Genomic DNA, 55862 nt, shown 5'->3' with positions numbered 1-55862 from the left:
GTGGTCGGTCTCAACGGCTGGTGGACCGGTGACGAGCTGCGCGAAGGGATCGACCTCACCGCACCACTGGTTCTGCTCGGTGACGAACGCAGGCTGGCCAGGCTCGAGCAAAAGCCCGGGTCCCGCGTTGCAGGGACGACGTTCACGGACTGTATGCCTGGCCCCGGCGCCGACGTGGTGCCGCCCGCCGAGATCGACGAGGACGACGCGGCATCGATCCTCTTCACCAGCGGCACCACGGGCCGCTCGAAGGGAGCGGTGATCACCCATCGCGGGCTGGTCAACTACGCGATGGACGCCAAGCTCCGGGGCGCGATCGACGCCGCACTGAGCCGGGAAACCCAGCAAGCGCCGGGCCCCGCGCCGGTGATGCTGCTCGCCAGCCCCCTGTTCCATATCTCCGGCATCGGACCCCTGCTTGCCAACGCGCCGTCGACCGGCATGACCCTGGTGTTCCCGCCCGAGGGCCGCTGGGACCCCGGCCGCCATCTGGAACTGACCGCGCGGTACGGGGTGACGTCGTGGACCGGTGTGCCGACGCAGCTGATCCGGCTGCTGCGCCACCCCGACGTAGATCGCTACGACCTCCGCCAGGTGCGCTCGGTGGGGTTCGGCGGGGCCCCGCTGCCGGCCGCGCTGGCCGCGCTCCTGGTGGAAAAGCTCCCGCACGCCCGGGTTGCCGGCGGGTACGGCATGTCCGAGACGTGCGGGCTCGGCACCGCCACGTCCGGGGCCCGGCTGCTCGGGGACCCGCGCTCGGCCGGACCCGCCACGCCCACCTGTCAGGTGGTGCTGCGGGACGCTGAGGGAAACGATATTCCGGACCGGCGGACAGCGACGCACGCAGAGGAGTACGGGGAGATCTGTATCCGGACGCCGAGTTGCTTCCTCGGCTACTGGGACGATGGGCCGGCCACTGCAGCGGCGCTGGACACCGACGGCTGGTACCACACCGGGGACTACGGACGGATCGCCGACGGCGTGCTCTACCTCGAAAGCCGCATGCGCGACCTGATCATCCGTGGCGGCGAGAACATCTACCCGGTGGAGATCGAGAACCGGCTGACCGAGCATCCTGGTCTGCTCGACGCCGCAGTCATCGGCGTGCCCCACGAGGAGCTCGGTCAGGAGGTCATGGCGGTTGTCGTGCCGTGCGACACGGCCGCTCCCTCGGCAGCCGAAGTCCGGTCGTGGGTGGCGCAGAAGCTCGCCCCGTTCAAAGTGCCCAGCCAGGTTCGCTTCGTCTCCGGCCTGCCCTACAGCCCGACCGGCAAGCTGCTCAAGCGTGAGCTCGAGCAGCAGATCGCGGCGGCCCAGCGCTGAGGCCGGTTCAGCCACCGGATGACGGGAGCCGGATGCGCATGCGCGCGCCTCCGCTGGCGGATCCGCCCCCATGGCCGCTTTTGCGTGAAGCCGCCCCGCCGTGGCCGGGCCGCCTGCCTGGCCGCAACAACGCGGTCAGTTCTCGTCCGAGACGACGCCCTGGTAGCTGCCGAACACCGCGAGTTTCTGCCCATCGCGCTCGACCTCCGTGAGCTTCACCGTCCGCCCGGTCACCTCGGTGTCGGCGGGCAGCACGCTGAAGCGGACATGGACGGGGCGGGAGGTCTCGGGGTCGGTGATCTCGACCAGGATCGCGATGGTGCCGGTCTTCTCATCACACTCGACCTGCGTCACACGGTGTCGCGAGGTCAGCTCGAGGAAGGTGTGCTGACCGTGAAGTTCGAACCGGACCGGCGCGCAGAGCTCTCCCTGTCGCGGCGGAAGGCACAAGGTGATGGGCTTCACCGGACTCCTAGGTCGCTCGTCTGGACAAGATCTTGTTGCCGCTCGGAAGTGCACCGGGAAGACTTCATCCTCCGCGTGCGGACGTACCGCTCCCCCCGGACCGTTGTGTCCGGCTGTGCGCTCACAGCCCCTCCGGCCTGGTGCCGATCACCTTCTGTTCGGCCAGCGCACGGATCTCCGCCTCGTCCTTGCCGAGAACATCCGCCAGGATCTCGTCGTTGTGCTGGCCGAGCAACGGAGCGGCAGTCCGGGTCCAGGGCTCGGTGACGCTCGCGAATCGGAAGGGCATCCCGGGGCTCTGGAACCCGCCCACCACAGGATGCGTGACCCGCTCCCAGAACCCGCGTGCGGCCAGCTGCTCGTCGGCGAGCACATCGGCCGGGCTGTTGACCCGCACGGCAGTGACACCGGCCTCGCGCAGCCGCGCGACCGCAGCGTCCACGTCCAGCTCGGCGATCCACGCGCCGATGACCACGTCCAGCTCATCGGCATGCTTCCGGCGACCGGACTCGTCGGCCAGTTCAGTGCGCCGTGCGAGGTCCTCGCGGCCCAGTAGCCGGGCCAGGCTCGTCCATTGCCCGTCGTCGAGCACGGCCAGGGCCACCCACTCGTCGTCGCCCTTCGCACGGAAGACGCCCTGTGGGCCGGCGCCCGGCCCGCGGTTGCCGTCGCGCCGCAGTTCCCGGCCATAGGCGGTGGCCTCGACGACAGCTTCGGCCGCGACGTTCAACGCGGCCTCGATCATCGTCGATTCGACGTGCGGGCCGACGCCGGTGGCGTCGCGGACCTCGATCGCGGCGAGCGCAGCGAACGCCGCGTGCAGCCCGGCGATCGGGTCGCACACGCCCCGCGGGATGAGCGGCGGGCCGTCGACCGGGCCCGTCATCCACGCCATACCGCTGGCCTGCTCCATCGTCTGGGCGAAACCCACCCGATCGCGCCACGGCCCGTCCAGGCCGAAGGCCGGCATGCGGACCACGGCCGCGCGCGGGTTGTGGGCGTGGATGGATTCCCATGTCAGGCCGAGGTTTCCCATCACACGCGGCGAGAAGTTCTCGACCACCAGGTCGGCCGTGCCGATCAGCTCCAGTGCGATGTGACGGGCGGAGTGAAGACTGAGCTCGAGCGTGAGATCGCGCTTGTTGCCGTTGTTGGCCAGGAAGAAGGATCCCGTTTCCCACCAGGACTCGGTCGTGGGCGGGCGAGCGCCGGCGAAGCGCATCCCGTCCGGGCGGTGCAGACCCTCGATCTTGATGACGTCGGCGCCGAGCGCGGCCAGGGTCCCGGTCGCCGCCGGCCCGGCCCAGAACGCCGTGAAGTCCACCACCCGCAGCCCGGCCAGTGGGCGCTCCCCAAACCGGCCGCCTTCGAACGTGCGCGACCGGGCAGGCCAGTTCACCGAGCCGCCGTGCGCACCGGGTTCTGGTACTTCCCCTGGCGGTACGGTGTCGAAAGCCCCGCTGCGGTAGGGGACCCGGGGCTGGAGATTCCCGGCGGTGTTCTTGAGGAAGACGCCGCGCTCGCGGAAATGATCGATCTCGGTGATCGTGCGGGGCGTGGCGATCGGGGCCACCGGAATCCGCAGCGCGGCGGCGATTTCGATGATCTCAGCCGTGGTGCGGGTGGCGGCCCAGCGGTGGACGGTGTCGAGGAACTCGTTGCGCCGCCGTGCGCGGCCTGCGAAGGACGCCAGGTCGGTGTCCTCTATCAGGTCCGGCCGCTCGATCAGCACGAGGAAGTCGGCGAACTGCTGGGCTGTGATCGTGCAGAACCCCACCAGACCGTCGGCCGTGGGCACGATCGAGGGCAGTTCATGGCTCCGGCCCACCGCCGGCTGGCCGGGCTGAAGCAGGCTGGCCGAGACCGCGGTCAACCCGCCCATCGTCAGTACCATCGCTTCGAACACTGATACGTCGACCAGATCCCCCTGGCCTGTGTGCCGCCCGCGGCGCAGGGCAGCAGCGGCCGCCACTGCCCCGTACGTCCCGGCCACCCACTCCCCGATCCGGCCACCGGCCTGCAACGGCTCCTCCCCCGGCCAGCCGCGGCTGCCGATCGAACCGCAGAGGGCCTGCAGGATGAACTCGTTCGCCGCGAGTCCGTCTCGTACATACGGTCCGTCCAGCCCGAACGGAGTCAGGGTGAGCACCACTGTGGCGCTGCCGTCCGGCAGCAGTTCCCGGATCGCGCCGGGGCCCCAGCCGTCCGAGGTGTCGGTGACGACGAGGTCGACGTCGCGGAACAGCTCGATGGTGCCCGGACCAGGCCGTACCGAACGTTTGCCCGCATGCAGGTAACCGAACAGGGCACCGCTGCGCCCCTCTGCGATCGAGGCTCCCGATGCGCTCCACCGGCGCATCGGGTCGCCCTCCGGTGGCTCGATCTTGACCACGTCGGCGCCCGCGTCGGCGAACATCTTGCCGCAGTAGGCTGCGGGAATCCCCGCTGAGACCTCAAGGACCCGGAGTCCGGAGAACGGCGTTCGCTGCGTCATCGTCACCTCGTCGTGGAAGGATGCGGTGGGCGGGCGGCCAGTACTCAGGTGCCACCGGAACCGGTGTCAGCTCTGGTTGGCCGACTGGGCGGCCTGCGCGAAGCGGGTCATCCGCGCCCACGCATCACGATCGCGCTGACTGGCCTTGCGGCCGACATGTGTGACCACATCGACATCGGTGGCCTTGGCACGCAGCGCGCCGGCTCGAGCCTCGTCCTTCGGAACGTACGCGAACGGGTCGAAGGAGTAGGCGTTGATCGCGTTCTCGTGGGTGATCTTGTTGATCACGGCGTCGTCAAGATGGCCCATCGTCTCGACGACGTCCTCCGGCGCGAAGGGCCAGTTGGTGTCGGAATGCGGGTAGTCCGACTCCCAGCACAGCTGGTCCTCGTTGAAGTACTCCATCAGCTTGACTCCGACCTTGTCGCTGATGAAGCACGTGTAGATGTGCTTGCGGAACACATCGCTGGGGCCGCGGTAGCCCTTGGGGAAGCCGGCGTTGGTCCAGCCGGAGTGCCGGTCGAGTACATGCTCGGAGCGCCACAGGAAGTACGGGATCCACCCGACATCGCCCTCGGTGAGGGAGAACTTCAGCTCCGGGAACTTGCCCCAGAACTCCGCCCAGATCAGCTCGACGAGGGAGAACATGCTCATCATGGACGAGGCCGACATCGCCACACTGGGCGGTGCGTCGGAGGACACCATCGGGCGCTTCGAGGACGAACCCACGTGGCAGCACAGCACAGTCTTCGTGTCACAGGCCGCTTCGAACAGCGGGTACCAGTAATCCGTGTGGATGCTGGGCATGTTCAGCGCCTCGGGGTTCTCCGAGAAGGTCACCGCGTGGCAACCCTTGGCCGCGAGCCGCCGCACCTCCTTGGCCGCCTCCTGCACGTCGAACAGCGGCAGGATGCCGCACGGGATGAACCGGCCCGGGTAGGCACCGCACCACTCGTCCACGTGCCAGTCGTTGTACGCCTTGATCATGATCAGGTTCAGGTCGCGGTCCGGCCCCTGGTTGAGAACCTGTCCGGAGAACCCGGTCCAGTTCGGGAAGTTCAGCCCCGCCAGCTGCCCGCCGGCGTTCATGTCCCGTACGCGCTCGTCGACGTTGAAGCATCCCGGGCGCATCTCGTCGTAGCTGCTCGCGTCGATGTTGTACATGTCGCGCGGCTTGCCCGCGACCGCGTTCAAACCCAGGTTCCGGCCCCGCAGATCCCCGTAGTACCACTGCTGGGTGCCGTTCTCCTCGAGGACCACGCGCGGAGCCCGGTCCTTGTACCGCTGCGGCACGTGCGCCTCGAACATATCCGCCGGCTCGGCAATGTGATCGTCCACGCTGATCAGAATCAGATCGTCTTTGCGCACCACAACCTCCGTTGACGTACTTGGCGGCGAGACGAACAAGTGGGCTGACAAGGATCTCCGCGCACTGGCCGCCCCAGGCAAGCAATCTTAGCTAAGATAACCTACTTAGCCGTTGCAGCACATCGACTGAACCCTGATGAATCTGCGGGACACCTCGAAGGACGGACCGACGTGAAAGAAATGCGAAGCATCCCACGGCGAAGGGACTCCGACCGGTGAGCCCGCGGCGCGCGGCCATCGTCGGCGTCCACAACACTCGTCAGGCAAGACGCCTCGATGGGTACACCACCGCCACTCTGACCGCCGAAGCCGCAGCAGGCGCACTGCGCGACGCCGGCCTGACCCTGACCGACGTCGACGGAGTGACCTACGACGGCGGTGCCACGTCCCTGATCTACGACCTCCGGCTGGGTCCCGCCTGGCAGGGCGCGCAGTTCGGGCTGCCCGCCATCACGGAAGCGGCCCACGCCATCGAGGCCGGTGAAACAGATGTGGTCCTGATCGTTGCTGCGGCCACCGGCGTCTACACCGACCGCGCGTCCACGGCGCCGTGGACGCGGCCGGAGCACGAGTGGGTCGCCCCGTTCGGACTCTTCACCGCCGCTGAATTCGCCTTGATCGCCCGCCGTCACATGACGACCTACGGGACCACACCGGAGCAACTGGCCGCGGTTGCGGCGACCATCCGCAACCACGGCCATCACAACCCCGACGCCGTCTACTTTGGACGCGGACCCTTCAAGCCCGCCGACGTGCTCGCCTCCCGCATGGTGGCCGACCCGTTCCACCTGCTCGACTGCTCGATGACCTCGGAGGGCGGATGCGCGCTCGTGCTGGCGAGCACCGACCGGCTGCCCGACATCCCGGCGAGGCCCGTCTTCATCCTCGGTAGCAGCGCCGACAACTTCGGTCCGGCGTACCGGTATCCGCCGAGCTGGGATCTCGCGGGCAGGCGCGGTGGCCCGGTCAACGGCGAGGTGGGCAAGCGCGCCGCAGACCTGGCCTTCCGCCACTCGGGATTGCGCCGGTCCGATGTGGACGTTCTGGAGCTCTACGACCCGTTCTCCTTCGAGATCATCCGCCAGTTGGAGGCGTTCGGCTTCTGCGAGCCGGGCGAGGGCGGTCCGTTCGTGGCGGACGGTCACATCGGAATCGACGGCAGCCATCCGGTCACCACCGACGGCGGAACGATGTCCTTCAGCCACGCGGGCGCGTCACCCCAGATGTACCAGCGGGTGATCCGCGGTGTTCAGCAACTACGCGGAGATGCCGGTCCGTTGCAGGTGCCCGGTGCCGACGTGGCGCTCTGCAGCGGCGGGGGCGCGGGCGCGCTGTTCACCTCGGTCATGCTGCTCGGATCGGAGGCTACGCAATGAGCACACTCCTCGTTCCGCAGCGCGGCGAGCTGCCGCATCCCGTACCGGGGGCCCTCAGCGCCCCGTTCTGGAAGCAGTGCGCTCAGCGGAAGCTGGTGTTCCAACGCTGTTCCTCGTGCCGTTGGGCCTGCTTCCCCCCGGCGGAATTGTGCCGCAACTGCCTTGGCAGGGACCTGAAGTGGGAGACGAGTTCCGGCCGCGGCACCCTCTACAGCTGGACCGTGGTGTACCGCCCGGTGACACCGGCCTTCGAAGCCCCGTATGCGCCCGCGATCGTCGACATGGAAGAGGGCTACCAGTTCCTCACCAACCTGATCGGGATCGCGCCGGAGGGCATCCGCCCCGGAATGGCGGTGACGGCCGAATTCCACGAGGTGGGCTCCGGTCTGTACCTGCCGTACTTCCGGCCCGCGTGAGCCTGCTCGCGTCACTGCCCACGCGCGCCACGACCACCGGGGGGCCTACACGAACTGCCGCTTGGCGTACGCCGGGCGTGGCGTGCCGAGGCGTTTCGAAGCCGCAAGGGGGACTTCGCCGCAGGGCGGCCGGCCCTCAGCCCTGGGCCTGTTTGTCCGGCTCAGGGTCCGGGCCCTGGTCCGGGCGGTAACACGCTTTCAGTAGTCCGGCCGCTGCGGCGCCACCCAGTGCGGCGGCGATCAGCGCCTGCGCCGGCCCGTCGCTGCGGCGGCCCAGCATGCCGTCCAGCGAGAACCGCCCGTGACCGAGGGCAGCAAGCGCCACGGCGGCGCCGGCGACGACTCCGGTGTATTCCCAGCCACCCTTGAAGACGAAGAATCCCTTCCCGCGATGGTCGGTACGTGCGGCCACGGCCATCAGTCCGACGGCCGCTGCGGCCGGAAGGGGGTTGGCCAGGCCGAGCGCGAGTCCGGCCCCGGCCGCCATCTCCGTACCTGCGGCCATCCGTGCGTGCACCGCCGCAGGGCGCAGGCCCAGGGACTCGAACCAGCCTGTGGTGCCCTTCAGCCCGCCCGGCCCCGCGACCTTGTTCCAGCCGTGCGCGAACAGCATCGGCCCCAGTGCGGCGCGCAGTACGAGTGCCGCGGTGTCCCGGACGGCCGGACTGGCCGTCGCTCGGGAGCGGGTCGTCAGGGTCATGGCTAGCTCCTCCTCGGTGGTGGAACGGGCTCGGGGCAGGGGCCCGCGGTCGACTGGCCACGCCGGCGACCGAGGCCGGCCGCGGCGGTCAGGACCGCTCGGCGATCCGCCACCGCACGGTCTCGCCCGGTTCTTCGTGTACCAGCCCGCGCCGCGCCAGAGCGCGCAGATGGGCAAAGGCCTCGCCCACGGCAGCCTGCTGCGTGAAGCCTTCCATCCCTCCCCAAGGGCGCGACCAGTGCATGTGCGCGGCCACGTCCCAGGCGACCTCCGCCCCGGCCGCCAACGCCGCCAGGACCTCCTCGAAGCGCTGGTCGTGATGGCGCCGCAGATCGGCGAGCCGACCCTCGAGGTCCGTGAACCGCCGCTCGTGGGCGGGCAACGCCTCGCACGCACCCCAGCCGTTGAGACGGTCGAGCGAGCGGAGGAAGTCCCCGAGCGTGTCGGCCCCCTCATCGCGGGGCGGCGGCACGTTGGGCGTGATCCGTGGCAGTACATGGTCGCCGGTGAGCATCAGGCGGTGGCGGGGCTCCCAGAAGCACAGGTGACCTGGGGAGTGACCCGGGGTCCAGATCGCGGACAGCTCCCACCCGAGCACGGCAGGCCGGTCACCGTCCTCCAACAGCACATCGGGCTTCGGCATGTCGCGCCGCGGTTCCAGCGCACGCAGTCGCCGGTACTGACGGTCGAGTACATCCTGGGGCGCCCCGGCGCGGCGGAGCGTGGCAAGGCCGAGCGGATCGGGGTTCGCTTCCTCCAACAAGGGAATGACCGCGGCGTCGGCGGGGTGCAGGGAGATCCATGCGCCGGACGCCTCACGGACACGCCCTGCGAGCCCGTAGTGATCGGGGTGGATGTGCGTGACCAGGACTCCCTGGACGTCCTGCATACGGGTGCCGATGCCGGCCAGCCCCGACGCCAGGGTGTCGTACGCCTCGTCGGTGTCCCAGCCCGCATCGACGAGGTACGGTCCGGCGTCGGTTTCGAAGACGTACACCAACACATAGCGCAGCGAGGTGTTGGGAAGCGGCACGGGGATGCTCCACACTCCGGGACGCACCTGGCTGACCGGCGGCAGCGGCCGGTACGGGTGCCCGGTGGCTGCGGTGCCCCCCGGATCGGGCACGTGCGGAGCGGGGCTCGTCATGACGTCCTCCTCGGACGTGACTGCGGCTGGTTCGCGGGCCGCGCATGGTGAAATGACTGGCTGACCGCAGCACTCTGGCGGCCCGGTCGGAGCTCTAGGTGCCAGGCACCCGCAGGTCTCACCAACTGCCGCGCACGAGCCGATGAGCCCTGGCCGTGCACGGGCGACCCGTCATTTCCGAGTCGATGCTGAGGCATCGTCAATCGAGTTCATCCGTGACCCCGTTCCCGAGTCTGGAACAGCAGCGCTCTGCGCCGACCGAGGAAACCACTGTAGCTACAGGCACGTTGCCTACAGGTGTGACTCCGCCCACAAACCGCTGGTCTGATCCGGGCGCTGCCCAGGACCTCGGCGGACAGATCCGCGAGGAGTAGTCATACGGGCGATTGCCGGCCACAGGGAAGGATGGGTCGCAAGAGGTCGAGCCGTTGCAGAATATACAATATGCATTCAGTCAAAGGGAGATGGGTCGGCAAGTTGATCAGGCCGGCAGAAGCCCCCGGGACTTCAGGAGCGACACGACACTCACCGCTTCGGTCCGCAGCATCTCGGAGTACTCCGCTTCCGCCGTCAGCCCGTCGCCGGCTTTGATGGCACGCAGCACCGCCCGCAGGCCCTTCTTGTGAATCCGGACGGCTCCGGCAACCTCTTCGAAGTACTTCCCCGACACGATGCTGATGGCCATGACCCGTGACATCGCGGCGATCCGCCGCGACCGCGCCATGACGAGCAGCTGACGGTTGAATTCGAGGTTGATCTGCCAGAGCTCGTCCGGGCTGTCGGTAGCCTGGAACGCTCGGTTCAGTTCTGTCAGAGCCTTCACTCCGACCGGGGTTCCGCGCTCGGCGGCACGCCGAGCGGCAAATCCGTAGAGCATGCCGAGGAACTCGTAGTGGTCCAGGACGGTGTTCTCATCCAGACCGTTGACGAACGCCCCACGGTGGGCTTCCGTTGTCACCCACCCCTCGCGGTCGAGGGCGATGACAGCTTCGCGGACCGGCACCCTGCTCACCCTCAAGGCGGCAGCGATCTCGTCCTGGGGGACCCGTTCCCCGGCGCGGAGTTCGTTGTTGAAGATCATACGCCGGATGTGCTCAGCCACCTGCTGGGCACTCGTGGGGCGTGACAGTCCACCGGAGTCGCCGATATCGAATCTGGGGCCGTTCTGTGCGACCGACCGAGTAGCGATCACGACCTCCTGGGCCTCGTGAGGATCCGGGCCATCCCGGGCTTGGTAAAATATATCATTCGTCGCAGCACACGCGCGCGCGAGGAATCCCCACTCGGCCGGTGCCGGCTCGGCCGCCATGCGGTCGATGGCTCTGCCGCCGTTGCCTGGCATCGCTGGGCGTGTGCGGCGCGCTCACGGTGGCAGAGGCCTGAACGGCTGCTCCGTCCACCACGGGTAGAACGCGGGCATGTCCGTGCTGACCCGGCCGGGGAAACGTGCAGGCCGTTTCTCCAGGAAGGCGGTGATGCCTTCCCTGACGTCCTCCGACCGGCCGCGTTCGTACATCGCTCTGGAATCGAGCTCGTGAGCCTGCATCGGGTCACTGGCTCCCAGCATCCGCCACAACATCTGCCGAGTCAGCGCCACAGCGACCGGGGCGGTCGCGTCCGCCATCTCCCGGGCCAGCGCACACGCGGCCGGCAGCAGCTCCTCCGGTTCGTGCACCGAGCGGATCAACCCGGCCTCGAGCGCCTCCGCGGCACCGAACACCCGCCCCGTGACAGCCCACTCCATAGCGCGGCTGATGCCGACAACGCGCGGCAAGAACCAGCTCGACGCCGCTTCGGGAACGAGCCCGATCCGCCCGAAGGTGTACCCGAACCGCGCCCGGCTCGAAGCAAGCCGGACGTCGGTGGGGAGCAGAACCGTCGCGCCGAAGCCTACGGCGGCGCCGTTCACGGCGGAGATCGTCGGCTTCAACGACGCGAAGATCCGCATCGCGATCCTCCCGCCGAAGTCGCGATGGTCAGTGCCGTCAGGGTAGTCAAACCGCGATGGCCCGCCTTCGGCGAGGTCGGCGCCTGCGCAGAACGCCTTGCCCGACCCGGTGAGGACGACTACGCGCACATCGTCGTCGGCATCGGCCCGGTCGAAGGCGTCGAGCAACTCCTGCCCCATCAGTGGGGTGTACGCGTTGAGCCGCTCCGGGCGGTGCAACGTGAGCGTCAACACGCCGTCGACCACTTCGTACCTGAGATGCCGGTACTCCCGCCCCATCACGGGTCCACGTAGAGGTCGATGGTGGGGTGGTCGCCACCGCCGTACCGACTCAGATCCGTGACCCCGCTCTCGGCGAGCACTTCGGCGTCGATCAGAGTACGGCCGGTCCGCGCCGACGGCGAGGTCGAGAGCACCTCGATCGCGGCGTCGGCCATGATCTGCGGGCTCCGTGAGCGAGCGGCTGCCTCCTGGCCGCCCAGCAGGTTGACGACCACCGCGGTCGCGATCCGGGTCTGGGGCCAGAGGCAGTTCGCGGCGATGCCCGCTTCCGCGAACTCGGCAGCCCAGCCGAGCGTCAGCAAGGTCATCCCGTACTTCGACAGCGTGTAGGCCGGGAAGCGGCCCAGCCACTGGGGCGCGAGATTGATCGGTGGCGAGAGCGTGAGTACATGCGCGTGATCGGACCGTCGCAGGTGCGGCAGACATGCCCGGGTGAGTGCGAACGTGCCGCGCGTGTTGACGTCCTGCATCAGGTCGTAGCGCCTCAGTGACAGCTCCTCGGTACTGGTCTGGCTGATGGCGCTGGCATTGTTGACGCAGATGTCGATTCCGCCGAATCGGTCCACGGCTGTGTCGACAGCCCGCTGCACGTCCTCGTCCTTGCGCACGTCGCCGACGACGGCGACGGCTTTGCCGCCGGCCTCTTCGATCTCGGCGACCGCGGTGTGCACGGTGCCCGGCAGCCGCGGGTCGGGCCGGTCGGTCTTGGCCAGCAGGACGGCGTTGGCCCCCTGCCGGGCGGCAGCCACGAGGATTGCCGCTCCGATGCCCCGGCTGCCGCCCGACATCACGATTGTGCGACCTTGCAGCGTCTCATGGCCCATGCTGCGGCTCCTTCAAGCTCCAGAGGAAGGCCAGGTCCCGCTCGGTGCCGGGCAGGCCTCAACGCAGCAAGACAATCGCATAATTTATATTATGCACGGCCCGCGTGACCACCGCCTCGTGGGCTTTCACGGACCGCCCCCTGGTCCGGTGACTCAGTCGCTGGCAGGGAGTGGCTTGGCGGCCTTGAGAACAAGGTTCTGCTCCCCGTCCGACAGAGAGCCTTCGCCTCCCATGGTCACGAGTATCTCGACACTGTCGTCGTCCGGGTGGGTGTAGCGCTTGCCGAGCAACGAGCCCCGCATCTGCTCCGGGACGGGCGTCATTTCTCCCCGACCGGATGCGCCGAGCTCAAGCATGCGGACGCCGCCGCACCACAAGGCCGCTGGCTTGTTCCCCGCCCGGACGACGATGACTTGGGTGGTGCATACCTGACTCTTGAGCCGCATACCGGCGCGAAGACCCACGGCTTCATCGTTCATGACCAACTCCTTGACGCTGTGTCAATTGTTCCGTTTCGCCGCGGCTACGCTGCGGGAGCGTTGGCGAGGAGTGCCTCGTTGGGGTTGTCGGGCAGTTCAGTCAGCGGGCGGGCGACCTCGGCGACGGTGGGCCCCAGTTCGGCGGCGCGCGGACCCAGCACGTCGAGGTCGAAGCCGTACACCTGGGCCGCGTTCTCGGCCAGGACCTTGCGCACGTCGGCCTCGGGCCAGTCGTGGAAGACCTGACGCAGGGCGAGGGTGGTGTAGGGGTAGGTACCCTCGTCGTGGGGATAGTCGCTGCCCCACATGAACTTGTCCACACCGAGGGCCTCGCGTGCGGCCCGGACGTCGGCGATCTTGGGGAAGCTGGCGCCGAGCCAGACGTTCTGCTGGAAGTACTCGGTGGCCGACTTCGGCAGGACATGCTCCGGCTTGAACCGCAGTTCCCCGACGGCGCCGTTGTCCCGCACCGCCTTCAGGATGCCGTCCAGCTGGTTCAGCAGAGCAGGCAGCCAGGCGCAGCCCTGCTCGGTCATCACCAGCTTCAGGCGCGGGAAGCGCTCGAAGACCCCGGACAGCATGAGGAACAGCAGCGGCCTGCGGGAGTAGTGGGCGACCTCGGCGAGCATGATCAGTGCGGAGGAGGGGTGGCGCGAGTAGGCGGGGGCGCCGGTGCCGCCGTGCACGTTGACCGGCACCTCCAGCTCCTCGCACACCGCCCACAGGCGGTCGTAGTCGGGGTGGTTGAGCGGCTTGATCCAGTCCACGTCCGGAGGGATCGTCGGCAGCAGGACGCCGCCGCGCAGGTTGTGCTCCTTGATCCAGCGGACGTCGGCGATGGCGTCGTCGATGTCGTTGAGGAAGATCTGCCCGATGCCGGCCCGGCGCTCGGGCGCGTCGGCGCAGAAGTCGGCCAGCCAGCGGTTGTGGGCCCGGATCCCGGCCAGGCGGCGCGGGTACTCGTCGGCCTGCGGGGGGCGGGCGAACAGGACGAAGCTGGGGAAGAACGGCGGGACGGTGTTGGGGAAGATGACCTCTCCGACGACTCCGTCCGCGTCCTGCTGGGAGTTACGCATTTCATCGTCCCAATTGCGGTGGCGCCGGGCGTCGCCGAGGTCGCTGAAGGGGTTCTTGTACTTGCCGCGCCAGGCGTCGAACTCCTCGTGCCACTGCGGGTCGAGGTACTCCCGGTACATGGCGTGGCTGCCGCCGGCATGGGTGTCCGAGGAGATCACCGTATAGCGGTCCTCGGGCCTGGATGTGGTCATGCATCCTCCGTGGATGGCGATGGATGGTGCGTTCGTGGAAGCCTTCCGGTTGCGGCCGGTCGCGCTCATCGGGGCGATCAGCGCTGCGGGGCACAGCTGTGGGCCCGTGTGGGTCAGCCGCGGGGCAGGCCGAGGATCCGTTCGGCGATCACGTTGAGCTGGATCTCAGCCGTGCCGCCGCCGATGAGCTGCGGAGGCACCGACAGATAGCCGTGCGTGGCGGCTCCGCCGGGTCCGGTCGCCGCGGCGGCGTACGGGCCGTGCCAACGCATGACCTCGGCGGAAACGTGCTGGTGGTGCCAGCCGGCGGCGACCTTGAGCACGCTGGCCTCCGCGCCGGGCCGCAGCCCGGAGAGTTGCCGCAGCGTGGCGCGCAGGCCCAGCGCCGACAGTGCGTAGCGTTCCGCCATCAGCTCCCCGAGGGACCGCTCCACCTCGGGTGCGTCTGCCATGACCTGCGGCGAGGTGGACATGGCCACAGGATCGGCGCCGGTGCCGATCATCCCGCCCATACTCACGCGCTCGTTGCCGAGCGTGGTGCGTGCCATGGCCCAGCCCTCGTTGACCGCGCCGACCAGCCGGTCGTCCGGGACGAACACATCGGTGAGGAAGACTTCGTTGAACAGGTAGCCGCCGTTGGCCTCCCGTAGTGGCCGGACCTCCAGACCTGGGGCGCGCATGTCGACCAGGAAGCAGGAGATCCCCTTGTGCTTCGGCGCGGCCGGGTCGGTGCGGGCCAGGCAGAGGCCCCAGTGCGCCTCGGCCGCGCTGGACGTCCACACCTTCTGGCCGTTCAGCCGCCAGCCGTCGTCGGTCTTCTCCGCCCGGGTGGACAGCGAGGCCAGGTCCGAACCCGCGCCCGGCTCGCTGAACAGCTGGCACCAGATGATGTCCCCGCGCAACGTGGCCGGCACGAAGAACTGCTTCTGCTCGTCCGTGCCATGGGCGAGGATCGTCGGCAGAACCCATTCTCCGATGATGGTCTTCGGCCGTTCGACCCCCGCCTTGGCGTACTCCTGGGCGATGACGATCTGCTGTGCCGGGCTTGCGTCGATGCCGTACGGGGCTGGGTAGTGCGGCAGTACCAGGCCCAGCGTGGACAGCCGTGCCTGACGTTGCTCCTCGGGCAGGGTCGCTACCTCCTCGAGCTGCTCAGCGATCCGCGCGCGGAACGTTGCGTCGTCGTGGGTCAGCGCGACGTCGAAGGAGCGGCCGGCGGTGCGGGCGAGCCGCCCCAGCCGCCGCTGCCAGCGGCTCACGGGACCGAGCAGGCTCTCCATCGTCATGGCGCGGCGCCAGAAGAAGTGGACGTCGTGCTCCCAGGTGTAGCCGATCCCGCCGAGCAAAGTGATGGTGTCCAGTGCGAGGTCGCTCGCGCCGGGCAGGCAGACCACCGCGGCCTCCGCGGCGGCCAGGGCGAGCTGCTCCTCGGCGTCAGGCCCGTCGGCATCCGCCGCCCGAGCGGCGTCCCAGGCGGCAGCGGCCATCGTCTCCAGCCGGATGAAAAGCCGGGCGCACTTGTGCTTGATCGCCTGGTACGACCCGACCGGGCGCCCGAACTGCTCGCGCACCTTGACGTACTCCAGCCCCGTCTCCACGCACCAGCGGGCGAGACCGACCGCCTCGGCGGCGCACAGGGCGGCTGCCATCGACCTCACGGTGGACGGGTCCACGGGCACTGTGTCGGCAGCGGGGACGACGAGGTCGTCTGCGGTGAAGCGTGCGATATCGCGGGTGAGGTCCACTGCCGGGAGTGGCTCGACGGCCAGGCCGCCGGCGGTGGCGAGGTCCACGGCGAAGACCACCTGGCCGTACTCATGCCGGGCCATGAGCAGTACGACGTCGGCGCGCGCCCCGCCCAGCACCGGCACGGACGTGCCGTTGACCCGGTAGCCGCCGGGGACCCGGGCGGCCACCATTCCGTCCGGGTACAGTGCGACGGCGCCACGCGCCCCGGCCCCGAAGCGGCCCCTCAGCGCGGGTACCGCTGCGCCGTGGTTGCCTGGCGACTCATCACCTGATGTGGCGTCAGATCGGGTAGGTGGACAGGAACGGGTAAGAATCGCGCCGGCGATGGCGGTCGGCAGTAACGCGCCCGGCATCAGGCCCCGCGCGGCCTCCTCCACGACGACGGCCAGGTCCCCCACGCCGCCACCTCCTCCGCCCGCGTCCTCCGGCAGGTGCACGGTGGCGAATCCCTGCTCCACCAGGGCCGCCCACAGGCTGTCCTCGTGCTGCCGCGTCCTTCGGACGGCGTCCGAGTCGCCGCTCGCCGGATCACGGTCCACCGGCCCGGCCGCCAGGTCGGCCGCCGTGCGGGTGCGCGACCGGGGCGCGTGGCGCGAGGCGAACCCCTCGACCGACTCCGCCAGCGCGGACTGTTCCTGGTTCAGTGCTATCGACACGTCGCCTCCTCATGGCCGCTGCCCGTCGGGTGCGCATCCGTCCGCATCAGCGGTCGAGTTCGAGGACGCGGGCTGCGTTCTCGTAGAGGAACTTGGGCCAGACCTCGTCGCGGAACGGCACGTCGGGCATGTCGGTCATGATCCGTTCCAGGGACAGGCCCATGGGGAAATAGCCCGCGTAGATGATCTTGTCGGCACCACGGGTGTTGGCGAACTCGACGACCTTCCGCGGGTAGTACTTCGGTGCGAAGGCCGAGGTGGAGTAGTACAGGTTCGGCCACTTCAGCAGCAGCTTGACCGCGAGCTCCTCCCACGGTTCACAGCCGTGGCGAGTGACGAACACCAGGTCGGGGAAGTCGTACATCACCTCGTCGATGTACTCCACCCGCTGCGGTTCGAACTTCAGCCGGGGGCCGGGCACGCCGGCACAGCAGAAGATCGGGATACCCAGCTCCACGCAGGTCGCGTACACCGGGTACATCTTCTTGTCGTTGATCGCGACCTGCGGGAAGGTGCCGGCAGGGAAGGCGCCGACGGCCCGAATGCCGTATTCCTCGTAGTCGCGCTTGATCTGCCGGACCGTGTCGACCACCTGATTCGGATCGTCCACGTTGCCGGAGGGGATGAAGCGGTCGGGGTGGCGTTTCAGGGCCAACTGTGCACTTTCCCCGGTGACTCCGATGAGAGCTTTCTCGATGCCCCAGCGGTCCATCTCGTGCAGCGTGACGCTGACCGGGTCCTCGGTGGGCAGTTCCTTCGGCACATGCTTGAACATGTACTCCGCAGGAAACTGGAACTCCTGCTGGGATTGCCGGTCTTTGGTCTGCTTGCGGATGAAGTCGTACTGCTCGAAGCCGACGGTGGGAAACCCCATCATCGTGTCGATGATCGGCTGGCCGTGCGGGAAGGTCATGACAACTCCGCTGGTTGTGTTCGGCGCCAGACACACGATCGACCACGCGTGCGGGCATCGGGATCAGGCGGGCGGCCGTCGACCCCGGCCGTGTCACCGCGGCCGTCTCTCCGGTCCCGGCCAGGTAATCTCGATATTGAAACCGCGTTTCAAAGATGTCAAGACCTCCGTGCGGCGCCATTGGCCTGTGATTCGGCCCGGGGCGTCGCTATAAGTGCAGGTCAGAGCGTCAGTGTGGCCGATGACGGTGGGGACTGTGGACTCGCCCAGCCAAGCAGCCAAGCAGCAGAACCACCTAGAACGAGCTTTCAGATAGGATGAGGCCGTGCCCAAACCTGAGACGCTGCCTCTGCCCCTGGAGAGCATGACGCCGCGCCAGATCGCCCGGCGTCAACTGTTGACCGACGCGGTGATCTCGCTCGTCGACGAGATCGGGCCGGAGAACGTCCAGATGCGGAATGTGGCGGAGCATTCGGGGGTGGCGCTCGGCACCGCCTACCGTTACTTCGCCTCCAAGGACCACATGTTGGCAGCGGCCTGGGCGGACTGGCACCGTCGCCTGACCGACCGGGTCCACGCGGAGTTGGCGCGCGAGCGCTCGCGGGCCCGTCGCGAGGTAGGGGCATTGGACCGTGTGCTGTCCTTCTTCCGCCGCGAGGTGCGCTCGTTCCAGCGCCATCCGAATTTCGCCCGGCTGGTCGTGTTGGTCCAAGGGTCGTCCGACCCTTTCGCGAGCGAGGCGCTGGCCACGGTGGCGAGTTCTCAGGACGAGGTGCTTGTGGAGTTGATGGAGGGCGTTCCCGAGGAGATCGCCCAACCCGCACGGGTGGCCATCAATGCGGTGCTCAGTACCGGCCTGCAGGAGTGGACCACCGGGCGGCGCACCATTGCGGACGTGCAGAACAACCTGGAGTCGGTGACCCGGCTGGTCCTCGGGCCGGATGCGCCGCGAGGCGGCGGTTCCGCCGGGCAGGAAGTCCGCTGAAACCCGAGACCCGAACCAGCCGCCACGATTCCGGTCGCGGCAGGCAACGCGCCCGCCGACCGGATGACGCGCACGTATTGGTATCACCCCGCGCGCAGCCTGCCGCAGCGGAGGCAACGGGCGTCTGAAATGGGTCCTGCACTCCCCCTCCTCCCAGGTCCGTCCTGTCCTTCTTCTGCAGATTTCGGCCTACCCAGATATCACAGCTAAGATAAAAATCATTGGCTGACCAGGCCGCGAGCGGAAGAGCTCGACGGAACAGGAGACGAGATGCGACAGCTGCGCCAGCCCCGGTTGGCCGAGATGGTGGCGGCCAAGCTGCGTGAGGACATCCTCACGGGACGGCTCAAGGAAGGTGACAGCATTCCGCGGCAGGAGGACCTGTACGCAGAATTCAAGGTCAGCCTGCCGGCGGTGCGCGAGGCCATGCGCATCCTGGAGACCGAGGGCCTGATCTCGGTGAGACGAGGGAATGTGGGCGGTGCGGTGGTGCACCAGCCCACCGCCGACCGCATCGCCTACATGGTCAGCATGGTCCTGCAGACCCGCAATACGTCTCTGAGCGACGTCAGCGGCGCACTGCTTCAGTTGGAGCCGGTGTGCGCGGCCATGTGTGCGGCCCGAGACGACCGCGAGACCGCCGTGCTGCCGGCTCTGCGCGCCGCTGTGGAAGCGCAGCAGGCCGCATTCGACGACCCCGCTCAGTACTCGCCGCTTGCCCGCCGGTTCCATGAAGAGTTGGTCTCGCTCTGCGGCAACGAGACGATGATCGTGCTCATCGGTTCGCTCGAATCCATCTGGTCCGCGCACGAGTCCGCCGTCTGGGGTGCGGTGGCGGGGCACGAGGCAGACGCCGGCTCCCCCATGTCCGCCGCCACGCGCAGGGCCGCGATCCGCGACCACGAGAAGCTGATCACGGCCATCGAGGCAGGCAACACGAGCCGGGCCATGACGCTGGCCTCGACCCATCTCGCGGCCACCCGGGCGAGCACCCTGGCCTCTGGGACCGCCCAGCTGATCAAGGCCAGTGCGGTGGGCGGCTCTTAGCCCGTGGCCTGAGAGCACGTCGCGGTTCGTTCGTTCGTGGCTGATCGATTACGGGCGTGCACCCGTACGTACCTTTGCACTCACGGACAAGCCGCGTGACGCGTATGACCGGCACGAGCCACGCGTGATCTGCGGAACCTACAGCAGTTCCGCGACGCGATCGTCGTGCAGGGCAGGGGGGCCCAGGATCTCCCGGCTCGACAGGGCGCGCTTGTAGTAGAGGTGGGCATCGTGCTCCCAGGTGAAGCCAAGGCCGCCGTGCAGTTGGATGGTGGCTCCGGCCACCTGGGTATAGGCGTCGGAGCAGAAGCTCTTGGCCACGCTCACCGCGAGCGCACGCTCACGCTCACGCACGTCATCGCGGGATGCGGCGCGCACGGCCTGGCCGGTGGCGGAGCGGGCCAGTTCGACCTTGATGAGCATGTCGGCCAGGCGTTGCTTGACCGCCTGGAAGCTGCCGATCGGGCGGGCGAACTGGATGCGGGTACGGGCGTGCTCGGCGGTCATGTCCAGGCAGTGCTGGGCGCCGCCGACCTGCTCCGCCGTCAGCAGGGCGGTGGCCGCGTCCCATGCGGCCGCGAGTCCCGGCCTCAGCTGCTCACCCGGTTCGGCGACAGGAGTGGCGCGGGTTCGGTCGGCGGTGACGCGAGCAAGCCGCCGGGTGAGGTCAAGGCTGGTGAGCGGAGTGCGGTTGGTCCCTTCGCCCTCCAGGACGAAGACGCCGGGTCCGGTGTCGGTGTCGGCGATGGCCAGCAGCAGGTCGGCGCCGGCGCCGACCACGACGTGGGGGTAGGTGCCGGTCAGCCGCCAGCCGTCGTGATCATGGACGGCGCGCGGAGCCGTTCCGGCGGCGCCGCGAAATCCGGCGAACGCGACCGTCGCGGTGGTCTCCCCGGAGCCCAGCCGGGGCAGCCAGTGCTTCTTGGCCTCCTCGTCGGCGACGGCGAGGAGCAGCGGCGCGGCCAGGGCGCAGGTGGCGAACAGGGGCAGGCAGGCGAGGGTGGAGCCGGCGGCCTCGAAGACGACGGCCAGGTCCTCCAAGGCGCCGCCGCTTCCTCCGTACTCCTCGGGCACGGCCAGGCCCGGGATGCCGATCTCGCGGGCCAGCCGTCGCCAGACGGCGGGGTCGTGGCCCAGCGGATCGGTCATCAGCCGGCGGACCTCGGTCATCGGGCACAGGTCGGTCAGGGCGGCGGTGATGGCCTTGCCGAAGTCGTCGGTACTGTCGGTCATCGGACGGCTCCCTTCTCGCGCGCGGTGGCGATCTCCTTGGCGGTCAGCCCGAGTTCGGCGAGCTGCCGGGTGGCGAACGGGCCGGCCACTGCCTGTTCCGAAGCGACGACGGCGATGCCGTCGAGGGGGCGGGGCATCAGTCTCGCCCGGAGAAGACGGTGACCGCGGCGTCCATGGCCTCCTCCAGGCTGGTGCCGGGCTGATCGGGCAGCCGTACCGGGCCGTGCTCGCGGCTGGGCAGCAGCACGGTGGCCTTGCCGGTGGTGGTGGTCTCGCCGCGCTGGTTGACCGCCGTCAGGTCGAGGTCGGCGGCCGGGCGGCCGCCCTCGTCGCGGTGCAGCCGGGTGACGGTACCGGAGAGGTACTGCGCGTCGCCGACGTAGTTGAACTTGCGGAACTCCACGCGCAGCCACCGCAGCCAGGCATCGTCGCCCATCCAGTCGGTGAGCAGGTGTATCAGCCAGGTCTCCCGCATCCGGCCGTAGTCGTAGGTGGTGGGCAGCCCGGCCTTGTGGGCGTAGGCCGGGTCCCAGTGAACGCGCTGCATGACGTCGGGGATGCCGAGTGCGTCGGGCTCGTAGAAGCGCGGTATGCGGCGGCGGTTGGCCCGCGCGAGGTCGAGGGCGGCGACGCCGTAGATGCCCATGCCCATGCCGACGTGCCAGCAGATCATGTCGGTGACGGTCATTGGGCCCTTGATCATCGTCCCGGTGGAGTCGCCGACGGACAGGTCCTCGAACCAGCGCGGCTCGGCGCCGCGGCGGGTGTGCGCCTCGCCGGCAGCGTCGATCTCCGCGATCTCCCCCGAGCTCCACGTCTGGGCCTGAACGCTCTCCTTCTTGCGTTTACGGGCCTTCTCGCGCTCGGTGCGCACCATACAGCGGTACTGGCCACCCACCAGCACGCCGTCGTCGGTACGGAAGAGTTGCGCCTCCCATTCGTACACGGCCCGGCCGCCGAACTGGCTGGGCTTGTCGTGTACGGCGACCAGGGCGTTGCGCCGGCTGAGGGTGTGACCGGGAGTCAGCGGGGCCCACCAGTCGCGCTCGGCGGCGGCGTAGAAGGCGTGCACGCCCCGCAGCGGGTCGCCTTTGAGCGCCTTCGCGGCCTCGCGTTCGGCCCCTGACAGTACGTCGGTACCGATCAGGCTGTCACCGCCGACCAGCGGCGGCGGTGCGATCAGGCCGCCCCACCTGCTCTTGGCCGCGTAGTCCGGTTCGCTCCAGAGGGGGTTGTCGTCCCCGTAGCACCGGGCGACGTTGCGGAACGCGTCCTCGCCAGGCCGACGGTAGTGCGGGGGAACGGGATTGGGGTGAGGGATGCCGATACGGGCGCGGAGTGCTGCCACACCCTCGTCAGTGATCTGGCCAGCTACCATGACCCCTACTCTATTATCTTTGCTATCCTTATATCTATAGCAGAAGCCAGCCAGGGAGGTCCTTCGTGGCAGCGGATCATGACAGGCCGTCACATTCAGTGGCGATCGACCGGGCCGCGTCCGAGGCGCGGGCCTGGGTGACGGCACATGTGCCGGCCGCCTGGCGCGAGGCGGCCGAGCGCGGCGGCCCCGCCGAGGTGCGCACCGTACGTACTCCCGAGGAGTACCGCGCCTGGTATCCGGTCTTCGGTGCCTCTGGCCTGGTCGCCCCCACCTGGCCCGTGGAGTACGGCGGCCGCGGCTGGAGCGTGCCGGCCGCCCGCGCCGCCGAGGAGGTGCTGCGCGCCTACCACCTGCCCCGGCTCAACCCGCTCGGCCTCAGCCTCACCGCGGCCGCGCTGTTCGCACACGGCACCCTCGAGCAGCGGCGGCGCTTCCTGCCGCCGATCACCCGCGCCGAGGAGATCTGGTGCCAGTTGTTCAGCGAGCCCGGCTCCGGCAGCGACCTGGCGTCTCTGTCCACCCGGGCCGAACGCGACGGCGCCAACTGGATCGTCAATGGCCAGAAAGTGTGGACCACTTGGGCCGACCGCGCCGACTACGCCGTCCTGCTCGCCCGCACCGACCCCGACGCCCCCAAGCACCAAGGCCTCACCTACTTCCTCATCGACATGCACAAGCCCGGCATTCGGGTGCGCCCGCTGCGCCACATGGGCGGAGCCGTTGAGTTCTTCCAGGTCTTCATCGACGACGCCGTCATTCCGGACACCCAGCGGGTCGGAGAATGCGGCGCCGGCTGGAAGGTCGCGCAGGCCACCCTGGGCGGAGAGCGCCAGATGGTGTCGGGCGCGGGCTCCGGCGGCGTGGACCGGATCGGTGGCGGCAGCGCCGAGCGCCTCGTCGGCCTGGCGCGCAAGCGCTCGGCCGACGGACTGCCGGGCGGCTGGGACGAACCCGCGGTGCGCCGCGAGGTCGTCCGGCTGTGGGGCGAGGAGCAGATCCGCCGCTGGACCAACGAGCGCATCCGCGACAGCGCCGCCGTCGGCCGCCCGATCGGTCCGGCCAGTTCCATCAACAAGGTGCACGGCTCCGAGCTCAACCAGCGCATTCAGGAGATGGCCGTCAAACTGCTCGGCCCTGACGCTCTGGCCTGGGAGGGCGATCTGGACGAGTACGCGTCCGGCATGCCCGACGAGATCCGCGGCCTCCTGCGCAGCCGGGCCAACACCATCGAGGGCGGCACCAGCGAGATCAACCGCAACCTCATCGCCGAGCGCGTCCTCGGTATGCCCAAGGAGCCCGACCTCTGGCACGGCCGGCCGTGGCGGGAACTGCCCCGCGGATGAGCAGCGTGTGGACAGGGTCGCGACGTCGCGACCCTGTCCACACGGCATCCAAGGCGAACCCAGGGCCCGCGTGCCGCGTGTCCACGGCGGGCTCCCCGAATCCTCCCCTGCCTCCGAGCTCATGCCCCGGCCATCGCTTGGCGCGCGGGGCGGGCGCCCCTTCTGTTCAGAGCTCCGAGGGTGGTCTGGAGCCCCGCGCTCCCCTCGCGCCGCGGGGCCCCAGACCGCCCTCTGCCCCGAGAGTGGCAAATCCAGTGATCATTCACGCTCGGCGAGGTCGGCCTTGACCTGACGCCGGATGATCTTCCCGGTGGGGGTCATCGGCAACTCGGCGACGAAGTGAAGTCGTTGGGGTGTCTTCAGCGAACCCAACCGCCCGCGCAGCCATTCGGCCAGGTCGCTGTCGCGTGCGGCCTCGCCGGGGTGCAGCACGACGGCGGCTTCGATCCGCTCGCCCCACTCCGGGTCGGGCAGGCCCACGACGCAGACGGCTGCCACGGCCGGGTGGCGCAGCAGGGTGTCCTCGATCTCGCCGGGGCCGATGTTCTCGCCGCCGCGGATGATGGTGTCGTCACCACGTCCATGCACGAACAGGTAGCCGGCGTCGTCGAGGGTGGCCAGGTCGCCGGTGGCAAACCAACCGTCGGCGTCGGTGGCGGCGCCGGAGCCGGGGGCGGCGACCTGCGGCCCGCGCAATAGCAGCTCGCCGCGCATCCCCGGCTTGACCTCGACGCCTGCCTCATCCTGGATGCGTACCTCGATGCTGGGAACGGGGCGGCCCACCGACCCCAGGCGGGCTCGGGCGGCCGCGTTCCCCTGGTGTGCCGCGCGGTGGTCGTCGGGGCCGAGCACCGCGATGGTGGAGCTGGTCTCGGTCAACCCGTAGGCGTTGACGAAGCCTGCGTCAGGGAACAGCTCCAGGGCGCGCTCCAGCACGGGTAAAGGCATCCGGGCTCCCCCGTAAGCGAGGTGGCGGAGGGTCGGGACCCGCAGGGACGGGTCGGCTTCCATCGCCTCGACAATGCGGGTCAGCATGGTGGGCACCAGGAACGCATGGGTGATCGCGTGGCGTCTGGCGGCAGCCAGCCACTCCTCGGCGGTGAAAGCGGGAAGGGTGACGATGGTGCGGCCGCAGTACACCGAGCTCAGAACGGCGGAGACCCCGGCGATATGGAAGGGCGGGACGGCGAGCAGTAGCGCCTCGTCCTCGCCCGCGCTGCCGAACTCGACTGTGCCGAGGATGTAGGCGAGCAGGTTGTCGTGGCTCAGCTTGATCGCCTTGGGCTGCGCTGAGGTGCCGCTGGTGAACAGCAGGATCGCCGGGGCCTGGGGTTCGAGGGGGCCATCGGGGACGCCGGGGGCGGCGAGCAGGCCGGCCAGCCAGTCGTCCAGCGGGGTGACCGGGTGCGCCCCGGCTTCGGTCGCAGTGGCGAGGTCCTGGGTGCGGGCCACGGCTCGGGCGGGGAGGGTGCGGGCGATGAGCGCGGACAGCGAGGCCGCAGGCAGGCGGTGGTTGAGCGGGGCGTACACGGTGCCTGCATAGGCTGCGCCGAAGAGCGCCACCGGCGCGGCGGGATTGGTGGGACCCAGGTAGGCCAGTGCTGCGCGCGGCGCGGCAGCCCGCAGGTCGGCAGCGACAGCGGCGGCGGTGGACCGCAGCCGGGCGTAGTCGAGTGTCAGGCCGTCAGGCTCGGCGGACCGTACGGCAGTCCGGTGCCCGAATCCGTCGGTGGCCATGTCCAGCAGCATCGCGATGTTCACAGACAGTTCTCCAGGGTGTCGAGCAGGTACGGGTCTCGGACCGGGGGCAGGTCGGATCGACAGCGTCGTCGGTGGCCGCGTCGTCGGTGGCCTGGAGGGCCCCCGGTCGTCAGTCTGAGGCGGGCAGGTGCGTCGGCTGGGCGATGTCCATCGATGCGCTGTCTGTCATGTGCCACGGCCCGGGTACGGCCCGTTCCGCCAGTCCCCCGACACCGAGCGACGTATGATCCGCCAGCCCTCCTCCGTGCACACCACCTCGTCGTGGTAGCGGACGCCGACCACGAGGTTGTCGGGATGATCGGCTCCTGCCGTATCGCCCTGGAAGTGGTAGGCGACCGCGTACGTCTCGACCCGTCCGGACCGGCAGCCCTCGTCGATGTCGGCGATCTGGTTGCCCATGAAATGCATGGTCGCGGGGAAGCACTCGACTCCCGGGCGCAGTCGCGCCAGGTACTCGTCCACGGGAAGGGCATCACGGGTTCCCGCCACAAAGGCGCCGTCCGCGAAGCAGGAGCGGACCAGCTGCCAGTCGCGCCGGTCGACGCCCCGCGCGTACAGCATCGGCAGCCTGCGGACGCACCGTTCCGCCCACAGCAGCTCCGTGTGATCGGCTGCCTGCCGGCTCCGGCGGTCGGTCATCGCGGCGCTCCCCCGGACTCGAGCGCGCCGGTGTCCTCGAGCCAGGCCAGCGTGCGGCGCAGGCCCTCCTCCAGGCGCAGCGGGGTGTGGCCGAGCCGGGCTCGGGTGAGCGTGTCGGTGTAGTAGGGCTCGGGGAACCGGCGGTGGGCCAGGGCCACCAGGCTGGGGCCGTTGGCACGCTGCAACTGCGGGTCGGCGTCCAGTTCCTCGGCGGTGATGTCGGCGACGCGGTGGTCGGAGCCCGCCAGTTCGCAAGCCCGGTTGAGGAACTGCGCCGTGCTGCACACGTCGTCGGGGGAAGCGAACGCCAGGTACTTCTCACCTGCGACCCCCCGGTCAAGCGCGGCGACGGTCACTGCGGCCACGTCGTCTGCGTACGACCACGGGATCGGGAAGTCCACGGTCGCCGCGATGGCCCGCTCGAGCGCCAGCTTGATGCGCAGGTTGTAGCTGGGCGCCTGCATGGCTCGGCCCAGTACCGGCGACGGCCCGAAGGTGCCGCCGGGAATGACCACACAGGCGTCCTGGCCGTCGCGGGCGCGACGCATCAACTCGACGAACGCTGCGCGCTTGGAGACGGTGTACGGGTCGCTCGGCGGATCGTCGAGCAGCGGTGAGCCCTCGGTCAGAGGTGCGGTGGTGTAGTCGAAATACGTGGTGGTGCCCAGCGCGACAGTGCGACGGCAGCCGACCGCGGCAGCCGCGTCGAGTACGTGCCGCAGGCCGAGGGTGTTGACGCGGGCGTGCTCCTCCGGGTCCTGGGATGCGCCGCCGAGGACGGCTGCCGAGTGGACGGTGAACTCGGCGTCCTTTGCGGCGGCCAGAACGTCCTCGCCGCGGGTGATGTCGCCTTCCACAGGGACCACGCCCAGTTCGCGCAACGGCTCGTACGCGCTGCCCGAGCGGACCAGGGCGCGTACCTCGTCGCCGCGCTCGCGCAGCCGGCGGCAGATGTTGGCGCCGATCAGACCAGTCCCACCGGTGATGAACACAGTGGCCACGACGAGCCCCTCCTCAGCGTCAGCCGGGCGCTGCGCCCGGCACCGTAGAAGCCTTATGGGCGATCTTTGCCAGAATTGCGGGTGACGGCTGCACCGGCGGCCGCGGTGGCGCACCTCGTGGGCCATGAGGCCGACCTCAGGTGCGGAAGCCGCCGAAGCCGCCGCGGAAGAACAGCAGGGGTCGGCCTTCACGCGGAGCGTCGAGGGCCTCCACGCGGCCGACGACGATCTGGTGGTCTCCGCCCTCGTGCACGACGTCGATGACACAGTCGATCCATGCGAGCGAGCCGTCCAGGAGAGGCATCCCGGAGGGACTGGGCCGCCAGCCGACGCCGTTGAACTTGTCGCCCCCGCTGACGGCGAAGCCGTGGCACAGCTGCTCCTGCTCGGCGCCGAGTATGTTCACGCAAAATCGGCCGGAGGCCTGGATACGCGGCCAGGTCGTGGACATACGCCCCGCCGAGAAGGCGACCAGCGCCGGCTCCAGGGACAGCGACTGGAAGGACTGGCAGGCGAAGCCGACGGGAGCGCCGTCATCGATCGACGTGATGACCGTGACGCCGCTGCAGAAGTGCCCCAGGACCCTACGAAATTCTGCCGAGTCGACGACCGGTGCGAGGCTTGGCTGCGCTGCCGTACGTGGCGACACAGCCGTCATCGCCCCCTCGCCCCACGCCGTCCCGCGTCTGCGCAATCTCCGTCGACTGCTGCCGAACGCCTCGCCCACGACGCCTGATCTTCACCCATCGCCCTTTCCGCCTTCCTGGTTTCCCAACGAATCGTCTCCATGGAACCCTGCCGCTAGTATTGCCATCTTTTAAAGGATAGCAATACTAGCTCTATCGGACGATGTCAGTTGAGGTCGGCGCGAAGGCGAGAGGGAGAACCGGCAGTGGTGCCGCGACCGGATGGCACTCCTCGGACCGTCAGGAGGGCAGGGCAGCATCGACACCGACCCGGCGAATCGCACCACCCGCTGCCGGCTCGGCGCCGACGCTGCCGCCCGGGTCGACGGCGACCTGCAGACAGGGAAGTAGGCGATGGACGATCTCGAAGCCATCCGGCAACTCAAGGCACGCTACTTCAGGCTGCTCGACACCCAGGAATGGGACGCCTTTCGGGATGTGTTCGCACCCGACCTGCACATCGAGGTGGAGCACGACCCGCCGTTCGTCTTCGACGAGCGAGATGCCTACTTGACCGCGCTCCAGCCGATCCTGGCCGGCGTCCGGACCTGCCACCACGGACACACCCCGGAGATCACGCTCACGTCCCCCGACCGGGCCACGGGGGTGTGGGCCATGGAGGACCACGTCTGGTACCCGAACGGCGCCACCCTGCACGGCTACGGCCATTACCACGAGACGTACGCCAAGGGGGGCGACGGGGCCTGGCGCATCGTCTCCTTGCGACTCACCCGGCTGTGGGTCGACCAAACACACCCGACCGCCGGCTGACGCGCACCGCGGACTCGCCCGTCTGCGGACCGGCTCGCCTGGCTCGTCCAGCTCGTCCAGCTCAGAGTCAACTCCGAGTCGACGAGTAGACCGGTTCCATGTCGCCTACGAACCTTCACGTTTCGAACCTCAGCCATCACTCCTCAAGGAGGCTCCCTTGCCCGTCATCAAGCCACAGGAGATACCGCAGAACGGGGGCGGCCGCTGGCCACACACCGGCTTCCGCTCGGTGTAGTGGGGCGACATGGAAGTCGGCTGGACCGTGGTCGACGGTCCCGTCGACTGCACTTCCGGCTACAAGGGTCTGCCGGGCGACGTGTGCCAGTGCCCGCACTACGCCTACGTCCTCAAGGGCCGGGTGCGCTGCGTCTACCCGGGCTCCGACTGGCCGGACGAGGTCGCCGGCGCCGGTGAGGCCTACTTCTTCCCGGCCGGCCACAGCCTCATCTACGAGGAGGCCAGCGAGGTACTGGAGTTCAACCCCGCCGCCGCCCTGCAAACCCTGATGAACCACTTCGAGGAGACCATGGCCAAGGGCTGGGACGGACACACGGACGGAAAGAACTGAATCCCTCGCGCGGCCGGGCATGGGCGGTATGTCACGGCGGTCCAAGTCGACCGCGCCATCGACGGGATCGCCACAAAGGGCTGGCTGCCCGGCCGTCAGTAATCGTCCGTGGACTCGTAGAGGCCGGCGAACTCCAGCTTGCCGTTGCGGACACGGCCGTAGTGCAGCCAGTCGCCCTTGAACAGCTGGTGGTCGTAGGGCCCTCCAGCGATATGGGTGTGGGGGCCGCCGGTGACGGCCGGCATGAAGCGGATCCGCTCGAGCCCCTCCTTCACTCCGGACCCGGTCAGGACGGGGGCCCGGTGCAGGGCCTCGACGACGACCGCGGCCATGTCGTAGGCGAGGCCCGGGATGGCGTTGGGCCACATCCAGGGATCCTCCCCGTAGCGGGACACGAAGCGGTCGTGGAAGGTGTGCATGCGCGGATTGTCGGGGCACCACTGGTCGATCCCCACCCAGCCTTCCAGCTGTTCGAATCCCCAGATGTACTGCATAAAGGCGGTGGTCATGATCCGGGGAGGGTCCCAGGCGAGCGTCTCCAGGGCCTGCCGTACCGCTCCAGAGACGACGAGGCCGCCGTATCCGAGCCAGACCAGGGCGTCGGCGTCAGCGGATCGCAGGGCCGCGAGCTTGTCGGCCAGCTGATCAGCGGTGGTGGCGGCGCTCACCGACTCCATGGCCGCGATCGACACTCCCAGTCGGCGGCACTCCTGCCGGAAGAACCGGAAGTATTCCTCCGCGATGGGCGACCAGGGGCTCACCACGGCCGCGCTCCGGTGGCCGTTGCGCTTCAGCCAGTTGACCATCAGGGCCGGGTCGCCCCCGACGTCGCCGTTTCCGAGCCGGAAGCAGTACTCCCCGTGGAAGGCGTCGGTTCCGCACATGCTGATCAGCGGCACCCGGCGGGCGTTGGCGTGCTCGGCCAGGACCATGGCCGAGTCGGTGTAGTTGGCTCCCACCACCGCCAGGCAGCCTGCGTCGACGAGCCGGTGGAACGCGTCGACGCCGCTCTTGGCCGAGCCCTGGGGCAGCCCGGCCTCGTCCTCCATGACGAACTCGTAGGGACGGTCGAGGACTCCGCGCTCGATGCCCTCCTCGAAGGCCATCCGGATCTCGCGCTCGAACCGCGCCCACTCCATACCGAGCCAGCCGACCTTGATCGGCGCCAGCCCCAGCCAGCGCTCCTCGATCGATGCCATGTGTGCCGGGTCCTTTCAGTACTGGGTCGTGAGTCCGCCGTCGCATATGTATGCGGCGCCGGTCAGGTAGCGGGCCTCGTCGGAAGCCAGGAACGCGGCGAGGGCGCCGGCGTCCTCAGGCGTTCCCATCCTCTTCAGCGGGGCGTTTCGCTCCATGGCATGGCGAGCGGCGTCTGTATCCGGGTACTGGCCCATGTCGACCCGCCGCTCGAAGGACGCGCGGAGCAGAGGCGTGTCGATGGTGCCGAAATGGATGGAGTTGACCCGGACGTTCTGGCCGCCGAGTTCTCGGGCCGCACACATGGACAGCATGCGTACCGCGGCCTTGGAGACGTTGTACGTGAGGTTGGCCGGGTCGGCGAGGTAGGCGCCCACGGACGAGTTGTTGATGATCGCTGTGCCGCCGGGCCACCGGTCCGCCCGCTCGACCAGTGACTCCATGCACGTCTTGATACCGATGAACTGGCTCTCGAAGTTCACGCTCATGCCCCTGCGCACGTCCTCCAGGGAGAGCGTTGCGAGTGACCCGCCGAAGCTGGCGCCGGCGTTGTTGACGAGGATGTCGAGGCCGCCGAACCGGTCGAGCACAGTGGCGTGGACCTGCTCCCAGTCCGCCTCGGACGAGACGTCCTGACGTAGGAACAGAAGACGGTCCGCGCCGAACTCGCTCGCCGCGATCTTCAGCGACTCTTCGCCCGTCTCCGTGTCGATGTCGGAGAACACCACGCCGTCGGCGCCGGAGCGCAGCAGGGCCTTCACGATGCCCTGTCCGATTCCGTCGGGCTGACCGGCTCCGGTGACCAGCGCGACTCGTCCTTGCAGGTTTGTCATGTCACGTCCTCTGTCTCAACGCTCGGGCTTCTTGAGTGCTGGGGATTTCACTGTTGGGAGCTGGTTCCGCTGCCGGGTCGCGGCTGCTCCCTCACTCCGTGCGAACGAGTCCCTTGAGCATCTCCGCCGGGTCGCGCGGCCGGCTGAGCGTCTGCAGTACGTTGGCGCGTGCCGCCACACTGGCCCTGCCGAGATCGTCGTGGGTGAAGACCCAGAAGTCTCCGCGGGCGACGCCCTCGAGCAGATGCTCGGCAGCCTCGAGAGGACTGAGGGCGACTGTGTCGTTGGCGTGCTGGAGCGCGTCGAACATCTGGTTGGCCATGGGGTTGTCGGTGGGTGCGTCACGCCGGGCGGAAGCGAAGATCTGACTGCGTACCGCGTGGGGCAGAACCACGGATACCTGGATCGGCGCTCCCACCAGCGCGAGCTCCTGGTGCAGGCACTCGCTCAGCGCCAGAACGGCATGCTTGCTCACGATGTACGGCGTCTGGAGTGGCGCGGTCGCCACGCCTCCCACTGAGGAGATGTTGACGATCGTCGCCGGTGCGCCGGCCTGGATCATCCGGGGCACGAAGGCGCGCAGCCCGTGGAAGACGCCGCTGACATTGATGCCCATGACCTTGTTCCAGCGGTCCGCTCCGATCTCCCAGATGAGGCCGGCATTCTCCACGCCTGCGTTGTTCACCAGCAGCTCGACCGTCCCCTGGGCCTCGAACAGGGAGGCGGCCATCGCGTCCACCGCGTCGGCATCGGCGACGTCCACCTGGTACGGGACCGCCGACGCACCCTGCGCGCACAGATCGGTCGCGACACCCCGGGCCGCATCGGCATCGATGTCCGCGACCACGACATGCATGCCAAGTGCCGCGAGATGGCGGACGAGGCCTTCCCCGATGCCCGAACCCGCTCCGGTCACCACCGCCGTTCCGCCGTTGAATCTCTGTGCTGCGTTCAATTTGACTCTCCGTCCGTGTGAAGGCATGGGATTCGCCGCGAGGGCTACCGGGTGGTGCCCACCATCACCGTGAGAAGGCGAATCGGCTTGTCCCCGTGGTTGCGCCACGCGTGCCTGGTGCCCCGCTGCACGACGCAGTCGCCGGGCTGCAGGATGGTGGAGCCTTCGTCGAGGATGAGTTCTACGGGGCCGTCGAGGATGAAGAGGTAGTCGATGGTGTCCGTCTGATGGAACCCCTCGGCGTCGATGTCCTGGTGGATCTCCCCCTGCTGCTCGCTCACCTGCGCCAGCGCCGCGCGGACCACATGGTCCGGGTCAAGGGAGACGATGCGGAAGTACGCGGCGCCCGGTGCCGGCTGCAGCGGCTGCGGGCCCGCCCCGGAATCGCAGCCGTAGGGCAGCTCCGGGGTGGCCATCCAGATCTCGTCGCACCAGATGTTCGGTGCTTCCGAGTCGGTGAGAATCCGGGACTTCCCGTCGACCTCGTCGGTGATCACTCTACGGACGGTCATGACCAACTCCCTGCGTCAGGCCGTTTTCGGCCTCGGTTCGGTACGGAATCACCCGGGCCTGGACCGATCCGGGCGCCAGAGCGCTTCAGCCCGCGGCTGCCTCTGCGAAGGCAGCGAGTTCGCCGAGGATGTCCGGCCCTGCGGGGTTGTAGACGACCTCGGCGATGCCCTCGGCACCGGTCTGGTCGAGCCGGGTCCGGATGGACTCGGCGTCGCCCGTCCAGCCCTGACTCAGGATGGCGGCGCCCGCGGCCTGGACGCCGGCCCGGTCGCGGTCGGTCATGCAGCACAGGTGACCCTCGTGTACAGCGAGATGGCGCTGGTGCTCCGGCCGGGCCGAGAGCATCGCCTCGCGCCAGACCGCGCCGCCCGGCGTCCGGTCGAGGGCATGCGGCCACATTTCCCAGATGCCGTGGAAGCCGGTGCTGTACTGAGGTCCGATGGCTTCGACAAGGCGAGGGGTGGTGTGGTCCTCGCCCGGACGGATGACGGTGCCGTTGATCAGGAGGGCGTTGGACTTCCAGGCGTGGTGCTCGCCTTGCTGGGGAGGGGAGCTCAGGATGACGCCGTCGAGGCCCAGATGGCGCGACGCTTCGAAGCCCTTGGGCCCGCTGGGTGCGGACCAGATCGGGGTGGTGATCGGGCGGTCGGGAGCCCAGCCAGGCGAGTGGATCATCTGGGTGGCGACGCCTTCGATCTCGACGACCTCCCCGGCGAGCAGACCGCGGATCTGGCGGATGCAGGTGTCAAGTTCCGACCACTTCATCGGCTTCTGGCCCATCGCTCGGCAGGCGGTGAAGCCGGTGCCGAAGGCGACAGTGAGCCGGTCGGGGGACAGTTCCTCGATGGACGCGATCGCCGACGCGGTCACCATCGGGTGGCGGGTGCTGGGCACGGCGACGCCGGTTCCGAGCTTGATGCGCTGGGTCTGTTCGGCGAGCCGGCCGAGCGCCACCCAGATGTCCCCGTACAGCGCCGGCGAGTCGAACAGCCACAACCGTTCGTAACCCAGGTGTTCGGCGGCGAGTGCGTAGTCGACGACGTCCTTGCTGGGTGGCAATGCCACGGAAAGTGCCGGTCGGGTCATGGGGTTTGACCACCTTCTGCCGGTTCGGGATGCGGGTGAGCCGGTGGCGCCGCTACGCGGGCCGGGGGTGAAGCGTCTGAGGGGCAGGATCAGCGGATCGCGGCGAATTTGGCGCGGGTGAGGGCGCCGATCTCGGCGAAGGCGGTCCGGGCCCGGCCGACCGAGGCAGCCCGGGAGAGGAAGTCATGGCAGACGCCGGGGTAGCGCAGCAGTGCCGTGGGAACACCCGCCGCGGGCAGCCGCTGACCGTACTCCTCGACGCCGACCCGCAGCGGGTCCGCTCCGGCGGACACCACGATGGCGTCCGGGATTCCGGACAGGTCATCGGCCAGGACCGAGCTCGGCCCTGTCGGGGTGGCTGGGCGGCACGTGCAGATCAATGAGGCGGTGCGAACGCGTCGTTGAGGTCATGCGGCGACTCCCGAGCCGACCGGTCCCTTGTTGTGACGGTCAGTCAAACCACGTCACCGTGTGTTGTCAACCATTTGGACTGCAAGATAGGATCCAATTTGGGATGATCATTCTCGCGGAAGGACGGTCTCATGGCATTCGCTCTCCGTGCGGTCTCCGAGCTTCCCGAGCATCTGCAGGAACTCCGGGCCGAGGTGCGGGACTTCCTCGAGAAGGAGATCGCAGCCGGTGCATTCAGGCCGCAGGGCGACGCCTGGATGTCGGGGATCGATCAGAGCTTCAGCAGACGGCTCGCCCAGCGCGGGTGGGTCGGCATGACGATCCCTCCCGAGTACGGAGGGCACGGCCGCTCCGCCCTGGAACGCTACGTGGTGACGGAGGAGTTGCTGGCCGCCGGGGCACCGGTGGCCGCACACTGGATCGCCGACCGGCAGATGGCGCCGAGCATTCTGCGTAACGGAACAGAAGAACAGAAACGCCGTTACCTTCCCGGCATCGCGGCGGCTGAGAGCTTCTTCGCGATCGGCATGTCGGAGCCGGACTCCGGCTCCGACCTCGCCTCCGTCCGCACACGGGCGGTCGAGACGGACGACGGGTGGAGACTGACCGGCACCAAGGTCTGGACGAGCGTGGCGCACATCGCCAACGCGGTGATCGTGCTCGCGCGCAGCGACCCCACCGACAGCCGGCACCGCGGGCTCTCCCAGTTCATCGTGGACCTGCCCCACCCGCGGATCCGGATCCGGCCGATCATCACCATCGACGGCGCTCACCATTTCAACGAGGTGGTCTTCGACGATGCACTCATCCCGCCGTCCGCGCTCCTGGGCGCACGCGGCGACGGGTGGCGCCAGGTGACCGCCGAACTCGGCAATGAACGCTCCGGACCCGAGCGGCTGCTGAGCACACTGCCGCTGCTGCGCGAGTGGTCACGCTCGACCCGCGCCGCCACGGACCCGGTCGCCCGCGCGGACCTGGGCCGACTGGTCACCCGACTGGTGGCCCTGCGCGAGCTCTCCCTGTCCGTCGCCGACCTGCTGGACCGCGGAGAGCAGCCCTCCGTCGAGGCAGCTCTGGTGAAGGACCTGGGGACCACCTTCGAAGGCGATGTCGTGGACGTCGTGCGAAGGCACACGGGTCCGGAGCTCGAGGCCGGCTCGGGCCTCGCCTCCATGCTCGCCGAAGCGGTCGTGCACGTACCCGCCTTCACGCTGCGCGGAGGCACGAACGAAATCCTGCGCTCCATCGTCGCGAAGGGACTCGGTGACCGATGAGCGATCACCTGGAAGACCTGACCGTCGCCGTCCGGGATGTGTTCGCGGGGCGGCACCCCCTGGACTCGTCGCCGCCGGCCGGGTCCGACCGGAAGCTGTGGGACGACCTCGAACGGCTCGGCTTCACCTCCCTCACGGTTCCCGAGGAACTGGGGGGCGCGGGCGGTACCTTACGGGATGCGGCCGTTCTGATCCGTGAGGCCGCTGCCGCGAGCGCCGCCGTCCCGCTGGCCGAAACACTGTTCCTCGCCGGTCCGCTGCTGGCCGCCGCGCAGGCGGCCCTGCCTGCCGGCATGCTCACGGCCGCCACCGGCGACGTCACCGCCGAGACAGGGTCCTGCGGATCCTGGCGGCTGAGCGGGTCGCTGTCCCGCGTCCCCTGGCTGCGCTCCGCCGATGTCCTGCTGACCCTGGCCGACACTCCGCAGGGCCCGGCCGTCGCACTGGTCTCGACCGACACTCCCGGGCTGCGCGTGTCGCCCGGGGAGAACCTCGCCGGGGAGCAGCGCGACAGCGCGATTCTCGACGGAGTCGATGCGTACGAGATCCACTGGCCGGCCGACGCAGGCGGGCAGGGCGAACTGTTGCTGTACGGGGCAGCAGCACGAGCGGCGCAGCTGGCTGGTGCGGCACGCGCCGTTCTGGACGCCACGTCCCGGTACGTTTCCGAACGGGTGCAGTTCGGCAGGCCCCTGGTCCGCTTCCAGGCGGTGCAGCAGCAGCTTGCGCAGCTCGCGGGTGCTGTGGTCACGGTCGAGGTCGCGGCGGACGCCGCCGTACTGGCTCTCGCGGAGAGCGCACGCCACAGGGAACTGGCCGTGGCTTCTGCTAAGGCCGAGGCTTCAGCGCTGGCCCGGCAGATCACGGCAATCGCCCATCAGTTGCACGGCGCGATCGGTTTCACCCGCGAACACCGGCTCGGCGCCCACACCACGCGCCTGTGGTCGTGGCGTGAGGAGTATGGCAACGAGCTCTACTGGCAGCGCCGAAGCGCCGACCTCGTGGCGGAGACGGACGACCCGTGGCAGTTGATCTCCGGCGCGGACCGTAAGGCCCACAACCGCACAACACCATGGAGCCGTACCGGTGTCAGCTGAACACGATCTCAAGTCGGCGCAGCGAGACGCCTGGACAGCGGCGCCGGAAGCCCAGGGCGTCCTCAAAGGCCTGCGTGTACTCGATCTCAGCAGGGTCCTGGCCGGGCCGTACTGCGCCCAGATGCTCTCCGATCACGGAGCGGGTGTGATCAAGGTCGAAGGACCGGGAGGCGACGAGACGCGTTCCTGGGGACCGCCCTTCCATACGGACGGAACGAGCGCCTACTACCACGGTCTGAACCGCAACAAGCGCAACGTGTCCCTGGACCTCTCCACGTCCGCGGGCCGAGAGGTCCTCGCCCGCCTCATCGCCGAAGCCGATGTGGTGGTGGAGAACTTCAAGTCCGGGACCATGGCCCGATGGGGTCTGGGCTATGAGGACGTCCTGGCCGAACGACATCCCCGGCTCGTGTACTGCCGTATCAGCGGATTCGGAACCGACGGCCCACTGGGCGGCCTGCCGGGTTACGACGCCGTCCTGCAGGCCTACGGCGGTCTCATGAGCATCAACGGATACCCGGACCGGGAGCCGCTGCGCGTCGGGGTGCCGATCGTCGATCTCATGGCCGGCAACCTCGCCTTCAGCGGGATCCTGCTGGCCCTGCACGACCGCAGCGCCGGCGGTCTCGGCCAGCTCGTCGACATCGCGCTCCTGGATGCCGTGATCTCGCTGCTCCATCCGCACTCGGCAAGTTGGACTGCCGACGGGCGCACCCCGCGGCGTACGGGCGGCGCCCATCCCGTTGTCGCCCCCTATCAGCTCTTCCGCACGCGGACGGGCGACATCTTCATCAGTGCCGCCAACAACCGCCAGTTCAGAGCGCTCATGACCGTCCTGGGCCGGCCCGAGACCGCTGACGATCCCCGCTTCGCCGACAACGCCGGACGCATCACGCACCTGCCGGAGCTCATCGCAGTGCTGTCCGCTCTGGTCAGCGAGCGGGACAGTGGCCCACTGGGCCAGGAGCTCATCGCGGCAGGCGTCCCGGCGGGCCCGGTGAACGACATCGGTACCGCTCTGAGCGACCCCCAGGTGGCCCACCGCGAACTGTTCGTCGACGACGACTGCTACCGCGGCGTCGGGGTGCCGATCTCCTTCAGCCGCTCGGCCACCCGCAGGCCTGCCGCCCCGGTTGCTCGCGGCGCCGACACGGCTGCCGTCCTGGACGGGCTCGGCTACGTGGAGGAGGAGATCGTGCGGCTGAAGGCCGAAGGGGCATTCGGATCGTGAGCGGGCCGGGCTGGACACCACGCCAGCAACGCAACGAGAAGATGCAGGGCAATCAGGTACCCGAAGCCCAACGAGTGGTACAGCCTCGCACTCCCCTCATCGAAGGAAGCAGCACATGACCGATCAAGCCCCCCACGAGCCCCCGGCCATCGTGAATGTCAGCGACGGCCTGGCGCGACTGACCCTGAACAACCCACTCCGCAAAAACGCCATCACCCTGCAGATGGCCGCGCTGATCGAGGACTTCTGCCGCTCGGTCCACGCCGACGAGACCATCGGCGCCGTCCTGGTCGACGCGGTCGGCGGCTACTTCTGCAGCGGCGCCGACACCCGGGATCTGGCCCAGTCCTCCGCCGATCCGGCCGCCCCCGAATCGGTCGCCCGCACCTCCGCCGTCTACAGCGCGTTCGTGGAGATCGGCAGGCTTCCTGTCCCCAGTGTGTCCCTGGTCGTTGGCGGAGCTGTGGGCGCCGGTCTCAACCTCGCCCTGGCCACGGACCTCATGCTGGTCACCGCAGACGCCACACTGGACAGCGGCTTCCTCGCCCGCGGCATCCATCCCGGCGGTGGACATCTGTCCCTGCTCGGGCGTGCGGCCGGATACCAACAGGCCATCGCCCTTGGAGCGCTTGGCATCCCGCTGTCCGGCGCTGAAGCCGTCCGCCGCGGGCTGGCCTGGCAGACCGCCGGTCCTGAGGACATGCTCGACGCTGCGGAGGCACTCGTGGCCAAGGCGGCCGCGGATCCCGAACTGGCACGCCGCATCAAGAACAGCGCCGTCCTGGAAGTCGGGCCCCCGGCCATTCCCTGGACGGCCGCGATCGAGGTGGAACGAGGCGTTCAGATGTGGTCCTTCGGCCGCAAGGGCCGGACGGGCTGGGACCGCAAACCCTCAAAACCCCATGTCGTGGCTGAGCCCTAGGCCCTGTCGGCTCCTGTTTCGGTGCGCCGTGGCGCACCCCAGGGTCCGTAAACTGCATCCAGCATCGTATGTGGATGTCGCCACCCCCCTCTGCGTCACCGAAAGGGCGAAAGTTGCCGACCGAAAAGACGACACAACCCCGCCCCCGGTCGAAGGCGGTAGAGAGAGTGATCGTCGAACTAAGGCGAATGATCTCGACCGGCGAACTTCTTCCGGGACAGCAGATCCGCCAGGAGTTCATGGCCGAGCAACTGGGTGTCAGTCGACTACCGGTTCGCGAGGGTCTGCGCCAACTGGCCGCCGATGGCCTGGTGAGCCATGTCCACAACGTCGGCTATACGGTTACCAGGCTGAGCCAGAGCGAGTTCGACCAGATCTATCTGATGCGCAGGCTTCTGGAAACCGAGATCATCGGCAGTCTTTCCATTCCGCCGACCGCGGAGCGACTCCAGCAAGTGACCGACCTGAACGACAGAATTGTCGCTGCGTCCGAACGACTCGACCTGGTCGAGATGCGCCTATTGAATCATGAGTTCCACTTCGCGATTTTCCGGCTCAGTGGCCTGAAGATGGTCATCGACGAGATCGAACGGCTGTGGAACTGGGCCGCCCCCTACCACTCGGTCTATCTGGTCTCCCCCGACAGTCGCCGGGCCGTTCTGGAGGAACACGCAGCCATGATCGAAGCGCTGCGCGACGGCGACAACGGTCGTCTCGCGGAACTCATGGACCAGCATCGCCATGGCTCCGAAACACAACTCGGTCTCATGCTCGGCGGTGGAGCGATAGCCAGACCCGTGCCGTCCTGAAGCGACCCAGTCGCGATCCGAACTCAGAACAGGCCCGAACCCGCAGGTTCGAGGGTTTCCGATGCCTCAAACATCACATTGTGCCCCGGCAGGATTCGAACCTGCGACACCAGCTTCAGGTCGGACCTTCATGAGATCGAAGTGACCTGGCTGCGATGTCAGTGCGTCGCCGTATGTTGGCCCGATGCAGAACGTGGTCGACGAAAGGGCCGTCGAGGCAGCGGTGATCGATGCCGAACAGGCGATCGCCGAGTTCGACGGGGCCGTCCGGTGGCTGGCTGCCGCCCGGCAGGGGCCGATGGAGCCTCTTGCAGCCGAAGTTTGGGTGTTCGACAAGGACCTCGCCCAAGTGGTGTTGGTGAAGCACCGTTGGCGAGGTTGGGTTCCGCCGGGCGGGAAGGTCGAGGCCGGGGAGACACCGCGTGAGGGGGCGGCCCGAGAGCTCTTCGAGGAGACGGGCCTTCAGGCGGAACTTCTGCCCGAGCCAGCGGCGGTTGCGGTTCGCTCCTACCACCCGGACTGGCCAGTCACGCTTGGGCTGTCGTATGCCGCTGTCGTTGATGCAGCGGCTCCGTTTGTCCCGGAGGCCGAGCAGCCAGTGATCTGGAAGAGGCTGGACGAGGATTGGGAAAGCTACTTTCCCGACGATCTATTCCGAATCCGCCAGTGTGCCGCATGGTTGGCTATCGAGTAGGCCTCACTGAAGGCTGCTGCGGTTCCTCCGCGGCGGGCGAGTTCGCGGCCGAGGTCGATTCTCACCGTGGGCTTGTTCGAGCGCGTCCCGCCGAGCCTATGAAAGGCATGGGAGACGCCGACCTGGGCTGTGCTCGGTTCCCGGGAGCGAGAGGGCGGGCGGGCCCAGCGGCGTCATCACCGGGCGGTCGGGCCGAAGCGGCCGGGTCGGTCGTAGCGGCCGGAGAGCAGCGCGCCGTAGCCGTCGGGGCGGGTGGGGACATCGACGGTGCGCAGCAGATGCCACAGCAGTGCCTGGTTGCTGGCCACCACCGGCAGGCCGAGCAGGTCCTCGATCCGTGCCAATTCTTCAGCCACGCGGATTCCGGCGCAGCTGAGGAGCACCCCGTCGATCGCGGACGGGTCGAGTGTGGCGGCCAGTTCGCTCCAGCGGCCCGGCTCGATCGCGGCCTGTTCGACGGGGGTGGCGCGCGGAAGGCTCCGGTGGACGGCGATCTCGATGCCCCGCGCCTGCAGGAACTCCCTTTCCGCTGCGACGACTTCGTCCGGGTACGGCGTCAGCAGCGCGGGGCGGCGGATGCCCGCGGCGGCGAGCGCGGCGAGCACCGCCTCGATGGTGGTGACGGAGCGGATGCCGGTGGCACGGGCGACCCGCTCGTTGATCCGGTCCGGTCCCGCCAGGAGGGTCGCGGCGGTGCAGTTGACCGCGATGGCGCTCACCTCGGCGTCGGCGAGCGGCCGGGCGTGCCGCTCGATGTCCTCGGTCAGCGCCAGGTCGTCGGCGAGGCCGGTGCGGCGGAACGGGAGTCGGGTGGTGACGAACTGGACGCCGTCGGGTGCCATGAGCTGGATCTCGTAGTCGCACAGGCCGCCCGACGGATAGAGGTGGCCGATCCAAGCGAGGGTGCCGTATCCGAGACTCATCCGGCGCTCGCCCGACCGGCGGGCACTGCCGTGGCTGTCCCGTCCAGGTGGCCGGTGACCAGGGCGGCGAACCGGTCGGCCTGGTCGACCATCGGGGAGTGCCCGGCACCCGGCATCTCCACCGATGCAGCCGTGGGGATACCTGCGATGAGCTGGGCCGAGTGCTCGGCGCTGCGCGCGCTGTCCTCGCTGCCCCGCACCACCAGGGTCGGCGCGGTGATCCGGCCGAGGCGCCCGGTGAGGTCGAGGCGCCGCGCGCTGCCGAGGACTGCCGCCAGGTATGCCGGGTCGGTGCGCAGCACGGCCTGGACGTACGTCTCCCAGGTCTCGGCGTCGGGCCGGCCGGTGAACAGCATGCCGACCGTCTCCTCCACGGCGGCCCGGGAAGCGGCCCCGCGTCGCGGTCGGCAGCCCTCAGACGGGGTCTCCATCGCAGGTAAGGCAGCGCCCCAGGGGCGGGAGCGTGCCGAGATGGCTTCCAGGCGGGGCGTCTGCGGCGTGCACCCGCCGTCGCTGCCGGGCAGCAGGTCAGTCGAGTCAAGACGCCGGGGAGAAGGGTCCCGGTCCGGGCAGGGTGGCGCAATGAACTACCAGCGTCGCACGGCGGGTTGGTCAGGCGGTCAAGTGGTGCGTACTGCGGTGATGGTGAAGCGCTCGGTGTCTGCGACGTGCCCGCCAGTGGATGCGACGACCGTGAGCACCGGGTCACTGGCACCGGAGAAGGAGACTCTCACGTTCCAGGGCTGGTCGTCGCCGCCGGCGGAAGTGCAGCACGGGGAGGTGCCCAACGGCGCCGCGGACGACGGCTCGCGTACCTGAACGCGGATGCTCTCATCCACACCGGAGATCCGCCCGCCGGTGACCAGCGGGGAGCGTACGAGCGCCCCGTACGTGGGCGTGGTCAGGGTGAACGTCGTGTCGTCGGTTCCGACGACCTCCCACGGGGCATCCGGGCCTGTGCCGAACCGCACGAGGTGGATCACCGCTGCGGTGCCGCTCTCGGGCCGCGTCGATGCCACGCCGATGCGGGCGTGCCGACCGCTGACCGTGCGCGAGGAAACCCGGTCGATCTCTTTGAACTGTAGGTAGTTGCGGGTGAAGGCCAGCGCGGTCTGATCGGGGTCGAGGTGCCACGGCTGGTGGCCGCCGGCGCGGTAAGCGCGCTCCCACGCCTCGGCTTGGGCGATCGTGGCGAACGGCCACACCGGCTGCAGGCTCCACGAGCCGAGCGGTGGTGTGCCTCGGGGCGTGGGCGTGGTAGGGGCTTTCGTGGCCGCCGGGGTGACCACCGGCGGCACCGGGGATGCGGCCGTCGTGCGCGACGGCGCGGACGTCCCCGGCGTGGCAGGCGTCGATCTCGAGGCACTCGGGGACCCGCCGGAACCGATGCACCCACTGAGCACCAGGCCGGCCACGGTCACGGCGGCGACGAGTCGGAACGCGAACCAGATGTTCATAGGTGCCCCAGGAAAGGTGGAACCGACCGCCGACCGGCCTGGCCGGCCTGTCCGGCCATCGTGCCACCAGTCCCGTCTACGTCACAGGGGCTGTGGACAGTACCAGGGCCCGCCCCAAGAGAAGGTCAAGAATTCATTAGGGACTCGAAGCAACTGAATAGTTGCCCGGGCACACGGGGTTCAGCGTGCACACACCCCGCACGCATGCCTACCGACTCGCAGACTTCCCCGGCCTGGAGGCCCCACGCAATGACCCACACGACGACCGGCGAGCCCACCCGGAGCGCGAGCGGGGCCACCGTCCCGGTACTCGCCTTCGCAGGCATCGTCGTCGCGGTGATGCAGACCTCACCCGCTCACGCCTGGTCACCGGCACCACGGAGCCACACGCGCATCCGGACGGCGGCCATCGAGCCGTAGTCACCTGGCCGAACGGCCTGACGACCGACATCGATCTGCCTGCCCCGCCCTCGGACACGCTGTGGGCGACATGCCGCGTCCGCCGGGCTGCACTCGGTCACACGCTGCGCGCACCGGGTAGTCCAACGGCCAGGCCCACCACCGGTTGACCGGCGCGGTGCAGCGCACGCCATAGCGTCACGCGCAGCCTGATCACTGCCCTCGGGCGCCGGCGCCCATTCCGCCGCAGGTTTCCCGGACCACGAGGGGGGGTCCAAGTTCACCGCCGATCTCGATGTTCGTCAGCGCCGGCAACGCCCGGAACAGCGCGGCATGCCGGCACCTGCGCGTTGATGGGATGCCGGTCGCCTTCCCCGCTGGAGGGCGTGGAAGGGGGAGGTGGCGGTGAGGGCGCCGGCATCCCGGTCGTGTCAGGTCGTCACACGGAAGGTGGCGTCACTGCGTCCCAACGCTGTGGTGATCGGGTCGAGCCGGAGCTGGTAGGCATAGTGCCGGATGTACCGGTCCGGGTAGTTGTACGACTGGAACGACGACCAGCCCGAGTCGGCGAGCCCGGCGACCTGGCGGAAGGTGGCGTCCTCGGCGAACTGGGTGGTGCCGTCGTTGTAGGCCAGTTGGAAGTCGAATCCGGAGTGCCGCAGGAAGTACCCGGGGAAGTTCACCGACTCGAAGGAGACGGTGCCGGAGCCCGCCAGGCCGGCCCTCAGCCGGAATTGGGCGTCCTCGGCGGGGCTGACGTTCGGATCGATGCGCACGTCGAAGTTGGTGTGCCGCACGTACCGGTCCTGGTAGTTGTACGACTGGAGCCGGTTGATCGCGGTATTGGGCCAGCGTGAGAGCACGCGACTCTCCTCGGCGGCCGTCAGGTTCAGGATCGAGCCGTGGCGCTTCTTGGTCCCGCCCATGTTGTAACTTCCCGACGCCGGAAGCCGGTAGGTGCCGGAGCTGGACGGGTTGGTCGTCAGGACCGGCATGTAACCGCGTCCCGAGGCGTACTGGTCGAGGTACAGGGCCCACTCGTTACGATCCCTGAACTTCATCCACATCGGACCTTCGACCTGCGAGCCGGTCAGGCCGATGCCCGAGAGGTTGCCGATGGTGGTCCAGGTCCCGAGGATCGAGTTGCTGCCTTCGAGCGTGATCTGGCCGTCGCCGGAGGACCGCACGTAGCGGTAGGTGCCGACACCTGCCGGCACCTCGACGATCTGGGTGTCGATGATGCCCTGGGTGCCGGGGCGATCGATGTAGAGCTGCGGGGTGGTGATGGTGCGGAAGTCCGTCGTGCGGGCGTAGTAGATACGGTGCTTCAGCACACCGTCCAGCGTCGCGTTCGTCGCCCAGTACAGGACGTAGTCGTTGGTCTCCGGGTTCCAGATCGCCTCCGGCGCCCACGCGTTGCGCCCGTCGGGGATCGTGCCGGCGACGTTGAGCAGCCATGGCTGCGACCAGGTGACCAGGTCGGTCGATTCCCAGATCACGAGGTTGCGGCTGCCGTTGTTCTGGGCATCCCCCCACGACTGCCCGCAGCTGATGCACAGGTCGGTCGCGATGATCCAGTACTTGTCGCCGCCCGGCGAGCGGACCAGCGAGGGGTCGCGCACCCCACGCGTGCCCACCGTGGAGCGCAGGACCATGCCTCCACCGTTGAGGTCGGTCCAGTGCAGGCCGTCTGTGCTGTGCGAGAAGTAGATCTGCTGATTGGTCGACCCCTCCCCGATGAAGTGTGTCATCAGGTAACCCGGGTCGGCAGCGGCCGCCCGCTGAGGGGTGATCAGTGCCTGGCTTGTGAACAGCAGACAGGCGGCGACCCATATCGCCACCAGCCGGGTGAGAACCACGGCCATGTACATCTCCTGTCTTCTTCTTACGAGTCCCGCGATCGGGTGAGTGCGGAGTCATGGTCGAAACTCTGTCTGTGTGCCGGTTGGCGGGACCGGCGCCCCGCACAACGCCGTACACCAGACCGCTGTCGATTGGATGGCGCCCACGTGCAACGGCTTCGCGAAGTCCCGATCGACGCCGACTGCCGACGCCGCCGGGCAAGGCGCGCCCGCCAGCAGCGTGGGAAACGCCGCTGGCAAAGCCCTCTTGTTCATGTCGTGGAGCGAAGTGCTGCCGGATTCCGAAGAACACGGCGTGCCGGGCGGTGCGCTCGGGCGTAGGGCCTTGGAGCGGCCTTCTGGGCCGGGCGCCGAGTCACAGTGGCCAGGGAGGTGCCCTTCAGGATGGGCTCACTCGTTGTGCCTGCCCGCTGGTGTGTCCTGCCCTCGGGTCCACCTCTGGGTGGCTTCGCCCAGGAGGTCCACAGCCGGACTTTCGATCCGTTGGCCTTTGCCCGGTTGCCGAGGCCCGCTCCCCATTCACTGCTCTACCGCTGGGTCCACTTCTGGTTGTCGCCGCCGTTGCAGGTCCACAGGACGGCCTTGGTGCCGTTGGCGGTCCCGGCCTGGTAGGCGTCCAGGCAGAGCCCAGAGTTGACGTTGGTGATGGTGCCGTCGGCGTTCAGGTCCCACTTCTGGTTGTTGCCGCCGTTGCAGTCCCAGATGACGACCCGTGTGCCGTTGGCGGTCCCGCCCTGGTAGGCGTCCAGGCACTTATTGCCGTAGACCACCAGTTCCTTGCGCGCGGTGCGCACCCAGGCCTGGTTCTCCCCTGCGGAGCAGTCCCACAGCTGGGCGTCGGTTGCGTTGGTGATGGTGTTGTCGTTGATGTCCAGGCAGCGTCCGGACTGCTGTCCGACGAGCTGGATGGCGTTGGTGCCGGGTAGCGAACGGACCTCGATCGCGTCGAAGTCGGGTGCCCAGGCGGTGGCGTTGGAGAAGGTGAGGGTGTTGGTGGAGCCCTTGCCCAGGGAGACCTCGACGGAGACGGTGCCGGGCGTGGTCCAGGAGGCGGTCTTGGGGAAGGCGACCGTGGTGGGGTTCTGTCCGTTCACCCGGAGTACGGCGGTGCGGGTGGCGTTGCTGCCGTTGGTGTAGGCGATGTCGATGACCTTGGTGCCGGTTTCGGTGGCCGCGACGTTGTTGAAGCGCAGGGTGTTGGCCGCGCCGTTGCCGACGTTGCCGACCTTGGTGCCGCCGGAGCAGCCGGAGCAGGTGGCGTTGGCCGCCGAGCCGCCCTTGGTGTTGGCGGCGTCCTCAGCTTCGTAGGTGGTGCTCGCGGCCTCGGTGGCGCCGGTGACGGTCAGCAGCACCGAGTCCTTGGCGGGCACGCTGGTGGTGTAGCTGGTGCCGAAGCTGCCCTGGTCGGACTGCGTCCACAAGTTGCGCACGGTGGCGTTGGCGTTGGTCAGGCCGAGGTCGGACCAGCGCACGGTCATGTTCTGCGTGCTGGACGTGCGGTTGAGCAGGAGGACGGCGCGCTTGCCGGTGCCGGAGAGGACCTTGCTGTAGACCTGCAGGCCGCTGGTGTCCTCGGCGACCTTGACGCCCTGCAGGCCGCGGGAGTCCTGGTCGACCGCGATGACCTCGGAGTTCTTCAGGATGTTCGCGGTCTCGGTGCTCATGGTGGACAGGTTGTTGCCGGCCAGGAGCGGGGCGCCGGAGATGGCCCACAGGTTCATGTGGGTGCGGTTCTGGGCGGCGGTGAAGCCGCTCATGCCGACCATCAGCATGTCCGGGTCGTTGTAGTAGCCGGTGTGCTGGCCCGAGGGGTGCACATTGCGGTCGAAGTTGGCGAGCAGGTTGGTCCACGAGGGGGTGTTGCCGAAGACGATGATGTCGTCGTTGGTGCGCCACAGGGAGGCCATACCGGCGCCCCAGTTCCACGGGTTCTGCTTGCCCCAGTCGCACATCGAGAAGGTCATCGGGCGGCCGGTGGTGGCCGATGCCTTGGTGACCGCGTCACTGATGGCCTGGTAGGTGGTCTTCGGGTCGAGGCCTTCCTTGTCGCCGCCGCACCAGTCGACCTTGACGTAGTCGAAGCCCCACTGCGAGAACTGCAGCATGTCCTGGTCGTAGTGGCCCTCGCTGCCGGTGCCGGCCGCGGCCGGGCGGCCGGTGGGGTAGTAGTAGCCGCAGCCGTCCTTGCCGGCGTCGGTGTAGATGCCGGCCTTCAGGCCCTTGCTGTGGATGTAGTCGGCGATGGCCTTCATGCCGCCGGGCCACTCGGACGTATCGACGGTGATGTTGCCCGCGCTGTCGCGGGTGCCCTGCCACCACCCTTCGTCGATGTTGACGTACTGGTACCCGGCCGCCGGCATACCGGCCGCCACGAGCGCGTCGGTCTGCCCCTTGATGACGTTGTAGTCGATCTTCGCGGCGAAGCTGTTCCACGACGCCCAGCCCATAGGCGCCTGGGGTACGGCTATCTGGTTGGACGTCACCGCGGCCGATTCCACGCGGCCGGGATCGGCGGGGCTCTCGTGGGCCGCCTGAATGCCAACAAGGCCGCCCGCCGCTGCCGTCGCGAGCACCAGCGCCCGGACGGCGGCATCTCGGAACCGGCGTCTGAAGCCGGTCGGGTGTGAGGGCTGTGACACGTTGTCCTCCCAGGAACGTGGGGTCGGCTCTGACCAGCGCGAGCAGATATTGTTCGAGAAACCGAACGGCGATCGACTCTACGAACTGGCGCGCTGAAGCTAAAGCCCCGCGAAGACGGAAGTCAACGGCTCGTCAAGTTTCTCCATGCACGGATCTGCGCATCCAGGGACATCGGCCGTGGCACTTCACGAAGAGGCCCAACATCGTGGCACCCGTGCCGGATTCGCCCTCGCCGTTCTAATCAGGGCGCGTGCTATGCCACCGCGACACCCGCCAGCGAACCCCACGCCAATTCCTGCACACCATCGAGCGCCTCCCCGCCCGCGACCTCACATCCGGCGAACAGACTCCATGGCATTCACGGCCCTCGACGTCGTGCGAGTCTGTTGACTACTCGCCACAGGACAACCGCAATCTGGCCGTCACATCGCTTGCTCAAGCACCCCCCGGCACCGGGGCGCGGCCGGGGCCCGATGGAACTCGTTTCGGGAATGGCTTGTGGGCCCGCCTCCCGAACCCAAGGCTCGACGGCGCCACCGCCCATGTCCGCGGCCAGGCCGCGCACGGGCAGGGCCCCCGGCCCCTCCTCCGCGTGCCGGACGCATCATTTTAATTGCAGGCGACCCTGAAGGCGCTCGCCGCAGCCGCGCCGGAGTGGATGCGCACGATCATGGATCCGGCGTGGCAGGAACGCTGCGCGGCGCGGGTGGATCCTACCGACTGCCGGTCGAATCCTCCTCGGGGTGCTCGCAGCGCACCGGCGCGGGTATCAGACGGCTTCCTCGACCGGTGCTCCGATGGCGGCCCGCAGGTCGGCGAGGGCGACGCCCGGGGCAAGCCTGCGCAGTACCAGTCCGTCTGAGGTGACGTCGAGGAGGGCTAGTGCCCCGGCAGGCAACGTTGCCCGTCAAGGAGCGGCGTCCGGTGCGTGCTCTCGGCGTGCCGGCCGGAAGCCCTCGTACTGGATGTACTTGGGCTTTCGGCCGGTGGGGCGAGAGTGCGTGCCGGGCGTCGCAACGGGGCGAACGTTGCCTGTTGGGGCACTAGGTCGGTGATGATGCGGTGCACCACGCCCACGCCAGTCAGGGGCAGCGCGCATTTCTCGACGATCTTCGGCGAGCCGTCCTTGGCCTGGTGCTCGGTGAGCACGACGACCCGGCGGGTGTCGGCCACGAGGTCCATGGCGCCGCCCATGCCCCGTCAGACTTGCCGAAGCCCTGGGCTGCGCCGCACTGCGCTGCGAGTCCGCCGACGACCTCGACGACGGGCGACGGCTGCACCTGCCGCCGTACCTGGGTGGACCCGGAGTTCGGGCTGCCGGTCGTGAGCGCGCACTTCCGCACCATCGGCGGCAGCAGCGACCGGTGGACGTACACCACGTACGCGCGCGCTCGGGCTGCTGGGCGGGCTCGGTCTCCGTGCTGCCGTCGGCCCGGGTGACGGTGACCTTGGACGCCGGTGGCATGTCGTAGGAGCGCAGGGCGAGGCGTGGCCGTTGCGCTCTGGTGATAGTCAGTTCCGCCGTGTAGCGTCGCTGCCAGATGTCGTGGTTCGCAGTACCTGCCCGCGCTCCGGCGTGGGCGCTTTGCTGTGCAGGACCAGGACCTGTGGGTCCGCGCGGTGCGGATCCGATATCGACTGAGAGGCACCAGCATGGCCAGCGGAATCGTCAAGTGGTTCAACTCCGAAAAGGGCTTCGGCTTCATCTCCCAGGACGGTGGCGGACCGGACGTCTTCGCGCACTACTCCAACATCAATTCCTCCGGCTTCCGCGAGCTCCAGGAAGGCCAGGCGGTGACCTTCGACGTGACGCAGGGCCAAAAGGGCCCGCAGGCGGAGAACATCACTCCCGCCTGATCTCGCGGCCATACATCACCGGGCCCCCGGAGCGCTTGCTCCGGGGGCCCGGCGCGTCCCGCGCCGAAGGCCTCGGTCATTCGTCTCGGTGCTGCTGCGGTATCGGCTCTCGATGCCCCAGGGGCTGGGCTGGCGTGGGGCGCCAGGGGCGAGGAACCTGGCCCCCATGTTGTCCATCGGGTTGAGGTAGAAGAGCGCGGTGAACCACGGGGCCGACTTGCGCGGGTGCTTGAGCTGCAGCAGTGAGGCCGTCCGGGTCAGACCTGGGCACGCAGTTGCGCTGGTGACCTGCCATATGGCATGGCTCACGGCCGCCGCACGATCTTCAAGAGCCCATACAATCCTTGATCATCTCTCGACCGCACCGGCCGCCTGCGAACCCGCATACGCTGGGGCGTACACCCTCGCACCCCGGCCCGCCTACAGCAACGCACCCTGAACCTGCACCGGAGCACTGACAACACCCGGAGCCGCCCGTGTCCCACCCTCCCCCGTCCGTCGAGCTCCTGCCCGGCGCGGACGACTCCCCCGTGATCGTGCACGTGCCGCACTCCTCGCGGGAGATTCCGTCCGCTGTGCGTGAGGGAATCCTGCTGGACGACGAGGCGCTGGAGCGGGAACTCGATCACATCACCGATGCGCACACCGCCGAACTGGCCGCCGACGCAGCCCGGTTGTGCCGCGTCACGCCCTGGCGGTTCGTCAACCGGCTGTCGAGGCTGGTCGTCGACCCGGAGAGGTTCCCGGACGAGCGGGAGGAGATGCTCGCCGTCGGGATGGGCGCGGTGTACACCCGGACCACGCACCGGGCACCCCTGCGGCCCGAGGACAACGACCCGGAGCCGCTGATCGAGGGCTACTTCCGGCCGTACGCACAGGCGATGAGGGACGCGGTGGCCGACCGGCTGGCCGTCACCGGGCGGGCCGTCGTCATCGACCTGCACTCGTACCCCACCGCCCCGCTGCCCTACGAGCTGCACGACGACGGGCTCCGGCCGCCCATCTGCCTGGGCACCGATGCCTTCCACACTCCGCCCGAACTGCAGGCCACCGCCCGCAAGGCGTTCGCCGAGTGCGGGGAGACGGGGCTCGACAGCCCGTTCAGCGGCACGTACGTGCCCCTGGAGTTCTACGGGAGCGAGCCGCGGGTCAGCGCCCTGATGGTAGAGATCCGCCGGGACACCTACATGACCGAGCCCGGCGGCCCTGCCGGCTGCGGGCTCCCGCGTCTCGCGGCAGCGCTGGCCACCCTCGTCGACGCCGTCTCGCACTGACGTCCGGCTGGATGCACTCCCGCGCGACAAGCACTGGCCAGTGGAGGACCGCGCCACGAAGTGGGGCGAGCACCTTGAAGCTCGCTGTCGGGCGGCCGCTAGATCCGGGCTGGGCCCGACCCCGTGACGGCACCGTGGTGCGAGATCCGCCATCGGGCCCTCAGCGAGGTTGGCAACCTCACCTCACGCGGCAGCCGAGAGCTTCAAGGAGCTCGGCCGATTCGCCGGACGACACCGCCAGGGCGTGACTCAGCTCACCGCCGCGCCGCAGGCAACCCGGACGGGGCTGGAGGTTCGCGTGCAAGACGGCATTCGTGAGCTGTCCGCCGGCGAGCTGGAGATGCGAAATGACGATCTCGCCATCGAGACGTATCTGAGCACCGCCTTTGCCTGGTCCGCGGGAGACACTGAGCGCCGTTCTGCTAGTTGGACGACGTGGTGCACCTGCTGGACGACGTGATGCACCTACGCCGGCGGATCACGGCTACCGGCGCATCCCCGACCACGTGATCGTAGGGATCGCGGGCGCCGGCCGCTGGAAGGCCACGGTCGGTGAAGTCGCTCTCTCGGGATCGGGGGGTCTCAACCCCTGGGGGCGGGCAATCGGGCGCAGGCTGCGGGAGGCGGTCGCCGACGGCAGGCTCGCCCTCCTCGCGCCGGTCATCTTCTATTGCCGGCCGGGGTTGTTGCGTGGGGTGCGGCTCTTTGGGGAGGAGCATCTGGCCTGGCCCAGGCGTTCAGCGGTCTGGGTCCTCGGGTCTGGCGTCGCCTCGGTGCCGGCGCCGCTGGTGTCGTCGATGCGTGGGAGCCCGCCGGTGCCGGGTGGGGCCGGCTTGCGGTGCGGGGTCTCGACGGGGCCGAGTTCGGCCACCAGCTCGGCCAGCTGCCCGCAGACCTGTCTGATCTCCTGCTGGGTCCGGTTCCGCTCGGCGATGATCACGGAGAGCAGCAGGGCGGTGAGTGCCGTGGCGAGGTTGAACGCCTGGTAGGTGATCACGTTGAGAACGGCCCCCCGGTGGGCGAACGCGCCGGTTCTGTGGGCCAGCGCGAACATCACCAGTGTCGAGACGACCAGCTGGCACGGCGCGGCACCGGCCAACTGGAAGCGGAAGGCGGCCCAGATCAGGCAGGGGAAGACCAGGAAGAGGAAAGCGGAGACATTCACCGAGAGCGAAGCGGCGATCGTGGCCACGGCGAGCGCCCATGCCTCGACCCAGCGCAACGCCGACACGCCGCGGGGCAGCCGGACACGGCGCAGAACGAGAAGCAGCGGCGTGACGACGAGTACGCCCCGCGCGTCGTCGGCCCACCACACCCACCACCTCGGCCAGAAGCCGCTCGCCGGCAGCCTGCCGGACAGCACCAGCACACCGGTGCCGACCACGGCCCCGACCACCATCCCGGCCAGCGCTCCGACGAAGATCAACGCGAGCACGTCCCGCAACCGCTGTATCTCGATGTGGAATCCCGCGCGGCGCAGGAGGAGGTAAGCGCAGATCGGGGCGAGGGTGGCCCCCGCCGTGATCGCCAGCGCGACGGAGAGGGACGGGTCGGCCGTGATGTTGGCGCAGAACGCGCCGATGGCGATGCCCGGGCACATACGCAGGCCGAAGAGCAGCAGGGCGGCCAGGGCGAAACCGGCCGGGGGCAGCAGCGGGCTGCTGATCGGGCTGTGGGGCAGTTGCTGAGACAGGCCGAGCTTGGCGGTGCCGAAGTAGACCGCGGCAAGGACGAGTATCTGAAGGCTGGTGGTGACGTGGCGCGGCAGCCTGCCGTGACGCAGGTTGCGCAGGGTGATCGCCGTGACAGTCAACGGGGGTCCGCCCCGTCCGCAAGCGAGCCGTTCGGGGGGCCGTCGTAGCAGGCGACGAGGACGGCGGCGTCGTCGCTGTGGCCGGTGAGGTCGGCCACCGCGACCACCTGGGCGGCCAGGTCGTCGACGCTGCTGTCGATACCGTCGGTGACCAGCTGCATCACGGTGTCGAGGCCGCTTTCGAGGGGACAGGACGGGCCTTCGACCACACCGTCGGTGAGGAGGACGAAGACGCAGGGTTCGGTCAGCCGTCGCCGGTTCACCGGGTACTTCTCGGCGGACTGGATGCCCAGGGGCAGCCCGCCGTCGTTCATGGCGAGACCGCATCGGCCGCCGGCGGTGGCCCAGACCATGGGGACGTGCCCGGCGCGGGCGGCGGCCAGCTCGCCGGTGCGCGGGTCGAAGCGGACGAAGGTACAGGTCGCAAAAAGCCCGCAGCCCATGGAAAGCAGCAGCTCGTTGGTGCCTTCCAGCACTTCGCCGGGGTCGGTGGTGGTGTGCGCGATGGCCCGCAGCCCGGTGCGGACCTGGCCCATGAACGCCACAGCCTCCACGTCATGCCCCTGTACATCGCCGATGGCCATCGCCACCGAGCCGTCCGGAAGTGGAAAAGCGTCATACCAGTCGCCGCCCACGTCCAAGCCGCCCCGCGCGGGCGCGTACCGGGCGGCGATCCGCAGTCCAGGCGGCTGATCAGGCAGCTGAGGTGGCAGCAGATAGCGCTGCAGTGCCGCAGCCAGCTCTACCCTCGCCCGCTGCAGCTTGACCCGCTCCAGAGCCTCACCCGCAAGATGCCCCAGCGTCAGCAGCTCCTCTACCGGACTGTCGGGGCTGTCGGGGCTGTTGGGGCTGCCGGGAAGGAAGGTGCGGCGTCGGCCCATAGCGACTCCGAAATAATGGATTTTCCTTCATATCACCTTATCGCCGGTGAGATCCGAGGCGTGCGTCGTCGTACCGTTCAGCGCTGGACCGAGCTGACCAGACGCTTCCTCCGATAGAGCCACACGCTCTTGCGTCGCGGCAGGGCGATTTTTGACTCAGGTCGCGGGCCTCCTGGCGCGAGCGTCACAGCGCGGGCGCCCGTGGGGGGCCCGGCCCCTCATCGCCCCTCTTCGAGTCCCACCGCGCGTTCCGAAAGGGACACAGCCGCGCCGAGGGTCCGCCGGACGGCGGTGCGCGGGCTTCCTACCCCTGGCCGGGTCAGGGCTGTGGTGCAGGTGGCTGGTGCGGGTGGCTCTGGCGGCGCGCAGTCGTGCGGCGACGATGGCATCGACGGAGGTCCGGATCGGCTGCTTACTTGGCGCCGCGTCAGGCTCCACGGGAGCGGCAGGGGTGCGCTGATCGCGGCGTCTGTTCCGTCCCTCTTCGGTACAGCTGATCTTCGAGGTCTTCGATGAGGATTTGCCCCGCACCGGCGCTGCAGTGCGCCAATGTCGCCTGCTCAGGCAGTGCGGCCTGGCTTGACCGCTGGCAACGCCCAGCCCGCGCCGATGCCCTTCGCCGCGTGGAGCTCATGGCACCCGGTATCCACCGGCCCTGCCGTGTCCACATGGTCTGGCTGGCTCTGTTCACGAGGACGACGGGCAGCTGATGTTCACGAGTTCGGGAGTCACATGAGGGGATCGCAGTAACCGAAGTGCTCACCAGTCGAGAAGTACTGACAGCTACGACGGGGCCGGGGGCCCGGCGGGCGGCCGAGCCCCGGCTGTAAGCGGCGTGGAGATCTCGCCGTTGCCGTTGGCGCTTTTGGCGCCGTAGGTCAGTCTCGCTGGCCCCAGTCCAGGCGGTCGGCCAGACCGGCGGCGGTGAAGGCGGCTACCAGCTCGTCGCGGCCTTCGGTGAAGTGGGCCCAGCTGTCGTAGTGGACGGGGACCACGCGGCGGGCACCGAGGAGCTGGGCGGCCTCGGCGGCCTGGGCGCTGTTCAGGACGATCAGCTGGTTGTCGAAAAGTGCGGGGAAGCGGGGGGCGCCGGCGAAGAGGAGGGCGGTGTCGATGGGGGCGAAGCGCTCGGCGATCTCCTTGACCGCGTCGAGGGAGGCGTTGTCGCCGCTGACGTAGACGGTCGGCAGACCCTCTCCGGTCAGGATGAAGCCGACGACCTGGCCGGTGATCGGCTCGACCTCCTCACGCGGGCCGGGGCCGTGGACGGCGGGGACGCCGGTCACGGTGATCGTGCCGCCGTCGGGGCGGTTCAGTTCGATGGACTCCCAGTCGGCCAGGCCCTTGGCCTTCGCCTTAAGGCGCTGTCCGCCGCCGGGGGTGGTGAGGGTGAGCGGGACGTCGGCGAGCAGGTCCCGGCCGGAGGTGTCGAGGTTGTCGGGGTGCTCGTCGTGCGAGAGCAGAACCACGTCGATGGGGCCGAGGTCGGCGGGGGCTCCGCTGGAGGGGGCGGTCTTGGTCAGGAACCGGCCGTCGGGACGGGCGTAGTCGCCCGGGGCGTCGAAGGTCGGGTCGGTCAGGAAGCGCAGGCCGCCGCACTCGAAGAGGGCGGTCGGGCCGCCGAAGACGCGGACAGGGAACGGGTTGGTCGTTGCGGGGAGAGAAGACACAAAGCACCTCACGGATGGATGTCATCGATTCCTAATGCTGTCTGTCAAGCCGCGAGAGCCGCAGGAGGCACGACCTCGTAGGTCCGTCCGTCGCGCAGGAGGGCCCAGAGGACGTTGACGCGGCGGCGGGCCAGGGCGAGCACTGCCTGAGTGTGCCGCTTACCTTCGGCGCGCTTGCGGTCGTAAAACCGGCGCGACTCATCGCAGTGTCGGATGCTGAACAACGCCGCGGTGTAGAAGACGCGTTGGAGCCTGCGGTTGTATCTCTGGGGGCGGCGGAGGTTGCCGCTGATCTTGCCGGAGTCGCGGGGAACAGGTGCGACGCCACCGAAGCCGGCGAGGCGGTCGGGGGTGCCGAAGACCGTCATGTCGCCGCCGGTGGCGGCCAGGAACTCGGCGCCGAGGATGATGCCCATGCCGGGCATGCTGGTGATCACGTCGAAGTCGTGATGCTCGCGAAACCGGGCCTCGATGCGTTTGTCGAGTTCCGCGACCTGCTGGTTGAGGCCCATCACCTCCTTCGCCAACGTGTGCACCAGCTGGGCGGTCAGCTTCTCGCCGGGGAGGCTGGTGTGCTGGCGTTCGGCGGCCTGGAGGGCCGTCTCGGCGAGCCTGTCGGCGCGGAGGACACGGCGGTTGCGCAGCCAGGTTTCCAGCCGCTTGGCTCCGATCCGTCGGAGAGCCGCTGGGGTCTGGTAGCCGGTCAGCAGGGTGAGCGGGCCGGTGTTGGTGAGGTCCAGGGCCCGTTCCAGGCCGGGGAAGATGCCGGTGAGTTGAGCGCGGAGCCTGTTGACGGTGCGGGTGCGGTCCGCGACCAGGTCCATGCGGCGGCCGGTGAGGATCTTGAGGTCGGTGACGGTCTCGTCTCTGGTGCGTAAGGGGTGAAGGTCCCGGCGGACGCGGACCTGGTCGGCGATGACGGCGGCATCCTTGGCGTCGGTTTTGCCCTCACCGCGGTAGCTCTCGGAGGCGCGGTGGATGGCCCGGCCGGAGATGTAGTGCACCGGCTGGTCGTGGTTGAGCAGGATGGCGATGGCCAGGGCGGCTCCGCCGTCAGCCAGGTCAATGCCCCAGGTCGCCTCGTCGCCCAGGTCCAGTACGTCGGCGAGGAGTTGGAGGAGCTCGGGTTCGTCGTTGGCGACGCGTCGGGACAGCAGCCGACGGCCGCTCTCGTCGATCGCGACACAGTGGTGGTGGGTTTTGCCTGCGTCGATGCCGGCCCAGATCGCGGTCATGTGGT

52 protein-coding genes and 2 pseudogenes (1 of these 54 running past the window's edge) are annotated in these 55862 nt (G+C 69.0%); 19 read left to right on the top strand and 35 right to left on the bottom strand.

Going from position 1 to position 55862, the window contains the following annotated elements:
* Nucleotides 1-1323 carry the 3' portion of a class I adenylate-forming enzyme family protein gene (locus tag ACWD4J_RS36190; protein WP_451399753.1) on the top strand. It extends 363 nt beyond the left edge of the window, so only the last 1323 of its 1686 coding nucleotides appear in the window; its start codon lies beyond the left edge, outside the window; its stop codon occupies nt 1321-1323.
* 135 nt (nt 1324-1458) lie between these two features.
* On the opposite strand, the gene ACWD4J_RS36185 is transcribed toward ACWD4J_RS36190, so the two are convergent.
* From ACWD4J_RS36185 to ACWD4J_RS36175, 3 genes are all read right to left on the bottom strand, one after another.
* On the bottom strand, nt 1459-1677 hold the full coding sequence (locus ACWD4J_RS36185) for a hypothetical protein (RefSeq protein WP_451399752.1): 219 nt from the start codon (nt 1675-1677) through the stop codon (nt 1459-1461).
* Between the two features lie 232 nt (nt 1678-1909).
* On the bottom strand, nt 1910-4282 hold the full coding sequence (locus ACWD4J_RS36180) for a CoA transferase (protein ID WP_451399751.1): 2373 nt from the start codon (nt 4280-4282) through the stop codon (nt 1910-1912).
* Between the two features lie 66 nt (nt 4283-4348).
* On the bottom strand, nt 4349-5620 hold the full coding sequence (locus ACWD4J_RS36175) for an amidohydrolase family protein (protein WP_451399750.1): 1272 nt from the start codon (nt 5618-5620) through the stop codon (nt 4349-4351).
* 245 nt (nt 5621-5865) lie between these two features.
* Between ACWD4J_RS36175 and ACWD4J_RS36170 the strand changes: the two genes are divergently transcribed.
* Complete coding sequence (locus tag ACWD4J_RS36170) at nt 5866-7026, top strand: thiolase family protein (protein WP_451399749.1); 1161 nt, start codon at nt 5866-5868, stop codon at nt 7024-7026.
* Nucleotides 7023-7442 carry a Zn-ribbon domain-containing OB-fold protein gene (locus ACWD4J_RS36165; RefSeq protein ID WP_451399748.1) on the top strand — a complete coding sequence of 140 codons (420 nt, stop codon included), beginning with the start codon at nt 7023-7025 and terminating at the stop codon, nt 7440-7442. The genes ACWD4J_RS36170 and ACWD4J_RS36165 overlap by 4 nt, the downstream gene beginning before the upstream one ends.
* A 136-nt stretch (nt 7443-7578) precedes the next feature.
* Here ACWD4J_RS36165 and ACWD4J_RS36160 read toward each other — a convergent pair whose 3' ends face one another.
* The 9 genes from ACWD4J_RS36160 to ACWD4J_RS36120 all read right to left on the bottom strand — a co-directional run bounded on the left by ACWD4J_RS36160 (nt 7579) and on the right by ACWD4J_RS36120 (nt 17409).
* A complete protein-coding gene (locus ACWD4J_RS36160) occupies nt 7579-8142 on the bottom strand; it encodes a DoxX family protein (RefSeq protein WP_451399747.1) in 564 nt (187 codons plus the stop codon).
* A gap of 88 nt (nt 8143-8230) precedes the next feature.
* Nucleotides 8231-9289 (bottom strand): MBL fold metallo-hydrolase, encoded by a 1059-nt coding sequence (locus ACWD4J_RS36155; RefSeq protein WP_451399746.1) that lies wholly within the window; start codon nt 9287-9289, stop codon nt 8231-8233.
* A 481-nt stretch (nt 9290-9770) separates the two neighbouring features.
* Nucleotides 9771-10631 (bottom strand): GntR family transcriptional regulator, encoded by an 861-nt coding sequence (locus tag ACWD4J_RS36150; protein WP_451399745.1) that lies wholly within the window; start codon nt 10629-10631, stop codon nt 9771-9773.
* A 21-nt stretch (nt 10632-10652) separates the two neighbouring features.
* Complete coding sequence (locus tag ACWD4J_RS36145) at nt 10653-11516, bottom strand: enoyl-CoA hydratase-related protein (RefSeq protein WP_451399744.1); 864 nt, start codon at nt 11514-11516, stop codon at nt 10653-10655.
* Nucleotides 11516-12343, bottom strand: a complete 828-nt coding sequence (locus ACWD4J_RS36140; RefSeq protein ID WP_451399743.1) for an SDR family oxidoreductase — start codon at nt 12341-12343, stop codon at nt 11516-11518. Before ACWD4J_RS36140 ends, ACWD4J_RS36145 begins: the two co-directional genes overlap by 1 nt.
* Before the next feature lie 153 nt (nt 12344-12496).
* A complete protein-coding gene (locus tag ACWD4J_RS36135) occupies nt 12497-12823 on the bottom strand; it encodes a hypothetical protein (protein ID WP_451399742.1) in 327 nt (108 codons plus the stop codon).
* Between the two features lie 44 nt (nt 12824-12867).
* Nucleotides 12868-14091 (bottom strand): amidohydrolase family protein, encoded by a 1224-nt coding sequence (locus tag ACWD4J_RS36130; RefSeq protein ID WP_451399741.1) that lies wholly within the window; start codon nt 14089-14091, stop codon nt 12868-12870.
* 113 nt (nt 14092-14204) lie between these two features.
* The gene (locus tag ACWD4J_RS36125) at nt 14205-16496 is read right to left on the bottom strand and encodes an acyl-CoA dehydrogenase family protein (RefSeq protein ID WP_451399740.1); all 2292 of its coding nucleotides are present in this window, start codon (nt 16494-16496) and stop codon (nt 14205-14207) included.
* A 46-nt stretch (nt 16497-16542) separates the two neighbouring features.
* Nucleotides 16543-17409, bottom strand: coding sequence for an amidohydrolase family protein (locus ACWD4J_RS36120; protein WP_451399739.1), 867 nt, complete (start codon nt 17407-17409; stop codon nt 16543-16545).
* Between the two features lie 325 nt (nt 17410-17734).
* Between ACWD4J_RS36120 and ACWD4J_RS36115 the strand changes: the two genes are divergently transcribed.
* Nucleotides 17735-18394, top strand: coding sequence for a TetR family transcriptional regulator (locus ACWD4J_RS36115; protein WP_451399738.1), 660 nt, complete (start codon nt 17735-17737; stop codon nt 18392-18394).
* Between the two features lie 270 nt (nt 18395-18664).
* Nucleotides 18665-19441 carry a FadR/GntR family transcriptional regulator gene (locus ACWD4J_RS36110; RefSeq protein WP_451399737.1) on the top strand — a complete coding sequence of 259 codons (777 nt, stop codon included), beginning with the start codon at nt 18665-18667 and terminating at the stop codon, nt 19439-19441.
* Between the two features lie 138 nt (nt 19442-19579).
* Here ACWD4J_RS36110 and ACWD4J_RS36105 read toward each other — a convergent pair whose 3' ends face one another.
* From ACWD4J_RS36105 to ACWD4J_RS36095, 3 genes are read right to left on the bottom strand one after another with little or no spacing between them, the layout of a single operon-like run.
* A complete protein-coding gene (locus ACWD4J_RS36105; protein ID WP_451399736.1) occupies nt 19580-20674 on the bottom strand; it encodes an acyl-CoA dehydrogenase family protein in 1095 nt (364 codons plus the stop codon).
* A complete protein-coding gene (locus ACWD4J_RS36100; protein ID WP_451399735.1) occupies nt 20671-20811 on the bottom strand; it encodes a hypothetical protein in 141 nt (46 codons plus the stop codon). Before ACWD4J_RS36100 ends, ACWD4J_RS36105 begins: the two co-directional genes overlap by 4 nt.
* A complete protein-coding gene (locus tag ACWD4J_RS36095; RefSeq protein WP_451399734.1) occupies nt 20811-22052 on the bottom strand; it encodes an FAS1-like dehydratase domain-containing protein in 1242 nt (413 codons plus the stop codon). The genes ACWD4J_RS36100 and ACWD4J_RS36095 overlap by 1 nt, the downstream gene beginning before the upstream one ends.
* 65 nt (nt 22053-22117) lie before the next feature.
* On the opposite strand from ACWD4J_RS36095, the gene ACWD4J_RS36090 reads away from it, so the two are divergent.
* Complete coding sequence (locus ACWD4J_RS36090) at nt 22118-23398, top strand: acyl-CoA dehydrogenase family protein (RefSeq protein WP_451399733.1); 1281 nt, start codon at nt 22118-22120, stop codon at nt 23396-23398.
* A 258-nt stretch (nt 23399-23656) separates the two neighbouring features.
* On the opposite strand, the gene ACWD4J_RS36085 is transcribed toward ACWD4J_RS36090, so the two are convergent.
* The 4 genes from ACWD4J_RS36085 to ACWD4J_RS36070 all read right to left on the bottom strand — a co-directional run bounded on the left by ACWD4J_RS36085 (nt 23657) and on the right by ACWD4J_RS36070 (nt 27457).
* Nucleotides 23657-25159, bottom strand: coding sequence for a class I adenylate-forming enzyme family protein (locus tag ACWD4J_RS36085; RefSeq protein WP_451399732.1), 1503 nt, complete (start codon nt 25157-25159; stop codon nt 23657-23659).
* Between the two features lie 165 nt (nt 25160-25324).
* Entirely contained in the window at nt 25325-25798 is a 474-nt protein-coding gene (locus ACWD4J_RS36080; RefSeq protein ID WP_451399731.1) for a nuclear transport factor 2 family protein, read from the bottom strand.
* On the bottom strand, nt 25795-26799 hold the full coding sequence (locus ACWD4J_RS36075; RefSeq protein WP_451399730.1) for an NAD-dependent epimerase/dehydratase family protein: 1005 nt from the start codon (nt 26797-26799) through the stop codon (nt 25795-25797). Before ACWD4J_RS36075 ends, ACWD4J_RS36080 begins: the two co-directional genes overlap by 4 nt.
* Nucleotides 26800-26935: 136 nt before the next feature.
* On the bottom strand, nt 26936-27457 hold the full coding sequence (locus ACWD4J_RS36070) for a flavin reductase family protein (protein ID WP_451399729.1): 522 nt from the start codon (nt 27455-27457) through the stop codon (nt 26936-26938).
* Between the two features lie 250 nt (nt 27458-27707).
* On the opposite strand from ACWD4J_RS36070, the gene ACWD4J_RS36065 reads away from it, so the two are divergent.
* The 3 genes from ACWD4J_RS36065 (at nt 27708) to ACWD4J_RS36055 (ending at nt 28824) form a co-directional block, all read left to right on the top strand.
* Nucleotides 27708-27836 carry a hypothetical protein gene (locus ACWD4J_RS36065; protein ID WP_451399728.1) on the top strand — a complete coding sequence of 43 codons (129 nt, stop codon included), beginning with the start codon at nt 27708-27710 and terminating at the stop codon, nt 27834-27836.
* Nucleotides 27837-27839: 3 nt separating this feature from the next.
* Nucleotides 27840-28256 carry a nuclear transport factor 2 family protein gene (locus ACWD4J_RS36060; RefSeq protein ID WP_451399727.1) on the top strand — a complete coding sequence of 139 codons (417 nt, stop codon included), beginning with the start codon at nt 27840-27842 and terminating at the stop codon, nt 28254-28256.
* Between the two features lie 244 nt (nt 28257-28500).
* Nucleotides 28501-28824 (top strand): hypothetical protein, encoded by a 324-nt coding sequence (locus ACWD4J_RS36055; RefSeq protein ID WP_451399726.1) that lies wholly within the window; start codon nt 28501-28503, stop codon nt 28822-28824.
* Nucleotides 28825-28919: 95 nt separating this feature from the next.
* Here ACWD4J_RS36055 and ACWD4J_RS36050 read toward each other — a convergent pair whose 3' ends face one another.
* The 6 genes from ACWD4J_RS36050 to ACWD4J_RS36025 all read right to left on the bottom strand — a co-directional run bounded on the left by ACWD4J_RS36050 (nt 28920) and on the right by ACWD4J_RS36025 (nt 33788).
* A complete protein-coding gene (locus ACWD4J_RS36050) occupies nt 28920-30023 on the bottom strand; it encodes an ABC transporter substrate-binding protein (RefSeq protein ID WP_451399725.1) in 1104 nt (367 codons plus the stop codon).
* Nucleotides 30024-30038: 15 nt separating this feature from the next.
* The gene (locus ACWD4J_RS36045; protein WP_451399724.1) at nt 30039-30854 is read right to left on the bottom strand and encodes an SDR family NAD(P)-dependent oxidoreductase; all 816 of its coding nucleotides are present in this window, start codon (nt 30852-30854) and stop codon (nt 30039-30041) included.
* Nucleotides 30855-30945: 91 nt separating this feature from the next.
* Nucleotides 30946-31809 carry an SDR family NAD(P)-dependent oxidoreductase gene (locus tag ACWD4J_RS36040; RefSeq protein ID WP_451399723.1) on the bottom strand — a complete coding sequence of 288 codons (864 nt, stop codon included), beginning with the start codon at nt 31807-31809 and terminating at the stop codon, nt 30946-30948.
* 44 nt (nt 31810-31853) lie between these two features.
* Nucleotides 31854-32321: a cupin domain-containing protein gene (locus ACWD4J_RS36035; protein WP_451399722.1), complete on the bottom strand. Its 468-nt coding sequence runs from the start codon at nt 32319-32321 to the stop codon at nt 31854-31856.
* Between the two features lie 85 nt (nt 32322-32406).
* Nucleotides 32407-33408, bottom strand: coding sequence for an LLM class flavin-dependent oxidoreductase (locus tag ACWD4J_RS36030; RefSeq protein WP_451399721.1), 1002 nt, complete (start codon nt 33406-33408; stop codon nt 32407-32409).
* Nucleotides 33409-33497: 89 nt separating this feature from the next.
* Nucleotides 33498-33788, bottom strand: a complete 291-nt coding sequence (locus ACWD4J_RS36025; protein ID WP_451399720.1) for an alpha/beta hydrolase — start codon at nt 33786-33788, stop codon at nt 33498-33500.
* Between the two features lie 162 nt (nt 33789-33950).
* On the opposite strand from ACWD4J_RS36025, the gene ACWD4J_RS36020 reads away from it, so the two are divergent.
* The 6 genes from ACWD4J_RS36020 (at nt 33951) to ACWD4J_RS35995 (ending at nt 39846) form a co-directional block, all read left to right on the top strand.
* Nucleotides 33951-35093 (top strand): acyl-CoA dehydrogenase family protein, encoded by a 1143-nt coding sequence (locus ACWD4J_RS36020; RefSeq protein WP_451399719.1) that lies wholly within the window; start codon nt 33951-33953, stop codon nt 35091-35093.
* Nucleotides 35090-36190: an acyl-CoA dehydrogenase family protein gene (locus tag ACWD4J_RS36015; protein WP_451399718.1), complete on the top strand. Its 1101-nt coding sequence runs from the start codon at nt 35090-35092 to the stop codon at nt 36188-36190. Before ACWD4J_RS36020 ends, ACWD4J_RS36015 begins: the two co-directional genes overlap by 4 nt.
* On the top strand, nt 36180-37421 hold the full coding sequence (locus tag ACWD4J_RS36010) for a CaiB/BaiF CoA transferase family protein (RefSeq protein ID WP_451399717.1): 1242 nt from the start codon (nt 36180-36182) through the stop codon (nt 37419-37421). Before ACWD4J_RS36015 ends, ACWD4J_RS36010 begins: the two co-directional genes overlap by 11 nt.
* A gap of 115 nt (nt 37422-37536) precedes the next feature.
* Complete coding sequence (locus tag ACWD4J_RS36005) at nt 37537-38343, top strand: enoyl-CoA hydratase-related protein (RefSeq protein WP_451399716.1); 807 nt, start codon at nt 37537-37539, stop codon at nt 38341-38343.
* 167 nt (nt 38344-38510) lie between these two features.
* Complete coding sequence (locus ACWD4J_RS36000) at nt 38511-39152, top strand: GntR family transcriptional regulator (protein WP_451399715.1); 642 nt, start codon at nt 38511-38513, stop codon at nt 39150-39152.
* Nucleotides 39153-39336: 184 nt separating this feature from the next.
* Entirely contained in the window at nt 39337-39846 is a 510-nt protein-coding gene (locus ACWD4J_RS35995) for an NUDIX domain-containing protein (RefSeq protein ID WP_451399714.1), read from the top strand.
* Between the two features lie 176 nt (nt 39847-40022).
* On the opposite strand, the gene ACWD4J_RS35990 is transcribed toward ACWD4J_RS35995, so the two are convergent.
* The 3 genes from ACWD4J_RS35990 to ACWD4J_RS35980 form a co-directional block, all read right to left on the bottom strand.
* Nucleotides 40023-40769, bottom strand: coding sequence for a maleate cis-trans isomerase family protein (locus ACWD4J_RS35990; RefSeq protein ID WP_451399713.1), 747 nt, complete (start codon nt 40767-40769; stop codon nt 40023-40025).
* Entirely contained in the window at nt 40766-41200 is a 435-nt protein-coding gene (locus ACWD4J_RS35985) for an alpha/beta fold hydrolase (RefSeq protein WP_451399712.1), read from the bottom strand. Before ACWD4J_RS35985 ends, ACWD4J_RS35990 begins: the two co-directional genes overlap by 4 nt.
* 189 nt (nt 41201-41389) lie before the next feature.
* Nucleotides 41390-42226: a hypothetical protein gene (locus ACWD4J_RS35980; protein ID WP_451399711.1), complete on the bottom strand. Its 837-nt coding sequence runs from the start codon at nt 42224-42226 to the stop codon at nt 41390-41392.
* A 249-nt stretch (nt 42227-42475) separates the two neighbouring features.
* Between ACWD4J_RS35980 and ACWD4J_RS35975 the strand changes: the two genes are divergently transcribed.
* Complete coding sequence (locus ACWD4J_RS35975; RefSeq protein WP_451399768.1) at nt 42476-42646, top strand: hypothetical protein; 171 nt, start codon at nt 42476-42478, stop codon at nt 42644-42646.
* Nucleotides 42647-43056: 410 nt separating this feature from the next.
* Here the strand turns inward: ACWD4J_RS35975 and ACWD4J_RS35970 are convergent, their stop codons facing one another.
* The 3 genes and pseudogenes from ACWD4J_RS35970 to ACWD4J_RS35960 form a co-directional block, all read right to left on the bottom strand.
* The gene (locus ACWD4J_RS35970; protein WP_451399710.1) at nt 43057-44490 is read right to left on the bottom strand and encodes a glycoside hydrolase family 43 protein; all 1434 of its coding nucleotides are present in this window, start codon (nt 44488-44490) and stop codon (nt 43057-43059) included.
* Between the two features lie 524 nt (nt 44491-45014).
* On the bottom strand, nt 45015-46934 hold the full coding sequence (locus tag ACWD4J_RS35965) for a ricin-type beta-trefoil lectin domain protein (protein WP_451399767.1): 1920 nt from the start codon (nt 46932-46934) through the stop codon (nt 45015-45017).
* A gap of 1237 nt (nt 46935-48171) precedes the next feature.
* Nucleotides 48172-48327, bottom strand: a pseudogene (locus ACWD4J_RS35960) (CoA-transferase); the annotation flags it as partial.
* 453 nt (nt 48328-48780) lie between these two features.
* Here ACWD4J_RS35960 and ACWD4J_RS35955 point away from each other — a divergent pair.
* The 3 genes and pseudogenes from ACWD4J_RS35955 to ACWD4J_RS35945 all read left to right on the top strand — a co-directional run.
* On the top strand, nt 48781-48984 hold the full coding sequence (locus ACWD4J_RS35955) for a cold-shock protein (protein ID WP_451399709.1): 204 nt from the start codon (nt 48781-48783) through the stop codon (nt 48982-48984).
* Nucleotides 48985-49460: 476 nt separating this feature from the next.
* Nucleotides 49461-50258, top strand: a complete 798-nt coding sequence (locus ACWD4J_RS35950; RefSeq protein WP_451399708.1) for an N-formylglutamate amidohydrolase — start codon at nt 49461-49463, stop codon at nt 50256-50258.
* A 247-nt stretch (nt 50259-50505) separates the two neighbouring features.
* Nucleotides 50506-50676: pseudogene (locus ACWD4J_RS35945) on the top strand (histidine phosphatase family protein); the annotation flags it as partial.
* A 249-nt stretch (nt 50677-50925) separates the two neighbouring features.
* On the opposite strand, the gene ACWD4J_RS35940 reads toward ACWD4J_RS35945, so the two are convergent.
* The 4 genes from ACWD4J_RS35940 to ACWD4J_RS35925 all read right to left on the bottom strand — a co-directional run bounded on the left by ACWD4J_RS35940 (nt 50926) and on the right by ACWD4J_RS35925 (nt 55857).
* A complete protein-coding gene (locus ACWD4J_RS35940; RefSeq protein ID WP_451399707.1) occupies nt 50926-52071 on the bottom strand; it encodes an MASE1 domain-containing protein in 1146 nt (381 codons plus the stop codon).
* A complete protein-coding gene (locus ACWD4J_RS35935) occupies nt 52068-52952 on the bottom strand; it encodes a PP2C family protein-serine/threonine phosphatase (protein ID WP_451399706.1) in 885 nt (294 codons plus the stop codon). Before ACWD4J_RS35935 ends, ACWD4J_RS35940 begins: the two co-directional genes overlap by 4 nt.
* 878 nt (nt 52953-53830) lie before the next feature.
* A complete protein-coding gene (locus ACWD4J_RS35930; RefSeq protein WP_451399705.1) occupies nt 53831-54622 on the bottom strand; it encodes an MBL fold metallo-hydrolase in 792 nt (263 codons plus the stop codon).
* A gap of 44 nt (nt 54623-54666) precedes the next feature.
* The gene (locus tag ACWD4J_RS35925) at nt 54667-55857 is read right to left on the bottom strand and encodes an IS110 family transposase (RefSeq protein ID WP_451399766.1); all 1191 of its coding nucleotides are present in this window, start codon (nt 55855-55857) and stop codon (nt 54667-54669) included.
* Between the last annotated feature and the right edge of the window lie 5 nt (nt 55858-55862).

It is taken from the genome of Streptomyces sp. NPDC002577, assembly GCF_053594815.1.
This window is presented reverse-complemented; position numbering and strand designations above follow the sequence as displayed.

Coding starts and splice junctions, on each gene's coding strand:
- ACWD4J_RS36180 (WP_451399751.1), bottom strand. CDS start 4,282: ATGACGCAGCGAACGCCGTTCTCCGGACTCCGGGTCCTTGAGGTCTCA.
- ACWD4J_RS36165 (WP_451399748.1), top strand. CDS start 7,023: ATGAGCACACTCCTCGTTCCGCAGCGCGGCGAGCTGCCGCATCCCGTA.
- ACWD4J_RS36160 (WP_451399747.1), bottom strand. CDS start 8,142: ATGACCCTGACGACCCGCTCCCGAGCGACGGCCAGTCCGGCCGTCCGG.
- ACWD4J_RS36155 (WP_451399746.1), bottom strand. CDS start 9,289: ATGACGAGCCCCGCTCCGCACGTGCCCGATCCGGGGGGCACCGCAGCC.
- ACWD4J_RS36150 (WP_451399745.1), bottom strand. CDS start 10,631: ATGCCAGGCAACGGCGGCAGAGCCATCGACCGCATGGCGGCCGAGCCG.
- ACWD4J_RS36145 (WP_451399744.1), bottom strand. CDS start 11,516: ATGGGGCGGGAGTACCGGCATCTCAGGTACGAAGTGGTCGACGGCGTG.
- ACWD4J_RS36140 (WP_451399743.1), bottom strand. CDS start 12,343: ATGGGCCATGAGACGCTGCAAGGTCGCACAATCGTGATGTCGGGCGGC.
- ACWD4J_RS36135 (WP_451399742.1), bottom strand. CDS start 12,823: ATGAACGATGAAGCCGTGGGTCTTCGCGCCGGTATGCGGCTCAAGAGT.
- ACWD4J_RS36130 (WP_451399741.1), bottom strand. CDS start 14,091: ATGACCACATCCAGGCCCGAGGACCGCTATACGGTGATCTCCTCGGAC.
- ACWD4J_RS36120 (WP_451399739.1), bottom strand. CDS start 17,409: ATGACCTTCCCGCACGGCCAGCCGATCATCGACACGATGATGGGGTTT.
- ACWD4J_RS36110 (WP_451399737.1), top strand. CDS start 18,665: ATGCGACAGCTGCGCCAGCCCCGGTTGGCCGAGATGGTGGCGGCCAAG.
- ACWD4J_RS36105 (WP_451399736.1), bottom strand. CDS start 20,674: ATGACCGACAGTACCGACGACTTCGGCAAGGCCATCACCGCCGCCCTG.
- ACWD4J_RS36100 (WP_451399735.1), bottom strand. CDS start 20,811: ATGCCCCGCCCCCTCGACGGCATCGCCGTCGTCGCTTCGGAACAGGCA.
- ACWD4J_RS36095 (WP_451399734.1), bottom strand. CDS start 22,052: ATGGTAGCTGGCCAGATCACTGACGAGGGTGTGGCAGCACTCCGCGCC.
- ACWD4J_RS36080 (WP_451399731.1), bottom strand. CDS start 25,798: ATGACCGACCGCCGGAGCCGGCAGGCAGCCGATCACACGGAGCTGCTG.
- ACWD4J_RS36070 (WP_451399729.1), bottom strand. CDS start 27,457: ATGACGGCTGTGTCGCCACGTACGGCAGCGCAGCCAAGCCTCGCACCG.
- ACWD4J_RS36065 (WP_451399728.1), top strand. CDS start 27,708: ATGGCACTCCTCGGACCGTCAGGAGGGCAGGGCAGCATCGACACCGAC.
- ACWD4J_RS36060 (WP_451399727.1), top strand. CDS start 27,840: ATGGACGATCTCGAAGCCATCCGGCAACTCAAGGCACGCTACTTCAGG.
- ACWD4J_RS36055 (WP_451399726.1), top strand. CDS start 28,501: ATGGAAGTCGGCTGGACCGTGGTCGACGGTCCCGTCGACTGCACTTCC.
- ACWD4J_RS36050 (WP_451399725.1), bottom strand. CDS start 30,023: ATGGCATCGATCGAGGAGCGCTGGCTGGGGCTGGCGCCGATCAAGGTC.
- ACWD4J_RS36045 (WP_451399724.1), bottom strand. CDS start 30,854: ATGACAAACCTGCAAGGACGAGTCGCGCTGGTCACCGGAGCCGGTCAG.
- ACWD4J_RS36035 (WP_451399722.1), bottom strand. CDS start 32,321: ATGACCGTCCGTAGAGTGATCACCGACGAGGTCGACGGGAAGTCCCGG.
- ACWD4J_RS36030 (WP_451399721.1), bottom strand. CDS start 33,408: ATGACCCGACCGGCACTTTCCGTGGCATTGCCACCCAGCAAGGACGTC.
- ACWD4J_RS36020 (WP_451399719.1), top strand. CDS start 33,951: ATGGCATTCGCTCTCCGTGCGGTCTCCGAGCTTCCCGAGCATCTGCAG.
- ACWD4J_RS36015 (WP_451399718.1), top strand. CDS start 35,090: ATGAGCGATCACCTGGAAGACCTGACCGTCGCCGTCCGGGATGTGTTC.
- ACWD4J_RS36005 (WP_451399716.1), top strand. CDS start 37,537: ATGACCGATCAAGCCCCCCACGAGCCCCCGGCCATCGTGAATGTCAGC.
- ACWD4J_RS35995 (WP_451399714.1), top strand. CDS start 39,337: ATGCAGAACGTGGTCGACGAAAGGGCCGTCGAGGCAGCGGTGATCGAT.
- ACWD4J_RS35990 (WP_451399713.1), bottom strand. CDS start 40,769: ATGAGTCTCGGATACGGCACCCTCGCTTGGATCGGCCACCTCTATCCG.
- ACWD4J_RS35985 (WP_451399712.1), bottom strand. CDS start 41,200: ATGGAGACCCCGTCTGAGGGCTGCCGACCGCGACGCGGGGCCGCTTCC.
- ACWD4J_RS35980 (WP_451399711.1), bottom strand. CDS start 42,226: ATGAACATCTGGTTCGCGTTCCGACTCGTCGCCGCCGTGACCGTGGCC.
- ACWD4J_RS35975 (WP_451399768.1), top strand. CDS start 42,476: ATGACCCACACGACGACCGGCGAGCCCACCCGGAGCGCGAGCGGGGCC.
- ACWD4J_RS35970 (WP_451399710.1), bottom strand. CDS start 44,490: ATGGCCGTGGTTCTCACCCGGCTGGTGGCGATATGGGTCGCCGCCTGT.
- ACWD4J_RS35965 (WP_451399767.1), bottom strand. CDS start 46,934: ATGGGCTGGGCGTCGTGGAACAGCTTCGCCGCGAAGATCGACTACAAC.
- ACWD4J_RS35955 (WP_451399709.1), top strand. CDS start 48,781: ATGGCCAGCGGAATCGTCAAGTGGTTCAACTCCGAAAAGGGCTTCGGC.
- ACWD4J_RS35935 (WP_451399706.1), bottom strand. CDS start 52,952: ATGGGCCGACGCCGCACCTTCCTTCCCGGCAGCCCCAACAGCCCCGAC.
- ACWD4J_RS35925 (WP_451399766.1), bottom strand. CDS start 55,857: ATGACCGCGATCTGGGCCGGCATCGACGCAGGCAAAACCCACCACCAC.